The sequence below is a fragment of the Pseudomonadota bacterium genome, assembly GCA_039028155.1.
Lineage (GTDB): Bacteria > Pseudomonadota > Alphaproteobacteria > SP197 > SP197 > JANQGO01.
In genome coordinates this window covers 1-43026 of record JBCCIS010000043.1, presented here as the reverse complement: position 1 = coordinate 43026, position 43026 = coordinate 1, and the positions used below count along the sequence as shown (strand labels likewise).

47 protein-coding genes are annotated in these 43026 nt (G+C 63.9%); 21 read left to right on the top strand and 26 right to left on the bottom strand.

Going from position 1 to position 43026, the window contains the following annotated elements:
- From AAF563_19190 to AAF563_19180, 3 genes are all read right to left on the bottom strand, one after another.
- Positions 1-263 (bottom strand): ABC transporter substrate-binding protein (locus tag AAF563_19190; protein MEM7123411.1); only part of this gene is annotated, 263 nt, incomplete at its 3' end.
- A 9-nt stretch (positions 264-272) separates the two neighbouring features.
- Complete coding sequence (locus AAF563_19185; GenBank protein ID MEM7123410.1) at positions 273-623, bottom strand: ASCH domain-containing protein; 351 nt, start codon at positions 621-623, stop codon at positions 273-275.
- Between the two features lie 27 nt (positions 624-650).
- Entirely contained in the window at positions 651-2894 is a 2244-nt protein-coding gene (locus AAF563_19180) for a N,N-dimethylformamidase beta subunit family domain-containing protein (protein MEM7123409.1), read from the bottom strand.
- A gap of 168 nt (positions 2895-3062) precedes the next feature.
- On the opposite strand from AAF563_19180, the gene AAF563_19175 reads away from it, so the two are divergent.
- A complete protein-coding gene (locus AAF563_19175; protein ID MEM7123408.1) occupies positions 3063-4262 on the top strand; it encodes an MFS transporter in 1200 nt (399 codons plus the stop codon).
- Positions 4263-4267: 5 nt separating this feature from the next.
- Here AAF563_19175 and AAF563_19170 read toward each other — a convergent pair whose 3' ends face one another.
- Complete coding sequence (locus AAF563_19170; protein ID MEM7123407.1) at positions 4268-5050, bottom strand: DUF427 domain-containing protein; 783 nt, start codon at positions 5048-5050, stop codon at positions 4268-4270.
- A gap of 103 nt (positions 5051-5153) precedes the next feature.
- Here AAF563_19170 and AAF563_19165 point away from each other — a divergent pair, with 103 nt between their 5' ends.
- Positions 5154-6095 (top strand): agmatinase, encoded by a 942-nt coding sequence (locus tag AAF563_19165; GenBank protein MEM7123406.1) that lies wholly within the window; start codon positions 5154-5156, stop codon positions 6093-6095.
- A gap of 179 nt (positions 6096-6274) precedes the next feature.
- On the opposite strand, the gene AAF563_19160 is transcribed toward AAF563_19165, so the two are convergent.
- Positions 6275-6901, bottom strand: a complete 627-nt coding sequence (locus AAF563_19160) for a glutathione S-transferase family protein (GenBank protein MEM7123405.1) — start codon at positions 6899-6901, stop codon at positions 6275-6277.
- A gap of 109 nt (positions 6902-7010) precedes the next feature.
- On the opposite strand from AAF563_19160, the gene AAF563_19155 reads away from it, so the two are divergent.
- The gene (locus AAF563_19155) at positions 7011-7331 is read left to right on the top strand and encodes a metalloregulator ArsR/SmtB family transcription factor (protein MEM7123404.1); all 321 of its coding nucleotides are present in this window, start codon (positions 7011-7013) and stop codon (positions 7329-7331) included.
- A gap of 85 nt (positions 7332-7416) precedes the next feature.
- Here AAF563_19155 and AAF563_19150 read toward each other — a convergent pair whose 3' ends face one another.
- Positions 7417-8073, bottom strand: coding sequence for a glutathione S-transferase family protein (locus AAF563_19150; protein ID MEM7123403.1), 657 nt, complete (start codon positions 8071-8073; stop codon positions 7417-7419).
- Entirely contained in the window at positions 8070-9128 is a 1059-nt protein-coding gene (locus AAF563_19145; GenBank protein ID MEM7123402.1) for an aromatic ring-hydroxylating dioxygenase subunit alpha, read from the bottom strand. The genes AAF563_19150 and AAF563_19145 overlap by 4 nt, the downstream gene beginning before the upstream one ends.
- Before the next feature lie 124 nt (positions 9129-9252).
- Between AAF563_19145 and AAF563_19140 the strand changes: the two genes are divergently transcribed.
- Both AAF563_19140 and AAF563_19135 read left to right on the top strand, forming a co-directional pair.
- On the top strand, positions 9253-9873 hold the full coding sequence (locus tag AAF563_19140; protein ID MEM7123401.1) for a TetR family transcriptional regulator C-terminal domain-containing protein: 621 nt from the start codon (positions 9253-9255) through the stop codon (positions 9871-9873).
- Entirely contained in the window at positions 9870-11072 is a 1203-nt protein-coding gene (locus AAF563_19135; protein ID MEM7123400.1) for an aromatic ring-hydroxylating dioxygenase subunit alpha, read from the top strand. The genes AAF563_19140 and AAF563_19135 overlap by 4 nt, the downstream gene beginning before the upstream one ends.
- Positions 11073-11097: 25 nt before the next feature.
- Here the strand turns inward: AAF563_19135 and AAF563_19130 are convergent, their stop codons facing one another.
- Positions 11098-11550, bottom strand: coding sequence for a GNAT family N-acetyltransferase (locus AAF563_19130; protein ID MEM7123399.1), 453 nt, complete (start codon positions 11548-11550; stop codon positions 11098-11100).
- Positions 11551-11763: 213 nt separating this feature from the next.
- Here AAF563_19130 and sbmA point away from each other — a divergent pair, with 213 nt between their 5' ends.
- Positions 11764-13038, top strand: a complete 1275-nt coding sequence (sbmA, locus tag AAF563_19125; GenBank protein ID MEM7123398.1) for a peptide antibiotic transporter SbmA — start codon at positions 11764-11766, stop codon at positions 13036-13038.
- A gap of 35 nt (positions 13039-13073) precedes the next feature.
- Here sbmA and AAF563_19120 read toward each other — a convergent pair whose 3' ends face one another.
- The 4 genes from AAF563_19120 to AAF563_19105 are packed head-to-tail and all read right to left on the bottom strand — an operon-like array spanning position 13074 to position 17599.
- Positions 13074-14423, bottom strand: coding sequence for an APC family permease (locus AAF563_19120; GenBank protein ID MEM7123397.1), 1350 nt, complete (start codon positions 14421-14423; stop codon positions 13074-13076).
- A 1-nt stretch (position 14424) separates the two neighbouring features.
- Positions 14425-15270: a fumarylacetoacetate hydrolase family protein gene (locus AAF563_19115; GenBank protein MEM7123396.1), complete on the bottom strand. Its 846-nt coding sequence runs from the start codon at positions 15268-15270 to the stop codon at positions 14425-14427.
- A gap of 16 nt (positions 15271-15286) precedes the next feature.
- Entirely contained in the window at positions 15287-16048 is a 762-nt protein-coding gene (locus AAF563_19110) for an SDR family oxidoreductase (GenBank protein MEM7123395.1), read from the bottom strand.
- 33 nt (positions 16049-16081) lie between these two features.
- Entirely contained in the window at positions 16082-17599 is a 1518-nt protein-coding gene (locus AAF563_19105) for a leucyl aminopeptidase (protein ID MEM7123394.1), read from the bottom strand.
- A 121-nt stretch (positions 17600-17720) separates the two neighbouring features.
- On the opposite strand from AAF563_19105, the gene AAF563_19100 reads away from it, so the two are divergent.
- Positions 17721-18380, top strand: coding sequence for a phosphoribosylanthranilate isomerase (locus AAF563_19100; GenBank protein ID MEM7123393.1), 660 nt, complete (start codon positions 17721-17723; stop codon positions 18378-18380).
- On the opposite strand, the gene AAF563_19095 is transcribed toward AAF563_19100, so the two are convergent.
- The gene (locus AAF563_19095; GenBank protein MEM7123392.1) at positions 18377-19147 is read right to left on the bottom strand and encodes an SDR family oxidoreductase; all 771 of its coding nucleotides are present in this window, start codon (positions 19145-19147) and stop codon (positions 18377-18379) included. The genes AAF563_19100 and AAF563_19095 overlap by 4 nt on opposite strands.
- 166 nt (positions 19148-19313) lie before the next feature.
- Between AAF563_19095 and AAF563_19090 the strand changes: the two genes are divergently transcribed.
- The 3 genes from AAF563_19090 to AAF563_19080 are packed head-to-tail and all read left to right on the top strand — an operon-like array spanning position 19314 to position 21645.
- On the top strand, positions 19314-20087 hold the full coding sequence (locus AAF563_19090; GenBank protein MEM7123391.1) for a class II aldolase/adducin family protein: 774 nt from the start codon (positions 19314-19316) through the stop codon (positions 20085-20087).
- Positions 20087-20731, top strand: coding sequence for a TetR family transcriptional regulator C-terminal domain-containing protein (locus AAF563_19085; GenBank protein ID MEM7123390.1), 645 nt, complete (start codon positions 20087-20089; stop codon positions 20729-20731). Before AAF563_19090 ends, AAF563_19085 begins: the two co-directional genes overlap by 1 nt.
- A gap of 11 nt (positions 20732-20742) precedes the next feature.
- The gene (locus AAF563_19080; GenBank protein MEM7123389.1) at positions 20743-21645 is read left to right on the top strand and encodes an NAD(P)-dependent oxidoreductase; all 903 of its coding nucleotides are present in this window, start codon (positions 20743-20745) and stop codon (positions 21643-21645) included.
- 9 nt (positions 21646-21654) lie between these two features.
- Here AAF563_19080 and AAF563_19075 read toward each other — a convergent pair whose 3' ends face one another.
- From AAF563_19075 to AAF563_19060, 4 genes are read right to left on the bottom strand one after another with little or no spacing between them, the layout of a single operon-like run.
- A complete protein-coding gene (locus tag AAF563_19075) occupies positions 21655-23739 on the bottom strand; it encodes a hypothetical protein (protein MEM7123388.1) in 2085 nt (694 codons plus the stop codon).
- Positions 23736-26459 (bottom strand): DUF4159 domain-containing protein, encoded by a 2724-nt coding sequence (locus tag AAF563_19070; GenBank protein MEM7123387.1) that lies wholly within the window; start codon positions 26457-26459, stop codon positions 23736-23738. The genes AAF563_19075 and AAF563_19070 overlap by 4 nt, the downstream gene beginning before the upstream one ends.
- Before the next feature lie 8 nt (positions 26460-26467).
- Positions 26468-27352 carry a DUF58 domain-containing protein gene (locus AAF563_19065; protein ID MEM7123386.1) on the bottom strand — a complete coding sequence of 295 codons (885 nt, stop codon included), beginning with the start codon at positions 27350-27352 and terminating at the stop codon, positions 26468-26470.
- A 49-nt stretch (positions 27353-27401) separates the two neighbouring features.
- Positions 27402-28403 carry a MoxR family ATPase gene (locus tag AAF563_19060; GenBank protein ID MEM7123385.1) on the bottom strand — a complete coding sequence of 334 codons (1002 nt, stop codon included), beginning with the start codon at positions 28401-28403 and terminating at the stop codon, positions 27402-27404.
- Between the two features lie 67 nt (positions 28404-28470).
- Between AAF563_19060 and AAF563_19055 the strand changes: the two genes are divergently transcribed.
- The 5 genes from AAF563_19055 to AAF563_19035 are packed head-to-tail and all read left to right on the top strand — an operon-like array spanning position 28471 to position 31625.
- Positions 28471-29037, top strand: coding sequence for a DUF1285 domain-containing protein (locus AAF563_19055; GenBank protein MEM7123384.1), 567 nt, complete (start codon positions 28471-28473; stop codon positions 29035-29037).
- Positions 29027-29614: a CoA pyrophosphatase gene (locus AAF563_19050; protein ID MEM7123383.1), complete on the top strand. Its 588-nt coding sequence runs from the start codon at positions 29027-29029 to the stop codon at positions 29612-29614. Before AAF563_19055 ends, AAF563_19050 begins: the two co-directional genes overlap by 11 nt.
- Positions 29611-29889, top strand: a complete 279-nt coding sequence (locus AAF563_19045; protein MEM7123382.1) for a hypothetical protein — start codon at positions 29611-29613, stop codon at positions 29887-29889. The genes AAF563_19050 and AAF563_19045 overlap by 4 nt, the downstream gene beginning before the upstream one ends.
- Positions 29889-31100 (top strand): CCA tRNA nucleotidyltransferase, encoded by a 1212-nt coding sequence (locus tag AAF563_19040; GenBank protein ID MEM7123381.1) that lies wholly within the window; start codon positions 29889-29891, stop codon positions 31098-31100. The genes AAF563_19045 and AAF563_19040 overlap by 1 nt, the downstream gene beginning before the upstream one ends.
- 60 nt (positions 31101-31160) lie before the next feature.
- Positions 31161-31625 carry a GNAT family N-acetyltransferase gene (locus tag AAF563_19035; GenBank protein MEM7123380.1) on the top strand — a complete coding sequence of 155 codons (465 nt, stop codon included), beginning with the start codon at positions 31161-31163 and terminating at the stop codon, positions 31623-31625.
- Here the strand turns inward: AAF563_19035 and AAF563_19030 are convergent.
- From AAF563_19030 to AAF563_19010, 5 genes are all read right to left on the bottom strand, one after another.
- Complete coding sequence (locus tag AAF563_19030; GenBank protein ID MEM7123379.1) at positions 31622-32044, bottom strand: GFA family protein; 423 nt, start codon at positions 32042-32044, stop codon at positions 31622-31624. The genes AAF563_19035 and AAF563_19030 overlap by 4 nt on opposite strands.
- Positions 32031-32525, bottom strand: coding sequence for a MarR family transcriptional regulator (locus tag AAF563_19025; GenBank protein MEM7123378.1), 495 nt, complete (start codon positions 32523-32525; stop codon positions 32031-32033). The genes AAF563_19030 and AAF563_19025 overlap by 14 nt, the downstream gene beginning before the upstream one ends.
- Positions 32526-32593: 68 nt before the next feature.
- The gene (locus tag AAF563_19020) at positions 32594-33448 is read right to left on the bottom strand and encodes a TIM barrel protein (GenBank protein MEM7123377.1); all 855 of its coding nucleotides are present in this window, start codon (positions 33446-33448) and stop codon (positions 32594-32596) included.
- Positions 33449-33473: 25 nt separating this feature from the next.
- Positions 33474-34337 (bottom strand): oxygen-dependent coproporphyrinogen oxidase, encoded by an 864-nt coding sequence (gene hemF / locus AAF563_19015; GenBank protein ID MEM7123376.1) that lies wholly within the window; start codon positions 34335-34337, stop codon positions 33474-33476.
- On the bottom strand, positions 34334-34816 hold the full coding sequence (locus tag AAF563_19010; GenBank protein ID MEM7123375.1) for a tRNA (cytidine(34)-2'-O)-methyltransferase: 483 nt from the start codon (positions 34814-34816) through the stop codon (positions 34334-34336). The genes hemF and AAF563_19010 overlap by 4 nt, the downstream gene beginning before the upstream one ends.
- Before the next feature lie 166 nt (positions 34817-34982).
- Here AAF563_19010 and petA point away from each other — a divergent pair, with 166 nt between their 5' ends.
- The 6 genes from petA (at position 34983) to AAF563_18980 (ending at position 39901) form a co-directional block, all read left to right on the top strand.
- On the top strand, positions 34983-35507 hold the full coding sequence (gene petA / locus AAF563_19005) for a ubiquinol-cytochrome c reductase iron-sulfur subunit (GenBank protein ID MEM7123374.1): 525 nt from the start codon (positions 34983-34985) through the stop codon (positions 35505-35507).
- Between the two features lie 13 nt (positions 35508-35520).
- Positions 35521-36786, top strand: coding sequence for a cytochrome b N-terminal domain-containing protein (locus tag AAF563_19000; protein MEM7123373.1), 1266 nt, complete (start codon positions 35521-35523; stop codon positions 36784-36786).
- A gap of 11 nt (positions 36787-36797) precedes the next feature.
- The gene (locus AAF563_18995; GenBank protein ID MEM7123372.1) at positions 36798-37553 is read left to right on the top strand and encodes a cytochrome c1; all 756 of its coding nucleotides are present in this window, start codon (positions 36798-36800) and stop codon (positions 37551-37553) included.
- Between the two features lie 84 nt (positions 37554-37637).
- A complete protein-coding gene (locus tag AAF563_18990; GenBank protein MEM7123371.1) occupies positions 37638-38522 on the top strand; it encodes an S-methyl-5'-thioadenosine phosphorylase in 885 nt (294 codons plus the stop codon).
- Between the two features lies 1 nt (position 38523).
- The gene (locus AAF563_18985) at positions 38524-39042 is read left to right on the top strand and encodes an adenine phosphoribosyltransferase (GenBank protein ID MEM7123370.1); all 519 of its coding nucleotides are present in this window, start codon (positions 38524-38526) and stop codon (positions 39040-39042) included.
- Between the two features lie 10 nt (positions 39043-39052).
- Complete coding sequence (locus AAF563_18980) at positions 39053-39901, top strand: VOC family protein (protein ID MEM7123369.1); 849 nt, start codon at positions 39053-39055, stop codon at positions 39899-39901.
- 31 nt (positions 39902-39932) lie between these two features.
- On the opposite strand, the gene ychF is transcribed toward AAF563_18980, so the two are convergent.
- The 4 genes from ychF to prs form a co-directional block, all read right to left on the bottom strand.
- A complete protein-coding gene (gene ychF, locus AAF563_18975; GenBank protein ID MEM7123368.1) occupies positions 39933-41033 on the bottom strand; it encodes a redox-regulated ATPase YchF in 1101 nt (366 codons plus the stop codon).
- Positions 41023-41652: an aminoacyl-tRNA hydrolase gene (gene pth, locus AAF563_18970; GenBank protein ID MEM7123367.1), complete on the bottom strand. Its 630-nt coding sequence runs from the start codon at positions 41650-41652 to the stop codon at positions 41023-41025. The genes ychF and pth overlap by 11 nt, the downstream gene beginning before the upstream one ends.
- Positions 41653-41676: 24 nt before the next feature.
- Positions 41677-42378 (bottom strand): 50S ribosomal protein L25/general stress protein Ctc, encoded by a 702-nt coding sequence (locus AAF563_18965; GenBank protein ID MEM7123366.1) that lies wholly within the window; start codon positions 42376-42378, stop codon positions 41677-41679.
- A gap of 30 nt (positions 42379-42408) precedes the next feature.
- On the bottom strand, positions 42409-43026 hold a 618-nt coding region (gene prs / locus AAF563_18960), incomplete at its 5' end, for a ribose-phosphate diphosphokinase (protein ID MEM7123365.1).

The window sequence follows — 43026 nt, the reverse complement described above, 5'->3', positions numbered from 1 at the left end:
GGCGTTTCCTGCAACATGGCGCCGATGGCGCGCACCGGCTTGCCGTCGGCGCCCTGTTGGACCACGAGATTGTCTTCGCAGCAGCCCGCCGAACACGGGTCGTCGGCAATCAGGTCGAGGACCGTGCGCTCGGGATGGCGTTCCGGGGCGACCAGGTCGACCTCCAGGCCGGCTTCGCCGTAGAGGCCCTGTTCGCGCGCCCAGATCAGACCGGCGAACTGACAGTCCACATGCCAGTCCAGATAGAAACGGAAAGGCGTCATGGACGCCACTCAGCCATCGACTCGGTCGAAGTAGACGCCGAGAAACGCGAAGTCGTCGGACGGCTGGTGAAAGTAGTCCCAGTGATCCGCGCGAAACGCCTCCAGGCTGATCTCGCCTGAGACAGCGGGGTCGCGCCGCCACAACCGTTCAGGAATGGCGTCCCAGCGGACGAGTTCGATGCCGGTCAAGCGCACCCGGCATCGTGTCATGCCGTCGCGGTCGATCACATCATAGGTCGCGCCGACATGAAGCGCGGTATTGTTCGCATCAAGACCTTCGCTCCATGCGACGAACCGCACGGTCGCCGTCTTGCTGCCGTCGATGATCTGGTCGATCAGCGCCAATTGGAACCATTGCATGCGGTGCACGGTGATGGTCCGACTCCCTCAGAATGGTATCTTGTCACAAAAGCGCTTGATCACGTTACGCGTGATGGCCGCTACGTTGTTGTCGAAGTTCTTGCACGGCAAGGCCGAGACCCAGGCGATGGAGCCGGTCGAGAAGATGGCGCCGCCGTTGTCGGTTTCGAAGAACACCATGTCCGCGTGCACCCGGGGCTGCAGCGAGCCATAGATCATCGGGTGCATGTGGCCGAGCTCCTCGTTGACCATCAAGACGGTATCGGAGTGGTCGAAGGAGCTGGCCAGCACCAGGGCGTGCGGCGGCGTGCCGCGCAAGGGGTCGGCACAGTCGAGCTCCCAGCCCGCCGCGCCGTCGCCGAGCAGACCGAAGTCGCCGATCAGTTCGTCCTCGCCCAGGCCGTCGAAGATCCAGGCAGCGCGCGGGTCGTGGCTGCCGGGTTGTCGGCGATAGGGGCTCGACCAGTCGAAGCCTTGGGCGATGAAACCGACACCGACGACTGATTGGGGCGTGCGGCCGCCACGCCACCACAGACCGCCCAGCTCGCCGGTGAAGCTCATGTGGTACTCGCCGGGCTCGGCGATCCAGGAGCGCGAGCCGTCTTCGGCCCGGCGCATCTCCATGACGCCCGGCTTGTCGTTACGGAATGCGACGCGCCAATAGAAACCGTTGCCGCCCATGTACATCAGCCGGCCACCCTGGCGCGTATAGTCCTGAATGCCGTCCAGCATGCGGGTTGAATAATACTCGGGATGGCTCATGGTCATGACACACGGCCATCGGGCGAGCAGGTCCGCGCCTTCGCGGTCGAGATCCTCGTCGCTCACCATGTCATAGGCGATGCCCTCGTGCTCGAGCCAGGCGATCAGATGCATGTCCGCGCTCATCTGCCACAGCGAATTGTGCTGGGGGCTCAGATTGGCGATCGGTCTGAGCCGCGAGCTGTAATGCGGGCCGGTATCGTCGGCGTGCAGGCCGTACATGCTGACACCGAACTCCGGATGTTCCTGCTGATGGAGGTCGTCGGGACCCAGACGTGGCGTTCGGTTGAATTGATAGTCGTACTCCGCCGAGGCAATCTGCTCGTCCAGATTGGCATAGGCCAGATAGCTCGCGGTCGGCACGAGCACACACAGCGACGCCGTCGTTTTGCCCGCCGGCGGGCGCACGACAAACGGCACGAACTCCGGCGCGCTGTCGTCGGCTTCCAGCTTGGCGGCATAAAGGCCGCTCTTGGCGCTTTCCGGGATCGTCACCTCGAAATCCGGCCGCCAACCGCAGTCGTAGATTGCGTCTTCGACGAAGTGCATGGCGCCCCACTGCTCCGGCGCTTTGGTCCAGTTGAACTCGGTGGCGTCCCAGTTGTGGCCACGCACCGCGCGGATCGGCAGGTTGACGGCCTCACCGTCCAGCTTGTTGCCGGAGATATCGACCAGCCTGTCGCTGCCGATCTCCTGGCTGAAATCCCAGGCGAGCACGGCGTCCCTGGCAAGTTTCTTCGGCAGGGCGCCGGTCAGCAGGGCGGCGCTCTCGTCGTCGTCGAGCAGGCGGTTGATCAAGACCGGGCGTTCGATTTTGCCGTTCACGTGGCCGCCGGGAAACCACGTGCCGCTTTCGGTTTGGTTGTTGTAGGCGCCGACCATAAAGGCGGCTTCCCGGTTGTGGATGTTGCCCATCTCGGGCGCCGGGACCGTCGCCTCTGAGCACGCCTGAATGGTGGGCACGGGATTGATCATGCGCTGGACGATCTTAAGCGTCTTGGTTTCGGCGTCGTAACTGCCGGTCAGCAGATACCATTGGCGCGCGATCAGTGGTTCCGGCGCGACGGCGCGGGCTGTGCGATGGTCGTTGCCGTCGCCGACGAAGAAACAGGCGTGCCCGTCGCCATTGGTGAAGAGACCCCAGCCGAACTCATTGCTTTCGGCGAACTTGGAGACGATCGACTTCCACGGCCGTTCCGGCGTCGTCGGCCAGAACAGGCATTGCAGCGAAAAGCTCTCCAGCTTGTCGAACGCCTTGTTATGGCCGACCGCGCCATAGGCGCCGGGCCACGTCGGCTGGTGGCGTGCCGCGTGGCTGCCGTTGGCGGGCACGTCGAGCACGTCGTCGCGATAGCCGGGACCGCCCGGCTGGTCGTCGCCGGAGAGAAGGCGCACGATGCTGGCCGTATAGCTGGATACCCCGTCGTCTGCGCTTGCCATGATGCGGATCGTGTCGCCTGGCGCGACGGAGATCTCGTCGGCATAGGCCGCGAGTTTCTTCTTCAACATGGTTCACCTGCCCCTTGTTGCGACCGTGCGCCGCCCCGAACCGTCTGGGATTCCGGCCAGTCGCTATGGCGACAACCTAGCCGATGCCAGGCACCCATAAGAACCCCTCACGTCTGCCATGAGGAAACCATGGCTTGCCCCAATTTGGGAAATCTCTAAACCAGCACTATGAGTACGGTTACCCTGTCATCAGGCCAGCGCACCCGCGGTATCATCGCCTGTATCGCGGCGACGACCACCGTCACGGTGACGTTGGGCATCAGCTATCCGTTCCTGGCGCTGACTCTGCATCATCAGGGTGTCTCGCCCTTGCTGAACGGGCTGAACGCGTCCGTCCAGATGCTGGCGGTGATGTTCCTGGCACTTCTGGCGCCTCGGCTGATCCGGCGCTTCGGCGTCAAACGCGTTATTGCCGCCGGCATGGTCGGCATGGCCGTGGCGCTTGCCTTGCTGCCGGTTTTCCCGTCGGTCTGGCTGTGGTTTCCGATCCGGTTTCTGCTGGGCCTGTCGGCCGAACTCGCGTTTACCGCCGGTGATGTCTGGATCAACCAGCTTGCCGACGAACGCCGGCGCGGCCGTCTGATCGGTGTCGCCGGCATGTTCCAGCACGGCGGCTTTGGTCTGGGGCCGATGATGCTGACGGTCCTGGACACGCAGACCTGGACGGCGCTCTATATCGGCATCGGGATTGTGTTGGTTGGCTTGGTGCCGCTCGCGGTCGCAGGCGGCGCGCAGGCGGCGCTACAGGGTGATCATCGGGCGCGCATTATCCATTTCTTCACCATCGCGCCGTCGCTGATGATGGCGGGCCTTATGTTCGGCCTGATCGACAGCGCGACCTTGTCGCTTTTGCCGGTCTACGGTGTTGATATGGGCGTCGGCGAAGATACAGCCAAACTGATGCTGACGATCTTTGTCGTGGGCGCGATCATCGCGCAGATACCGGTAGGTTTTCTTGCCGACCGTGTGGAGACACGGCGTCTGATGGCCGCCTGCACGTTCGTGACGCTGCTCACCATCGCGGCGCTGCCGTTTCTGGTGACCGATCCCGTCCTAATCTATCCGACCTTGTTGCTGATGGGGGCAACGCTGGGCAGTTTCTATACCATTGCGCTGACCGCCATGGGGCGACGTTTCCGCAGCGCGCAGTTGGTCGGGGCGACGACCAGTTTCATGTTCTTGTGGGCCATCGGCAGCGTCATCGGACCGAGCATCAGCGGCGGCGCGATGGACGCGCTGGGCCCTGTCGGTATGCCGATCGTCGGGGTTATCTTCTGCGCCATCTTCCTGGGCGTGTTGTTGCGGCGTATCTCCAGCGCGCCGCCGCTTGTGGTCGGCAATGAGTCGGACGCGCGGACGTCGGACTGAACGCCTTACGGTACGTCCTTGCCGTCGACGGTGAGACGGCCGACTTTTTCCGGATAGAAACAGAGATAGCCGGTGATCCGGCCGACTTCGTCGAGTGGATCGGGGTAGTGCCAGACCGCATCGTTGATTACGGTTTGGCCGATCTTGACGTGGTGATAACTGGCCGTGCCCTTGTACGGGCAGCGCGTCTTTGTATCCGACGCGATAAGAAGATCCTGGCGTACGTCTTCCAGTGGCATGTAGTAGCGGACCGGCAGACCGGTCTCGAACAGGAAGCGCGCGCGCGTTGTCTCCGCAATGGTCTCGCCGGCGGCTTCGACGCGAACCGGACGCGAACTCGCGACGATGTCGATCCGCGCCTTCGGATCGCGGGCGTGTACGTGGACCTCGTCGTCTTCTTCGTACCAGTGATCGAGTTGGTCCCAATAGAACGCCAGGTAACCTTTGATGGAGCGGCACTCGTCGAACGGCGTTTCATAGGTCCAGACCGCGTTCTCCGCCACGCGGTCGCCATGCGCCAGGCTGTAATAGGACGCGTCGCCCTTGAATGGGCAGTGGGTCGTGTGGTCGCTGCCGGTCAGCAGCGCCATGTCGGCATCGGCGCGCGGCACGTAATAGACCGGCAGGTGTTCGGTCTCCCGCAAGATGACCGCATCGAGCGTATCGAACACCGTTTGGCCGCCGAACATGGCGCGCAGGCGTTTGGCGCATGGTAGGATTTCGATCTGATAGTTCGGATGCGCCTGGAAGCCGGGCGCCGGATTGGCGATGCGTGACAACTCGGTCATGGCGTCTTCTCCGCTGTTAGAGTCTATATTGGCGCGACCGACACGTTGAAAAAGGGCCAGATGCATGGGTAAGGACCAGGAGGATGATGTTCGCGAATTGTTGATGCCGTCAGGCGAGATCTATCGTCCGCGGTACTCCGGTGTCGCGACCTTCATGCGCCGTCCCTTGCGTGCCGACGGCGACTGGGATGGGGTCGAGATCGGCTTGATCGGCGTCCCGTTCGATGGCGGCGTGACCAATCGTCCCGGCGCGCGCCATGGCCCGCGGGGATTGCGCGAACAGTCGACATTGATGGGCCATACCAACCATCAGACCGGCATTCGGCCCTATCACATCGCCGAATCGGCAGATCTGGGCGACGTTCTGATCGAGGGTGTCTACAGCCTTGAGCGCGCCATGGATGACATCGAGGCGTTCTATAAGAAGGTCCATGCCGCCGGCATTCTGCCGCTGACCGCAGGCGGCGACCATTCGATCACCTTGCCAATCATGAAGGCGATCGCCGCCGATCGGCCCGTCGGTCTGATCCACTTCGACGCCCATTGCGACACAGGGCCGGAACTGTTCGGCCACAAACACCATCATGGCGGACCGTTCAAGGTTGCTGTCGAAGATGGTGTGCTGGATCCCAAACGCACGATCCAAATCGGCATTCGTGGGCCGGCCGAGCCATTGTGGGCGTTCAGCTATGAATCCGGCATGACCGTGATTCATATCGAGGACCTCTACGCTATGGGTATCGATGCCGTGATCGCCAAGGCGCGCGAGGTGGTCGGCGACGGCCCGACCTATATCAGCTTCGATGTCGACGGCCTGGACCCGGTCTATGCGCCGGGCACGGGAACGCCTGAGGTCGGCGGCTTCACCACCTTTGAGGCGCAACAGATGCTGCGCGGCCTGCGCGGTCTCGACATCGTTGGCGGCGATGTGGTCGAGGTTTCGCCGCCGTTTGATCCCTCGGGCCAGACCGCGCTGACCGGCGCCCAGATGATGTGGGAGATCCTCTGCCTGATGGGCGAGAACGTGGCGTCGAAGAAGAGCTAGGAAAACGGCCGCTTCTGCGCGTTAACGTCAACGGCGCGTCTTCACACGAGGATCGTTGCAGCGCTTTGCAGCACAGGGCAACCCGGTTGTCGCAATCGCGGAAAGAGGACTGGAAGAACGCAGACGCAGCCCGAGCTTTTTCGGCCCGCGCCGCGTAAGCGACCCCATATCGTGCTGGCTTATGCGGCCTTGACCATACGTGACGCGAAACTCTCACGCGCCTTCATCGTCCGTGCCCACCGATTGGCGAAACTCAAATTGTCAGGCAACGTTTTTTGCAGGATGTCACAGACGAAGAGTGCGGCCATTCCCGTAATGTCCGCGATCGAGAACGCGTCGCCGGCGACAAAAGGCCTGTCGTCTGACAACTCGCTGTCGAGCCATGCCCAGTTGCTATCGAACAGGCGGCTCTGCGATTCGGCGAAGTTGGCCAGCTGTTCGACCTTGTCGGCGAAGAACGGCAGGGTGTGGCGCCCCACGTTGCCAATCGGTCCAAAGATCTGCTGCTCCATGCGCCGGTTCCACATCTCGATACGCGCTTGGTCAAAGGCGCTTTCGCCCATCAGCGGGGGATTGGGATAAAGCTCTTCCAAGTATCGGCTTATCGCGACGCTCTCTGTCAGGATGTGCCCATCGTCCGTTTCGAGAACCGGGAGCTCTCCGAGAGAATTGATAGCCAGAAAGTCAGCTGTTCGCGTTCCGCCGCCCAGGACATCGATCTTCTCACGATCGACCTCGATACCCTTCTCGGCGAGAAAAACATGAACGCGCAGCGAGTTGGGCGTCATTGCGTCGTAGAGTTTCATGGTGGTTCGTCTCCGGTGAGTAGGTTGATGTTGACAGTGAACTTATCGGTTCACTAACGTGGGAACACGTTAAAGTCAACCAACTAGTTCACTAATGAGTCCACCACCGATGCCCGATCTAAGTCGAACCTTTGCCGCGCTGAGCGACACCACGCGGCGCGCGATCGTTGCTCAGCTCGCCGATGGTGACATGCCCATATCCGATCTGGCGGCACCGTATGCGATGTCGCTGACGGCCGTGTCCAAGCATGTCCGAGTGCTCTCAGATGCCGGTCTTGTCCGTGTCACCAAACGGGGGCGCACCAGGTACTGCAGCCTGATGGCAACACCGATGAAGGATGCCGCCGAATGGTTGGACGGATATCGCGCGTTTTGGGACGGCCAGTTCGACTCGCTGTCTCGCTATCTGGACGACCTGGACAAGAATTAGACTGCGGCCTTTGTGCGCGCAGACCTGTCCGATCGCACACACAAGCAACGACCACGAACAGAATTGGGCACCCGTCGAAGGACTGTTAGTCCAGTTCTTCTTCGGCGATGACCCAGGGTTCCTGGCGCGCAGCCTCGCTCCAGGCCTGCATGGCCGGCAGCGCTACGATCGCATCGACATAGGCAGACGAGACGGGGTCGAGGTCGACACCATAGGTCAACAGTCGGCTGGCGACCGGCGCGTACATGGCGTCGGCGGCCGAGAAGGCGCCGAACAGGAAGTCGCCGCCGCTGCCGTAATCGCCGCGGCATCGGTTCCACCGTTCCTGGATCTGAGCGACATCGTTCAGCGCGCCGGGCGTATGGCCACGGCCGGGCAGGGACTTGCGGATGTTCATCGGCATCGCCGAACGCAGGTCGGCAAAACCCGCATGCATTTCGCAGGCAACGCTGCGCGCGACCGCGCGTGCCTCGAAACCGTCTGGCCAGATAGCGGCCTGGGGATGGCGATCGGTGGCATACTCGATTATCGCCAGGGTCTCCCAGATGGTCAGATCGCCGTCGACCAGGCACGGCACCTTGTGCGACGGTGAGACCTCAGCGATTGCCGCATCCCATTTGTCGTCGAACAACGGAATCAGTTTTTCCTCGAACGGCAGACCGAAATGCTCGAAGACCAGCCACGGCCTGAGCGACCACGACGAATAGTTTTTGTTGCCGATATAGAGGACGGGTGTAGTCATGCGGCCAAACCGAGGCGCGGCGGATCGGCCTCCAGCGCCTCGCGGATGAGAGCCTGGAAGAAGATGGTGCCGGGCTCCTTTTCCGGTGACAGCTTGCCGGACTGGTAGATGCCGGCTTCCAGGTTCTTCTGAACCTTTACGCACACTCCCATGTCTTCGTCCATCACGGCGATGGAATCCTTGATGTAGGACCGGCCATAGTCCTCCTCGCCTGCCGGAAACCAGTACCACGAGCGGATGGTCATGGCACCTGAGCCGTCGGGCTCGACCTGCTCGATGTTGAGGGCGCGGTCGGAGTAGTGCAGCAACAGGCCGGGGTACTTATAGATCCACAGCCCCTTGTTGGCGCGCACGTCCGACGTGCCGCCGTAGTCGACATGGAAACCAACGAAGCCGCCATTCTCGTAGGTCCGGATGTCGGCATCGGAGACCGCCTTATTCAGCGCTCCGTGAACGAAGGGCAGGTGGTAACCTTCACACGAATTGTCGCCATAGGCCTTCCAGTCGCAGGCGCCGGCGATCGTCGTCTCGTCAAGAAAGACAAACGTCTCCGTCGCCGGGTAGTCATCCACCAGGCGATCGACATCGCCCATCCAGGCTGCGAGGTCCGGCGCGGCTTCTTCGAGACAGACAAAGACAAGCCCCCGCCAGGTTTCGACGCGCACGGGAAACAGCCCGAACTTCGATTTGTCGAGGGCGCCTGAATCGGGGAAGCCCGGCGCCGTTCTGAGGCTGCCGTCAAAGCCATACATCCAGCCGTGATACTGGCAGCGCAGGGTTTGGCAGCGACCGCCGGCGTCGGTGAACAGGGGCCCTGCGCGGTGGCGGCAGACATTGTGGAAGGCGCGTAAGCCGCCGACGCGGTCGCGCACGGCGAACACCGGCCAGCCCGCCACATTGGCTGTGAGATAGGCGCCGGCCCGATCGAGCTCGGCCTCGCGCCCAACCAGCCACCAGTTGCGCGCAAAGATCAAGTGGCGCTCACGCTCGTACTGATCGGGATCGTGGTACCACGCGGCGGGCAGCGTGTCGGTCAGGGTTTGCGGCGCGGACATGGCGACTTCCTCACATAAACCTTGTCATAGGCACATCGGTGTTTGACTTCGATAGATTTATTTATAACATGTGACATGTTAAAAAACTGGCTGATGTCATAGCCGATGAAAGGGTCGCTCGTCCATGCCTAAGGTCGTGAACCATGATGCCCGCCGCGAAGAGGTCGCCGAAGCGACATGGCGCGTGATCGCCAAGCACGGCGTTGACGGCGCGACGCTGCGCGAGATCGCGCGTGAGGCCGGTTTTACGACCGGGGTTATTCACCACTATTTCCGCGACCGCGGTGAACTCATGGCATTCGCTTATCAGCTGATCGCCGAGCAGACCGCTGAACGTCTGACGGAGACCCTGGCGGTCTTGCCCGCGGGCATGCCGCGGGTACGCGCGACGATCGAAGCGCTGGCGCCGGGCGAGCTCAAGTCCGGGCGTGTCGCCGCGCTTCTCGGCTTTTGGTCCAGCGCGACCATCGATGATCGCCATCGTGCGCTGAACATGTCGTTCTATGACCGCTATCGCGGCTTGGTCCGCGAGCAGGTCGAGGACGCTATCGCGGTCGGCGATCTGCCACGCCACCTGGACCCCGACGACACCGCCGATCAGCTGGTCGCCCTGGGAGAGGGCATATTCGTGCGGACCGCGCTTGACCCCAAGCGCTTTTCGCCAGAGCGGCGCGCGCAACTGATCAGCAGCACGCTCGCCATGTTTGCCGCCGATACGGCACCGGAAGAGGAGACGACCCCATGACCATCATGAAACAGCTCAATCTCGATGACTTTGTCAGCGCCGAACAGGTCGCGTGCCTGCGCCGTCCGGTCGGCGAGGCCGAGGGCCTGCCGGGCCGAGTCTATGCCGACCCCGACTTCTTCGAGCTGGAGCGCAAGATGATTTTCCCGCGCGGCTGGATGGCGATCGCTTATGAGTCGGACGTTGCCGAGCCGGGCGACGCCCAACCGGTTTCGATTGCCGGTTGGGACTTCATCGTGGCACGCAACCGCCAGGGCGAGGTCAAGGTGTTCCACAATATCTGCCGGCACAGGTCGATGACCGTGCTGACCGAGCCCTGCAAGAAGGCCCAAAGGCTGCAGTGTCCCTGGCACGGCTGGACCTATGACCTCAACGGCCGGCTGATCGCGACGCCGGATATCGGTGGCATCGACGAGACGACCGGCAAGGTCAGCGCCGAGCAGCCGGGCATCGAGAAGGCAACGCTGGGCTTGCGCGAGGTGCGCAGTGAGACCTGGATGCACTTCGTCTTCGTCAACATCGACGGCCAAGCCGAGCCGTTCGAGGACTTCATCCGCCCGGTTCACGAGCGTGTCCCCGACCACGACCTCTCGGTCGTGCAGTTCTCAGGCCTGACGACCGAGGCGCAGTTCGACGGCAACTGGAAGCTCGCCATCGAGACCGGATGCGAGGACTACCACCTGCCTTGGGTTCACCCTCAGATCGGACCCAGGAGCGGCGTCTTCCGTGGCGAGCGGGGCGGCAACACCTATGTCTCGATCGCCAGCCGACGCGAGACAGAAGTGCTGACCGGCGACACTCTGCCGATGTTCCCCCATTACAACGGCAAGAAGGTGGGTGAAGACGGGCTCTCGCGGGAGCTCGTGCTCTTCTTTATCGTGCCCAACGCCATCGTCTCCGTCCTGGACGACCACGTCGTCACCAACATCTATTATCCGATGGCCCATGATCGGACGCCGACGCGCCGCGCCTTTCACTTCATCGGCGAGGCGGCGACGGACGACGAACACCGCGCGACCCGCGAGGCGGTGCGCGACGCCTGGATCAAGGTCGGCGAGCAGGACTTCCCCATGGTGCGCGAGGTCCAGACCAAGCACGCCCAGCGCGACGAGCTCGGCATGGAGACACGGTTCTCGGCCTACTGGGAAAGCGCCGTGCATCATTTCCAGAACCTGGTCGTCGACCGGTTGCAGGCCTGATGTTCTATGGCCTGATCGGCTCAAGCTAGAGATTGAGTTTCATGCCGATGTGACTGGGTTCGAAGCCGAGCCTCTCGTAGAAACGATGGGCGTCGGGCCTGGTCCGGTCGGTTGTTAGCTGAACGAGGCCGCAGCCCGCTTTCTTCGCCTCGTCAATGGCAAATCTGAACATCTGTTCGCCAAGACCGGTGTTGCGGTGGTTTCGGGCGATGCGGACGGCCTCGATCGTTGCCCTCATCATGCCGTGGCGGGCGAGGCCCGGCGTCAATGTCAGCTGAAGGCAGCCCATGACATCGTCGTTGTCGTCGACGGCAACAATGATCCGGTTGCCGGACTGCCGTTCGATGGCGTCGAACGCCTCGACATAGGCGGCAGGCAGAGGATCCTCCAGCCGCTCCCTTGTCGCGCCCAGGACGTCATCGGCCAGCAGGGCCACAATCGCCTGAAGGTCGTCTTTGGTCGCGGTACGTAGTCTCATGGCCGGACCCTCTCTTCGCCCGGTGTCAAACGATGCCGGCAGTGTAGCCCTGATTGGCGGTCATCAACGGGCGAAAAGCCTGCCAAACGATCCCGCGAGCGGGCCAACGCCTTCGTTGCAAGTCGGCCCGGCTTCACCCAGTGTGCGCCATCGACCGTGAGCGTCGGGCGCCGCTCGTGGTGGCCCGGCCGAACCAGCGACGAGGTCCGACCGGTGTTTCATTCGTTCTTTCCCAATCCCCGCATCTTTTTCCCCGCCGCTCTTGTGTGGACCGGGCTGTCGATGGCCATCTGGTTCATCTTCGGCGCCGATCTCGGCGAGTCGCTCAGCCTGGGCGGACTGATTGGCTACGGCTATCCCGAAGCCCCGCCGCCCGAGGCCGACGAGATGGCGATGGATGCCTACGCCAACCAACGCCTGTTCGCCGTCGATGTCTGGCTTTACCAGTACATGATCGTCGCTGGTGCCATCTTCGCCTTTCTGGTTCACCGCTTCTTGCCCCATCGCTGGTTCTGGTGGTCGGTCGTCGTGGCGTCGATCATCATCTTCATTACGTGGTTCCTGGTTCAGCTCGACGTCATGATCAACAACTGGTTTGGCCGTTTCTATGATGCCGTCCAGTTGGCTCTAAGCGAGCCTGGCTCGATCAGTCTGACAGAGTACTACCTGCTGTTGCTGGACTTCCTGGAGATCGCGATGGTCTTTGTCATCGTCGCCTCCATCAATCGGTTCATCGTCAGCCACTTCATCTTCCGCTGGCGTACGGCGATGAACGACTATTACGTCGCCAACTGGCAGAGACTGCGCCATATCGAGGGCGCGTCGCAGCGCGTTCAGGAAGACACCATGCGCTTTGCCGCCATCATGGAGAGCCTAGGTGTCAGTCTGATCGATGCACTAATGACGCTGATCGCTTTCCTGCCGATTCTTTGGGCTCTGTCGGAGCACGTCAAAGAGATACCGATCATCGGCGAAATCCCCCAGGCGCTTGTCGTTATCGCTATCGTGTGGTCTGTGTTCGGCACCGGTCTCGTGGCGCTTGCCGGCATTCGCCTACCGGGCCTGGAGTTCCGCAACCAACGCGTCGAGGCGGCCTATCGCAAAGAGCTTGTCTTCGGCGAAGATGATCCCAGCCGCGCGCAGCCACCGACGTTGGATCAACTGTTCGCCGACGTCCGACGCAACTATTTCCGGCTCTATCTGAACTACCTTTACTTCAACCTGGTACGCATCAGCTACCTGCAGGTCGGCGTACTCGTACCCTATTTTGCGCTTGGGCCGACAATCGTCTCCGCGACGATCACGCTCGGTATCCTGCAGCAGATTGTGCGCGCCTTCGGCCGTGTCGAAAGCTCGTTCCAGTACCTCATCAACTCCTGGACAACGATCGTCGAGATGATGTCGATCTACAAACGCCTCCACGCTTTTGAGGCCACCATGCAAGGCAGACAGTTAGCGGACATCGAACGCGACAACCGGCCTGACTAAGTTGATCGTGGATTAGGTCTGTAGATGGAGCGTCGCTAACCCGCCCCCTCGGCCTCCTCGATGTCGAGGTCGGGGGGTGGCACCTTGTAGCCCTTGGTCAGGTAGGTGAGGTAGCCGATCCCGATGGCGAGCCAGACAACGCCCAGGATCAGTGCGTCCTTGTCCAGGCTCGCCAAAAGGCCGAGGTCGAGAATGGCGCCCAGGCCCGGCACGACGACCCACAGCAACAGGCCGCGCCGTTCGCCGTCATGGCGGTGGCGCAGGTAGTGCGCGATCACCGAGAGATTGACGAAGGTGAAGGCGGTGAAGGCGCCGAAGTTGATAAACGAGGTCGAGGTTGCCTCGTCGAGCGCGATGGCGAGCAGGCCGAACAGGCCGGCCATGACGATATTGAAGACCGGTGTCTTGAAGCGCGCGTTGAGGTAGCCGAAGACGCGGCGCGGCAAGACGCGGTCGCGGCCCATGGCGTAAAGCAGGCGCCCGACGCTCGCCTGGGCCGACAGGCCGGCGGTGAACTGGGTGACGACCATGCCGATCAGGAAGACGGTGACGAAGATGTCGCCGCCGACCTTGCGCGCGATCTCGAACGCCGCGGCGTCCTCGTTCTGGAACTGGGTCGAGGGATGCGCGAGTTCGGTGACATAGGAGGCGCCGATAAAGACGCCGCCGCCAATCAGCGCGATCAGGAAGATCGCGCGCGGCATGGTCTTGCGCGGTTCGATGGTCTCCTCGGCCAGGGTCGAGACGGCATCGAAGCCCAGGAACGAATAGACCGCCAGCGCCGCGCCGGCGAGTGTCGCCGAGAACGGCACGCCCGGCTGGAAGAAGGGGTCGGCCGACAGCAGCGAGCCGCCGTCCGAGACCTCAACAACGTAATGCGCGGCAAGCGCCATGAACGCTGCGACGATCAGAAACTGAGCGACCATCAGGATGAAGTTCACCCTGCTGGCGAAGTGGATGCCGATGATGTTGATCGCGCTCGTCAGGACGACATAGGCGACGACCCAGATCCACGACGGGATGTCGGGCAGCGCCGCGCCCAGATAGGCGGCGCCGATCAGCCAGATCACCATGGGCAGGAAGAAGTAGTCGAGCAGGACCGCCCAGCCGACCAGGAACCCGGCATGGGCGTTGATCGTGCGCCTTGTGTAGCTATAGGCCGACCCCGATACCGGATGGATCGAGGTCATGCGCCCATAGCTGTAGGCGGTCAGCAGAATGGCGGCCAGCGCCACCAGATAAGCCCCCGCCGCCGTGCCTTCGGACTTGTCCGCCAGGACGCCGAAGGTGCCGAAGACGATCATCGGCGCCATATAGGCCAGGCCGAACAGCACGACCGCGCCCAGACCCAGGCTGCGGTCGAGCTTGGGCTGGGCGCTTGTCATGTCAGGCAGGCGCGACGATATCGCTTTCCTGTTCGCCTAGCCCCTCGACCGCCATGCGCACCTTGTCGCCGGCCTTCAGGAACACCCGCGGTTTCTTGCCCTGGCCGACGCCGGCGGGCGTGCCGGTTGCCATGACGTCGCCGGGCTCCAGCGACATGAAGCGGCTGACGAAGCTGATCAGGTGGGCGACCGGGAAGATCATGTTGGCGGTCGTGCCGTCCTGCATCATCTTGCCGCTGACCTCGCACCACAGCCTCAAATTCTGGGGATCGGGCACTTCGTCGGCGGTGACCAGCCAGGGGCCGAGCGGACAGAACGTGTCGCCAGACTTGCCGAGTACCCATTGACCGGAGCCGTAGCCCTGGAACTTGCGCTCGGAGACATCGTGGCAGGTGCAGTAGCCGGCGACATGCTTCAGCGCATCGGCCTCGGCGATGTTCTTGCCGCCGCGCCCGATGACGACGCCCAGCTCGACCTCCCAGTCGCCATGGCGGCTGTCGGGCAACAGCTCGATCGCGTCGTTGGGGCCGCACAGAGTCGTTGTCGGTTTGAAGAAGACGATCGGCTTGTCGGGCGCCGCCATGCCGACCTCCTCAGCGTGGTCGGTGTAGTTGAGGCCGATGCAGATAATCTTATTGATGCCGGCAAGCGGCGGACCCAGGCGCGGCTTGCCGCGCACCTTGGGCAGGCTCGCCGGGTCAATCCGGCTGAGACGCTTCAGCGCCGCCGCCGACAGGACGGACGGATCAATGTCATCGATTTCGTCGGCCAACGAGCGCATCGCGCCTGAATCGTCGACCAAACCCGGCTTTTCCTTGCCCGGCCTGCCGTAGCGCACAAGTTTCATGGATGTAATCCCCCGGTTATGTGGTCAGGCCGCCGTCGACGTTCAGTGTCTGGCCCGTGACGTAGTCGGCGCCGGCCGACAGGAACAGGATGGTGTCGCCATAGTCGTCCGGCGACCCCACACGCTTCAGCGGCACGATGTTTTCGATATCGTCGAACATGTCGGGGAAGCGGCACTCCCAGGGCGAGTCGACCGCGCCCGGCGCGATGGCGTTGACGCGCACGTCTGGCGCCAGCGCGCGCGCCCACTCCTTGGTCAAGTTCACCAGCCCTGCCTTGGTCGCGCAATAGACCGAGCTGGAGCCGCCGCCGCCGTGGGCCGAGATCGACGCCGTGTTGACGATCGCGCCGCCGGACGCCTTCAGGAACGGTGTCGCCGCCTTGGTGCAGCGATAGGGGCCGATCAGATTGACGTTCAAGAGCTTGTCCCAGAACGCTTCATCCTGGGCATCGAAATCGGCGGCCGGGATCGGCAGCGAGGTGCCCGGCGTGCCCGCGTTGTTGATCAAGTAGTCCAGGCCGTTGAGTGCCTCGGCGGCTTCGCGGATCATGCGTGGTGCGTCGTCGGCATTGCCGACATCCCCGGGCGCGGCGACGACGTCATGGCCTTCCGACTTCAGACGTTCGACTTCCTCGGCCAGACGCGGCGAGCTCGGCAGGTCGTTGATGGCGACGCTGGCGCCACAGCGCAAGAACGCCTCGACCGCGCCCAGGCCGATGCCCGACGCACCGCCGGTGACCAGCGCCTTGCGGCCCTGAAGATCATAGCTTGCCCGCATGGTGTTCCCCGATTTGATGTTTGGCGCGGCATCCTAGCTGTCCGGATCGCCGCTGTCCTCGCGGATTCGCGCGAAGGCGTCGAGCAGGCGCACGCCGACGCCGGTGCCGCCCTTGGGGCAGAGCGGCTTGTCGTCATAGGCCATCTCCTTGCCGGCGATGTCCAGATGGGCCCACGGGCGGCCACGCGCGAAACGCTGCAGCAACTGCGCGGCATGGGCCGCGTCCGCGTAGTCGCCGGGCTCGGCGAACTGGCGCAAGTCGGCGATGTCGGAGCCCAGGTTGTCCTCGTACTCCTGATCCAGCGGCATGCGCCACAGCTTCTCACCGCTGGCGGCCGATGCAGCTTCCAAGTCGGCGGCAAGCGCGTCGGCGTTGGTGTACATGCCGCTGTAGACGAGGCCCAGACCGGCCATGATGTCATAGGTCAGCGTCGCCAGATCGATCATGGCGGCCGGCTCGAAACGCTCGACCGCATAGGCCAGCAGGTCGAGCAGAACCAGGCGGCCTTCCGCGTCGGTGTTCAAGACCTCGATGGTCCAGCCGGCTTTCGACGTCAGGACATCACCCGGTCGATAGGCGCGGCTGCCGGCCATGTTCTCGACGAGGCCGACAATCCCGACCGCGTTGACCCCGGCGTTGCGTGCGGCGAGCGCCTGCAGCGCGCCGACGACGGCGCCGCCGCCGGCCATATCGCCTTTCATTTCCTCCATGCCCTTGGCCGGTTTGATCGAGATGCCGCCGCTGTCAAAAGTCAGGCCCTTGCCGATGAAACAGAGTGGCGCGGCATCCGGGTCATCGGCGCCCGACCAGCGCAGGATCAGCAGACGCGGTTCATGACCGCTGCCCTGTGCGACCGCCTGCATGGCGCCCATGCCTTGTTCGCTCAGATAGTCCGGACCGTGCGCTTCGATATCGACGCCGAGATCGGCCAAGGATCCGATCTGCTCGACAAACGACACAGGGAAAAGGTCGTTGGCTGGCTGGTTGACGAGATCGCGGGCGAGTTCGATACCGCCTGCGACGGCGTCTAGGTCTTGCCAGGCCGCCCGCGCCGTTTCGACTTCGTGTGTTGCGACCGTCAACCGGTCGATTCGACAGGGGGCATCGTCATCCCTTGACGTCCGGTAACGATCATAACTGTAGCCGCGCAGGCGCAGGCCCAAAGCGACATGGGCAAGTGCCCTACCGCCGGAGAGCGGCGCGTCCACAGGCGTATCGAGGGCCAGGACAGCAGCCGTTTGACCCGTCGTCGTCAGGTGAGCGGCAAGCGCTCCGCCGATCTCTTCCCAAGCCCGTGCGTCCAGTTTGTCGGGTTCGCCGAGGCCGACAAGGACGACCTGGCGTGCCGCGCCGTCGAACGAGGCCGTGACGTCCAGGGTATCGTCACGCTTGCCGGAGAACCGGCTGGCGTCAACGATCCGGCGAAGCGCGCCGCCGCATGCCGTGTCGTAGGGTTGCGTGACGGCGTCGAAGGCGCCGTCGGAAAAGACGCCAAGAATCAGTGTGCCGTCGCCGGGCGCCACAGCCTGTTCGACAAACGAAGTGTTCATGGAATTCCCTTGCACAAGTCTCGCGCGAGTCTAGTGACGCGCGGCTGTCTGACAACCGCTTGGTGACAGGATTGTCGCGGCGTATGGTCGAGCGCGTCCAAGGGGGCCGAGGGCAGTGCCGATGTTGACCCAGATCTATGAAGTATCCGGACCGGAGGAAGCCCGTCAGCTCGCCGATCTGGGCGTCGACCACATGGGCGTGCTTGTCGGCCCGGGCGCCTTCCCGCGCGAGCGCCCTGGTGCCGAAGCGCGCGCGACGTTTGAGGCTCTGCCGCCGGGCAAAATTTCCATCGCCTTATCGCTCTCAGACAGTCCGGACGAGGTCGCGCGCGTCATCCGTGAGACCACGCCGGATGTTGTTCACATCGGCGCGGCGATTGAGCTGTTCTCGGTCGACCAGACCCGCAGCATCAAATGTCAGTTTCCGGAAACCCAGATCATGCGCGCGATACCGGTGGTCGGTGAGGCCGCCATCGGATGGGCGCGCGACTATGAGGGCATCGCCGACTGGCTGCTGCTGGACAGCCACGCGCCCGGCGACCGCCAGATCGGCGCCCAGGGCATTACTCACGACTGGTCGATAAGCCGACGCATCGTCGAGGCGGTCTCCATGCCGGTCATACTGGCCGGCGGCCTGGGACCGGACAATGTCGCCGAGGCGATCAAGGCGGTCGGCCCGGCCGGCGTCGACTCCAAGACCAAGACCGACAGCACGGACGGCGAAACCAAGGATCTTCAGAAGGTAGCGGCATTTGTCGAGCAGTCGAAAGGCGCCGGCTAGCTCCTCGGGTAAAGCGTCTCCGTGTTGCCGTCGACACCGACGATCTGGCCGGAGATGTGGCGGCCGTAGTCGGAACACAGGAAACAGATGAGGTCGGCGATCTCCTCGGGGTCGACGTAACACTGCATCGACGTGCCGATGGCGTAGAGGCGGCGCACGGTCTCGACGTCCAGCCCGTCGTTCTCGGCATGCGCCTTGATGACGCCCTCCATACGCTCGCCATTGACGTTGCCGGGCACGATGCCGTTGACCCGGATGTTGTCGGGCCCGAGTTCCATGGCGAGTGTCTTGGTCAGACCGGTCACCGCCCATTTTGCCGCCACATAGGGCGCGCGGTTGGGGTAACCCAGGATGCCGGCACCGGACACCAGATTGATGATGACGCCCTGCTGTTGCGTCTTGAAGACGGGCACGGCGTGGCGCGCGCAGTAGAACTGGGAGTCGATGCACACACCCATGACGGCGCGCCACTCGTCGTCAGTCACCGACTCTATCGGTTTGGTCGGTCCGGCGATGCCGGCGTTGTTGATCAGGATGTCGAGGCCGGTTGTATCGACATCGGCGAACAGGGCGGCGACCTCCGAGGACTTCGAGACATCGCAGCGCACCGCCTCGATGCCATCGGGCAGGGACGCCAGAGCAGCCTCGTCGATGTCGCAGGTCAGGACGCGGGCGCCCAAGCGGTGCATGGCAAGCGCCGTCGCCCGACCCATGCCGGCGCCGCCAGCGGTGATGACGGCGCGCTTGCCGGCCAACGAGATGTCCACGGACTGATCCTCCCCATACCAGCTAGAAACCACCAGAAACGGCGTTTTTCGGCCATGCGAGAGCTTACGCGCCAAAAATTGGACGATCATCATTTTTTTGTTGTTCATCATAATTGGCGTCTCTATACCCTGCTTCAGACCACCCATCAGGCCGGAGTGACGCGCCATGGACACCGAAGTATCCGCCGCCGATTTCAAGCATGCCGAGGGAGCCGTTCGCACCAGTGAGGCGGAGGAACAGGTCCGTATCGACCTTGCCGCCATGTTCCGACTGACCGCCATGTTTGGCTGGGACGACGTAATTTGGAACCACATCACCGCGCGGGTGCCCGGTTCCGACCATAACTTTCTGATGCACCGCTTCGGCCTGCTCTACGAAGAGGTCACGGCCAGCAACCTCATCAAGGTCGACGAGCACGGCAACGTGCTGGAAGGTCCGACCGACGTGAACACCGCGGGATTCGTCATCCACAGCGCCATTCATCTGCACCACCCGAACAACAAGTTCGTGTTCCACGCCCATCCGCCCCAGGCGATTGCCGCGACGTCGTTCAAAGACGGCATTCCGTACCTGATTCAGGACTCCTCCATGCTCTACGGCAAGATCGGCTATCACGACTGGGAAGGTCTGTCGGTCGATCTGGACGAACGGTTCCGCATTGCCGAGAACCTTGGCGACAACAAGTGCCTGGTCATGCGCAACCACGGCTTCCTGACCGTGGGCGAGACGGCGGGCGAGGCCTTCATGAACATGTACTACCTGATCCGCATGTGCGACGTCGCTATGAGTGCGCAGGGCGCAGGCTTGCCGCTTGAACCGGCCGATACGTCGCTGTGGGAGCTGTCGGTCGAACAGTACAAGGCGTTTTCGCCGGGCACCTACGAATGGCCCGCGCTACTGCGCCGCTGCGACCGGGCCGATCCGTCCTATCGCAACTGATGACCGCCGACATTGCCATGCCGGTCGCCGCGCCGCGCAACCGCGCGGAGAACCGGGTCTATCGGCGCGAGAGCCTGATCCGCTCGGCTATCGCCACGGTCGGGCGTTACGATCTGACCGGCGCCACGGTCGAACGGATCTGCCATGGTGCGGGGGCGTCGCGCGGCCTCATCGCCCATTACTTCGACAGCAAGGAAGAGCTGCTGTTGGCGGCGGCGGGCGAGACTTTCGACGCCCAGGCCATGGCGGTGAAGAAGGCGATCGCGAACGACCGGTCGCTGCGGCCCGACGACGCGATCAAACGCATGGCACGATCAAGCTTCGAGCCGCCCATCTTCAGCCCCGATGCCATCGCCGCCTGGCAAGCCTTCACCAATGCCAGCCGGTCTCAGCCAGTGTTTCTGGATGTCATCCGCCAGGTCTCCGAGCATCTGCAGGAACTCTACGAACCCGCCTTCGCCGCTGCGGCCACTAAGCGTAATGTCAGTCTGGATGCTGCCCATGCCGCGCTCGGTCTGATCACGGTCGTCGATGGCCTATGGAACAACCTGGCCACCGGGCGCGACGGGCTGGGGCCGAAAGATGCCATCCAAGTCGCCGAACGGTACATCGACGGCTGCCTGCTGGGCACCGGTCGGCCCTGACCGGCGACGTCATGCGGATCGGTTTTATCGGACTGGGTGTGATGGGCGGTGCCATGGCCGCGAACCTCGCGCGTGCCGGCTATGACCTCACAGTCCATGATCTCGACGCTGATAAGTGCCGTCGTCTCGCGGATCTTGGCGCCACTGTCGCGGTATCGGCTGGGGCGGCTGCTGCCGATAGGGATGTCGTCATGACATCCCTGCCGGGTCCGGCGCAGATCCGCGCAGTCGCGTTGGGCGAGGACGGGCTGATCGCCAACATGATGACCGGCACGACCTGGATCGAGCTCAGCACCAACGATCAGACGGTTGGCCGCGAGATCCTGGCCGCGTCGAACGCGCGCGGCGTGGCCTTGCTGGACGCGCCGGTTTCCGGCGGGTCCGAGGGTGCGGCCGACGGCGCGCTCTCGGTCCTGGTCGGCGGTGACGAGCATGTCTTTCGCCGTGTCCTGCCGGTTCTCCAGACGATCGGCACGCGCATCGATCATCTCGGTCCAAACGGTGCCGGCTACGCCGCGAAGATCGCCCAGGTCGTGCTCTGTTACGTGCACTCCCTGGCGCTCGCCGAAGCCATGATGCTGGGGGTCAGGGGCGGGGTCAGGGCCGACAAGATGCTTGAGATCATTCAGAACAGCACGGGCAGCAGCTACGTCGCGGACCGTTACGGACCGTCGATCTTGAACGGCGACTACGATCCCTCGTTCACCCTCATGCTGGCGCACAAAGACTTACGGCTGGCGCGCGAACTCGCCCAGTCGGCCGGTGTCGATTTACCGCTCTGCGGCCTCACTGAGCAGATCTATGCCCAAGCCTGCGAAGCCTTTGGCGGCGCATCCAATCATCTGATGGCGGTGAAGCTGCTGGAAGATGACCATGACACGCCGTTGCGTGGCGGTAGCGTTCACGACAACTAACTTCTCGCTCTAACGGCCTTCCGCGCGCCACGCCATGGCGAGGCCGCCGACTATGAGCAATAGAGCAAGCCAAGCCGGCAGCAGCGGCGTGTTGTCGATGCCGCGGACGATAAACCGGCCATGGTCCAACACGCCGATCCAGCCTTGGCCGCTGCGGTCGCGTTCAGCCGCGACTTGGCGCACGGTCGGCAGGCGTTCGTCGGCTATCCAGGTGATGCCGCCGCCGGTGGCGTCGACAATCGGCTGCAGCATGTCGGTCTTGGCGCGTGGGTCGCGCCATTCGCGCGGGTTGAGTTCGCCGACCGTGACAATGGTCTCCAGCTCTCCGTCGGTGACGCGATAGAGGCCGGCTTCACTGACACGGATCTCCGCGCTCGAACGGCCCGGCGCCTCATTGGTCAAAGTGGCCGTCGTCTCCGTCCCCGAAGGCGCGATCACCGTCACCTCGCCGGCCTCGTCCTCCAGGCTTTGGCGAATGATGGAGAGCCGGTTGCCGATCGCGCTGACGCGAATGGCGTTTTCTTCGAGTTCCGGTTCCTTCATCAGCCAATGCGCCAGGCGACGCAACAACTCCTGCTGCGGCCCGCCGCCCTCATAACCGCGCGCCCATAGCCAGGCGTGGTCGGAGAGCAACTGGGCGACACGGCCCTCGCCGACCCGTTGCAGGATCAACAGCGGTTGGCCCTCATAACCGTCCAGCAGGACCTCGCCGGTCGGTGCGGTGGCGTTGACCTGGCGGAACCAGCGACCCCAGTCCGGCAGCTCGTCCTGGGCGCCCGGCAGATCGGCGGTGACAGGGTGACGTCGGCCGGTGTCGGTCGGCAGGATGTTGAAACCGTATTCGACGACGTCGCCGGTCGGGATCGCCGGCATCAACTCGCCCAGAACGGTCGTGTGCAGGCCGAGCTGGGTGCCGAAGTCGGGGCCGGCGGCGACCAGCATGGCGCCGCCCTCCAGCACGTACTCGGCGATGTTCTCCAGGTACTGCTCGGGGATCACGCCGCGCTTGCGGTAGCGGTCGAAGATGATGAGATCGAAGTCGAGCAGCTTCATCTCGAACAGCTCACGCACCGGGAATGAAATCAGCGACAGTTCGCGGATCGGCGTGCCGTCCTGTTTCTCCGGCGGGCGCAGGATGGTGAAGTGGACGAGTTCGACGGCAGGATCGGCCTTCAACGTGTTCCGCCAGACGCGCTCGCCGGTGTGCACCTCGCCGGAAATCAACAGGACCTTCAGATCCTCGCGCACGCCGTTGACGGCCAGGACGACCCGGTTGTTGATGTCGGTCAGTTCGTTGGGCCGGTCGGCCAGGTCAAGCTCGACCATCGACATACCGGCGCGGTCCAGGGAGAAAAAGATCTCATAGCGCTCGCCGATCGGCACCGTGTGGGTTACCGGTGACACGCCGGGCGCGGTCAACGTCACCTCGGCGGTGCCGGTGGGATCGTTGCTGTCCTCGACGCGGAACGCCAGCTTGGTCGGCTGATCGACGATGCCGTAACGCGGGGCTTCGAGAAGAACCAGCCGGCGGTCGACCTCCTGGCGCTCACCGGTCAGCAGGACGTGGACCGGGGCGTCGACGCCGAACGCCTCAAGCGTCTGCGGCGCGTCGTGGACCTCGCCATCGGTGATCAGGACGGCGCCGGATACCGCTTCGCGCGGCACGTCGGCCAGCGCCTGACGGATCGGCGCGAAGAGCGCGGTGCCCGATGCCGGCAGCCCGTCGTCATCGAGCGCGCTCAAGGCGTCGACTGTCACCACCCGCGTCTCGAGATTGTCGAGCCGTTCGAACCGCTCCAGCATCGCGTCGAGCGCTGTCTGGGTCTGCTCGTCGCGTTCGCCGATCGTCTGGCTCGCGGACTCGTCGACGACAATCAGCGCGATGTCCGGCAGCGCCTCGCGTCGCTCCTCGATCAGCGAGGGGTTCGCCATGGCCAAGGCCAGCGCGGCCAGAACCAGGGTGCGCCACGCCATGCCGGGCGCGCCGCGGACGACGCCATAGACGAGCAACAGAACGACGACCGCCGCAAACGGGATCAGGAGCCATAGGGGCAGCAGCGGCGAAAAGGCGATATCGGTGACGGTCGCGGTCATTGGCCAAGCCGCTCCAGGATCGCTGGCAAATGCACGCTGTCGGCCTTGTAGTTGCCGGTCATCGCGTACATCACGAGGTTCACGCCGAAGCGGAACGACATCTCGCGCTGGCGTTCGCCGCCTGGGACGACGGGAAACAGGGGTTGCATCTGATCGTTCAACGCCCAGGCCGATGCCCAGTCGTTGCTGCCTATGATGATGGCGGAGACGCCGTCGTTGACGCCGCCAGGATGGCGTTCGACCCAGACCGAGCCGTTGGCCCACCTGCCGGGGAAGTCCGCCAGCAGATAGTACGCCTGTGTCAGGACGTGATTGGTCGGCACGCGTATCAGCGCCGGCACGTTGATCCCGGCCAGGAGTTCCTGCAGGCGGGCGGCGTTGGAGCCGGTGCCGGTCACGCCCTGCAGTTCCTCGTCGGCGTCGCGGGTGTCGACAACCAGGATGCCGCCGGTTCTGAGGTAGGCGTCGAGCTTCGCCCGCGCGGCGTCGCTCAACAGCGGCTGCTCGGCGGTGATCGGCCAGTAGACGAGCGGGAAGAAAATCAGCTCGTCCTCTTCCAGATCGACCGCGACGGGCTCGCCCGGTTCGACCGAGGTGCGCGCGCGCAGGATCGAACTCAACCCGGCCAGGCCGGTGTGCGAGACCTGATCGACCTGGTTGTTGCCGGTGACCACGTAACCGAACCGCACGTCGTTAACGCCGGCCGGAATGGCGTCATCGGCCGGCTGCGCGAAGGCCTGATCGGCGGGCAACAGGAAGAGGAAGAGCAACGGCACCGCGGCCAGTCGCATGCCGGTGCCGAAGCCGGGGACCAGCCCGCGCAATGCCAGGCTGGCATAGATCTCCAACAACGCCAGCAGGCCGGCCAAGCCGAACAGCCAGGGCCTCAGATCGACCTCGTCATGGCGCTCGAACCCAGTGACCGTGAAGCCTTCCGGCAGCTCCGATAGCGGCGTCGGCGCATCGAGCGCCGCGCCCAGGTTGAGCGAACGCCTGAGATCCTGGGTGCCGTAAATGCCCGGCGGATGGCTCGGCCCGGCCAGCGTATCGTCGATCTCGTTGGCGGCCACCGCACCCGCCGTCGGCGGTGCGGGACCGAGTACGCCGAAACCGTTGAGGGCGCTGATCACCGGCAGCGGCTCGTCGCCCAGTTCGGCGCCGGTGCCCTGCGACAGATCGACGATGCGCCGCATCATGTCGACGAACAGGATCGAGATCGGCAGGTTGGTCCACTGGGTGTTGGCGGAGGTGTGCACCAGAACGAGCCAGCCGCTACCGCGCCGTTCGGCGGTGACGAGTGGCGTGCCGTCTTCCAGCCTGGCCCATGTCTTGGCGCCCAGGTCGAGGGTCGGCTGTGCCAGAACCTGTAGATCGATCAGCACATCCTGCTGCACGTCCAAACCGGCGAATGGCGAACCGGGATCAAACGGCGCGATCCGTTGGGGCTGGGTCCAGCTCATGGCGCCGCCCATGGCGCGTTCGCCTGTGCGCAATTCCACCGGCACCAAATCGTCATGATCCTGGGCAAACTCCGGCCCGGCAAAGCGGACGAGAATGCCGCCGTCGTCGATCCACGATTCAAGCTGCGCCCGCTCGGCGACTGGGATCTGGCCGAAATTGGCCAGCATCATGACCGCCGGCGGACGGCTCAATAGCGTGGCCACGTTGCCGGTCCTGACTTCGGCGACCGGCGCCAACGCGCGTTCCAGATAGAAGATCGGCGACAACAGCGGCTGATCGCTCTCGATCTCGCCGCCGGCGGCAAGGCCGACCGGCAGGCGTTTCCAGCGTTGGTCGAGCAGGACCACGGCCGCGGCGGTGTTGGCTTCCTCGATCTCCAGCCGCTCGATCCGATTGCGCATCTCCGCCGGTACCTCCAGCGGCGCGTCGGTCACCGTGTCGCCGGCGGCGAACGTCAGTTCCTGGCGCACCACCAGCCTGTCGTCCTCGTCCGTTGCGCTGACCCAGATCGTCTGCTCGAAGGTCGCGTCGGATCGGCGTGCCTCCAGGATCAACTGACCGGCTTCATCATGGGGCGGCATCAGAACCATCGCGCCACCGGGCATGGTGCTTTCGATCACCTGGACATCGCCAAGCTCGGCGAGCCGCGCGACAAAATCCTCCGTGCCGCCGTCGTCGATGCCGTCGGTGATCCAATAGACGCTAGCGATGTCATCGATGCCGTCCAGCGCCGCCGCGGCGCTGGCACGGTCGGTTGGCCAGGGGCGCGGCTCGATCGCGCGCAGAATCTGACGCGCGTCGTCGGGCGCCATCAAACCGCTGTTGTCGATCGGCACACCGTCGTCTTCGGGCGCCGTTCTGAGCAGCATGACGGAACGGCGATCGCGTTCGCTGACGGCGAGAATGTCTTCAATCGTATCGAGCCGGGCAAGCCAATCTCCAGCCGATGCCCAACCATCGTCGATCACGATCAGGACGTTACCGTCGTCGAGCGAACGGTGCGACGGATTCAGCAGCGGGTGCGAGATCGCCAGGATCAGCAGCGTGGCAAGCGCGATCCTGAGCGCGATGAGCCAGGGCGGTGTCGATTCAGCCGCGCGCTTGTCGGTCTCCAGTCCGAACAACAGGCGAATGGCGGGAAAACGGACCAGGCGCGGCGAGGGCGGCACGATCTTGAGCAGCCACCAGAGCAGCGGCACCACGACAAGCGCGACCAGGACCCAGGGGGCGACAAAGGCGAGAGGACCGAGGCTGACCATCTAGACCCTCACACCACCTGGCCGGAGAGATGGACGTAAAGCGGCAGCAGCGCGGACTGCGGCTGGGCATCGGTGTGATGAATGCTGAACGTCCATTGGGCACGGCGCACCATGTCCGACAGGGTCTCCTGATGCGCCTTCAACCGGCTGACATAGTCCTGGCGCAGCGCTTCGGCGCGGCTCGCCAGCATGGTGCCTTCGCGCTCGAAGCCGTCGAACAGGACGCGGCCCGCGTAAGGCAGGCTCTCTTCGGCGGGATCCAGGATCTGCAAGAGGTGGCCGGAAACGCCAAGCCCGGCGAAATGCTTGATCATGGCGTCGAGAGATTCCAGCGGCTCCAGGAAATCCCCGATCAACACGATCTGGGCATGACGCGGCAGGATTTCGTGGCGCGGCAGGCTGGGCGTGTCGTCGTCGGTTTCCTGATGCATCAGGCGCGTCGCGAAACGCGTCAGCGCTGCGCTGCCGGTGCGTGGTCTCTTGTCGACGCCCAGCAGCGCAATGTTCTCGTCGCCGCGCACGAGCAGGACGGCAAGCGCCATGATCAACAAGCGCGCGCGGTCCAACTTGGTCGTTTCGGCGAGCCGGGAGCCATAGGTCATGGACGGCGAGTTGTCGGACCATAGCCAGACACTCTCGGCAGCCTCCCACTCATTCTCGCGCACATAGAGCTGCATCGACTTGGCCGACGCGCGCCAGTCGATCAGGCTGGCTGCCTCGCCGGGCTCGTAGCGCCGGTACTGCCAGAACGCCTCGCCCGGACCGACCCGTCGCCTACCGTGCACGCCTTGCGCCACGATCGCCGCGACACGTTCGGCCTCGACCAAGAGCGGCGGCAGATGACCGACGAGCTGTTCGGCGCGCTGCCGGAAACTGACAGCCGTCTCGGTCATGATCGCCTCGTGGCGCGAAGGAAAGACGCGGTGATCATCGGGCAGGCGATCAGGCGAGCGGCGCCTTCAGCCGTTCAATCACCCGGTCGACCGTCATGCCGTCGGCGCGTGCCGCGAAGGTCAGTGCCATACGATGACGCAGGACTGGCGCGGCCAGTGTCACAACATCGTCGACCGACGGGGCATAGCGACCGTCCAGCAGCGCGCGGGCGCGGGCGGCCAGCATTAAAGCCTGGCTGGCGCGCGGGCCGGGTCCCCAGGAGATCATCTCCGTCGTGTCGCTGCCATCGGGACGGCCCGAGCGCACCAGCGTCAGGATCGCTTCGACGACACTCTCGCCGACCGGAATGCGGCGCACCAGTCGTTGGGCTTCCTTCAACTCGTTGCCGCTCATGACCTCGGCGACCGGCGCTTCGTCGCTGCCGGTGGTCACGACCAGCATCTCGCGCTCGGCATCGCGGCCGGGATAGTCGACATCGATTTCCATCAGGAAACGGTCAAGCTGCGCTTCCGGTAGCGGATAGGTGCCTTCAAGCTCCAACGGGTTCTGGGTTGCCAGCACATGGAAGGGATCGGGCAATTCGTGCCGCGATCCGGCGACCGAGACCGATCCTTCCTGCATGGCTTGCAGAAGCGCGGACTGGGTGCGCGGGCTCGCCCGGTTGATCTCGTCGGCCATCAGAAGCTGGCAGAAGACGGGACCGGGGATGAAGCGGAACGAACGCCGGCCGGTGTCGGCCTCTTCCAGCACTTCGGAGCCCAGAATGTCGGCCGGCATCAGGTCGGGCGTGAACTGGACGCGCTTTTCGTCCAGGCCCATCACCGTGCCGATGGTTTCGACCAGCTTGGTCTTGCCGAGGCCCGGCACGCCGATCAGGAGTGCATGGCCACCCGCCAGAAGTGTGGTCAGAGTCTGTTCGACCACCTCCGACTGACCAAAGATGACATTACCGATCGCGGTGCGCGCTTTGGCCAGTTTTTCGCCGATTCGTTCGATATCGGCGGTCAGGTCCTGGGTGTCTTGCAGGTTGGTTTGTGGAGTTTCAGCCATTGATCCTACGTTTCTGTGTCCCGAACTATATAATTGGCGTCTGCACGACAGGATATCACCCAGACAGATGACGGATACACAACCCCGTGAGGCCGGGTCATCGCGCGAAGCGCTTAACCGCGAGGACGAAGCCCGATTTCGCCAGGTATTCCACGCCGATATCGACATCCGTATCGCGCGCGACGGCACCTGGTACCACGAGGGCTCACCGATCAACCGCAAGCCGCTGGTGAAGCTGTTCGCCGGCATACTCACGCGCGATCCCGACGGCGGGTACTATCTCGTGACTCCGGCGGAAAAGAGGCGGATCACCGTCGATGACGCGCCCTTCGTTGCGGTGCACGTGGCGGCGACAGGCGAAGGCGCGGCGCAGCAGCTGTTGTTCCGAAGCAATGTGGATGATGAAGTGACCGCCGGGCCCGAACATCCGATCCGCGTCGACTTTGACGACGCGACGGGCGAGCCGGCGCCTTACATCGAGATAAGGCCGGGGCTGGAGGCGCTGATCGCGCGTCCCGTTTACTACGAACTGGTGGGCCTTGGTGAGACCGAGCGGCGCGATGGCGCCGACGTATTGGGTGTTTGGAGCGGCGGCGTGTTTTTTGCGTTGGGTACACTCGACGATGACACGTGACGCTGTGATCGGCGCGCTGCGTGCGGCGCCGCAACCCATCCTCGACGTGCCGCCGTCCGACTGGGAGACCGAGCCGGTCAGCAAGAAGGCGGCGGTCCTGGTGCCGCTGGTCGACCGCGACGACGGCATGAGTGTCATCTTCGGTCAGCGCTCCGAGCGGCTGAACAGTCATGCCGGGCAAATTAGTTTCCCCGGCGGACGTATCGAGGACGCCGACGCAGATGAAGCCGCCGCCGCCTTGCGCGAGGCTGAAGAGGAAGTCGCCCTTCATCCCGGTCAGGTCGAGATTATCGCCCGGCTGAATACTCACCGCGCTGGCTCGGGATTTGCGATCGCACCTCTGGTCGGTATCGTGCGGCCGCCGGTCGAGCTCAAGCCGGACGGGGTCGAGTTCATCGACGCCTTCGAGGTGCCGCTCGATTTCCTGACCGACCCGAGGAACCATCGCCGCGAAAGCATGTTCTGGCGCGGCGCCGATCGCTGGTACAGCGTCTTCGAATACGAGGACCGGTACATCTGGGGGGCGACAGCGGCCATCCTTGTCAACCTGATTGGCGTTTTGAAAGGTCATCCATGATCCGCTACCTGCTGCCCATCCTGCTGATTGTCGTTCCGCTGGTGAGCTATGCCGTCTGGTACAAGCTGTCGCGCGAAAACAAGGAGCTGCGCGAAAAGGGCCAGTTGCCGCAATGGCGCGACGCGCCGTGGACCATGATCGTCATCGGAACATTGGCGTCGATGGCGGTCGCGATGGCGCTGTTCGCCATCCTCGACGGCGGCGAACCGACTGGCGTCTATACGCCACCGTCCTATGTCGACGGCGAGATCCAGCCGAGCCAGGTCGGCGAGTAATGGAATCGGTCGGGCGCATCACGTTAGCGCCGGAAATGACGTCATCGGCGGCGAACACGGTGATCGCGGCGCTGACCGCCGGCGGCAGCGAGGTGCGCTTCGTTGGTGGCTGCGTGCGCGACTGCCTGCTTGGCCGGCCGATCAGCGATATGGATATCGCGACGCCCGACCCGCCGGAGACCGTAATGGCGCTGCTTCAGGCCGCCAAGCTGAAGGCGGTGCCGACCGGCCTCAAACACGGCACGGTGACGGCGGTCGCCAAGGGCCAGCCGTTCGAGGTGACGACGCTGCGCGAGGACGTCGAGACCGACGGGCGCCATGCGGAGGTTGCCTTTACCGACGACTGGCTGGCCGATGCGTCGCGACGCGACTTCACCTTCAACGCCATGAGCGCGCGGCCCGACGGCACCTTGTTCGATGCCTTCGGCGGCCGCGAGGATCTCGATGCCGGCCACGTGCGGTTTGTCGGCGAGCCGGCCGAACGGATCGCCGAGGATTACCTGCGGATCCTCCGTTTTTTCCGGTTCCTCGCCCATTTCGGCGAGGCGGCACCGGACCCCGATGCCATGCGCGCCTGCGCGGACGCCCGCGACGAACTGCCGCGCCTGTCGGCCGAGCGGGTCAGGGCGGAACTGCTCAAGCTGCTGGCGGCCGCCAACCCGGTGCCCGCGCTCAGCGCCATGCGCGAGACCGGCGTTCTGGGGGTGGTGCTGCCCGAAGCCGGGGACTTCGGTCGGTTGCTCGCGCTGACGGGGATCGACGATCGCGATCCCGTGCGCCGTTTGGCGTCGTTGATCGAGCGTGACGGAGAAGGCGTCGCCGACCGCTTGCGCATGTCGAACGTGGAGAAGGCGCGGCTTGGCGCGCTGGTGCCGCCGAGCGTGACGCTCGACGCGGCGATGGATGAGAAGGCGCGGCGCCAGGTTCTCTACGATACCGGCGCCGATCTCTATCGCGATCTCGTGCTGCTCGCCTGGGCCGACGACGGTGAGCGCCGCGCTGATGCCTGGCGTGCGATGTTGGAGACGGCCAACCGCTGGGACGATCCCAAGCTGCCGATCCGCGGCCAGGACGTGGTCGAACTTGGCGTGCCCAAGGGCCCGGAAGTCGGCCGCGTGGTCGACACGGTCGAAGACTGGTGGCGTGCGGAAGACTTCCAGCCGGACCGCGACGCCTGTCTCGCGAAAGCCAAGCAGCTGCTGTCATCCTGACTTGATGCCGATAGCCGTCGGATGATAGGGCGGCGTCATCACACCAGGCGGCAGGCAACCATGCAAATCAACGTACGCGAGGACGATCTCAGCGGCGCTGCGATTCGGGAACTGCTGACGACCCATCTTGACCATGCCGCGGCGCAGGCTCCGCCCGAGAGCACGCATGCGCTTGATCTGGACTCGCTGCGCGAGACCGGCGTGACGTTCTGGACCGCGTGGCACGGCGGTGATCTTCTGGGCTGTGGAGCGCTCAAAGAGCTCGACGCGAGCCACGGCGAGATCAAGTCCATGCATACGGCCGAAGCCTTTCGCGGTCGCGGCATCGCCGCGCGCATGGTCGAGCACCTTCTGGGCGTCGCGCGCGAACGCGGCTACCGGCGCCTAAGCCTGGAGACTGGTTCCATGGAGGGCTATCGCGCGGCGCGGGAGCTCTATGCACGCTTTGGCTTCGTCGAGTGTCCGCCCTTTGCCGACTATCGCCCTGATCCAAACAGTGTCTTCATGACGCTTGAGCTCACTTAGGCGCCGCCGAAGTCCGGCTCCCTTTCCCACGCCGGCAGGTTGGGATCGATGCGGTGCCAGGGCTGCGCCGACGACGTCCAGATGTTGCCCTGGGATGTGAACCCGCTGGGGTCGTCCAGTGTACCGATCTTGATCGACCGGAATTGCGGAAACGTGCTGTTGTGGGCGAAGAGATGGGCGCCGCAAGCGGGGCAGAAGTGCCGGGTGACGTCCGCGCCGCTCGCGCCCTTGATGACGAATTGGCGCGTCTCGCCCTTGGTCACGGTCAGGGCCTCGGCCGGGTATGCGGCGCCGACCGCTTCGGCGCCGCCGGCGACATACTGGCAGTCGCGGCAGTAACAGGCGCCGGACATCAACGGTTCGCCTTCGACCTTGTACCTGACGGCGCCACACAGGCAGCCGCCTTCACGCACTGTCATGATCGTCCTCCTGGTTGGTCGTCTTGTTTCTTTCGTTGTGCGAACGAAACGCCTCCGTGACCGCGGCCATGACGGCCCTGGCGGTCTCGATGTCGGCGGCGTCGAGGTCGCGGGCGATGGGCTCCATCACGGCGGCCTCGCGCTGCTTGACGCTTGCGATGGCGGCCGACCCGGTGGGCGTCAGGGCGATTAGCACCGAACGTTTGTGGGCGGCGTTCCGCTGCCTCTCGACCAGCCCCATGGCGAGCAGTTCGTTGACGATACGCTGGATGAACTGGCGCGGCGCGATCAGGTGGCGCGCCAACGCCGGAACCGTCAGGGAACCGTGGTCCAACACCAGCTCCAGGATCGCCCGCTGCGATACGCTGAGGCCCGTCGGCGCGAGCTCGAGGGCCACCGAGGCCTCGAGGGTCTTGTAAAGCGGCCGCACCAGACGGATGAGGTCGTAGAGGGTCTCGCTGGTGGGTGGGACCGATGTCATAGTGACACCTTAGATGCCATATTGACATCTGAGATGTCAAGTAGTGTTGGGTGATCGTTTGCCCTTCGCTAGTCCTGGTTCGCCTTGCCCTCGACCTCCAGGCGCGCCCAGATCTCCTCGACCCAGCCTTTGATAACCAGCGCTTCGGCCCAGCGGTCCGAGAGTTCCCAGCCGTCCTTGTCGGTCATGGCGTAGGGCGGCGGGCCGAGTTCGACCAGGAAGTTCAAGGTGGCGTCGGCCGGCTCGCGGAAGCGCCATTTGCGCATGCCGTCTTCCCACCACTGGCGGAACTTGCCGACCCAGCCTTGCTGCTGCGGGAAGTCGAGCTGCACCTGGACCTGCTCACGGCTGGCAACCCGGCCCTGGAAGGCGACGCTGCGGTCCAAGATCTGCTGGATCCAGTTTTCGTCGCGGGTTGGGATCGGCCAGGTGAACTCGCGCCCGACGACGAAGTGGGAGAGGTCGGCGCAGAGCCGCATCTGGGGCACCGCATCCATCAACTGCAGCGTATAGAGCATGTCGGTCGTGATGCAGTCGCGGTGGGTCTCGATGGTGATCGGCATGCCGGATGCCTCGCCCATCTCCAGCCAGCGTTTGACGATGTCCGCGCCTTCCGCGACGGTCATCGGGTAGAGCTGGCCGATGACATTCAGGTGCCGCGCGCCCAGTTCCAACGCCATGTCGATATCCGACTGAAGTCCCTCAATCGATTTGGGGAAGGCGCAGCAGGTGCAGGCAAGACCCGCCTGGTCGAGCAGCTTTTTGGCCGGGCGCGATATCTCGGGCACGAAGCTGTAGAGATCCATGCCGGCATAACCGGCCTCGGCGATCATCGCGACCTGCTCCTCCAGCGACCACTCCTTACCGTCGGGTCGGCGCCGCTCCATTGCCCAGACCGACTGAAAGACCTCTAGCTTCTGCATGATGATCGCCCCCGTTGTCCTATGTTCAAGGCCAGGTCGCGACCGGCGGCAGCGACATCAGCACCGCTTCGGGGTTGCCCCCGGTCATCAGGCCGAAGCGGGTGCCGCGGTCATAGACCAGGTTGAACTCCGCATAACGCCCGCGATAGGCCAGCTGGTGGTCGCGCTGTTCGTCGGTCCACGGCTGGTCCATGTGCCGGGCGACCAGCTCGGGATAGATCGCGACGAACGTACGGCCGACATCCTGGGTAAAGGCGAAGGCATCGTCGTCGGCGTCGATATAGTCGTAGAAAATGCCGCCGACGCCGCGCGCGGTGTCGCGGTGTTTGATGAAGAAGTAGTCGTCCGCCCATTCCTTGAACTTCTTATGGTCGGCGCAGGCATGGCGGTCGCACGCCGCCTCAAACGCCGCATGGAAGTCGGCGGTGTCCTGGTCATCGGGCAGGGGCGGGTTCAGATCGGCGCCGCCGCCGTACCACGCCTTGGCCGACGTCGCGATATGGCGGGTGTTCATATGAACGGCGGGCACCAGGGGCGATTGCATATGGGCGACCAGCGATATGCCGGCGGCCCAGAACCGTCCGTCGTCGCCGGCGCCTGGGATCTCGCCGCGGAATTTCTCGTCGAACCTGCCCCAGACCTCCGAGACGTTGACGCCGACTTTTTCGAACAACCGGCCCTTCATGACCGCCATGGTGCCGCCACCGCCGCCGGGCCGCTGCCATGACTTGCGTTCAAAGCGGCCGGCCGGCCGGTCCGCGTAGGTGCCGGTCAGGTCGTCTTCCAGGCCTTCGATTGCGGCGCAAATGCGATTGCGCAGGTCTTCGAACCAGGTGACGGCGCGTTGTTTCGTTTCGCTGTCGCCGGGGCCGCGTTCGGACGGGTTCATGGATGTCCCTGGGTTTGTTCGTTGCCAGACATGGCGGGAAAGCCGGTCTGGCGCAAGGCCTCGCCCAGCGCGATCGCGCCGGCGACCGCGACATTGAGCGACCGCGCGCCGTCGGCCATGGGGATCAGGGCGCGAGTATCGGCGGATTCGTGGACGACATCGGGCACGCCGGCCGACTCCCGGCCCAGGAGCAGGGTGTCCTCCGATCGAAAGTCGACGTGCCAGACCGGTTGCGTGGCCTTGGTCGTCAGCAGCACCAGGCGGCCCGGTTGGCGGTCGCGCTGAAATGCCTGCCAGGAAACATGGCGCGTCATATCGAGGCGCTCGCCATAGTCCATGAGGGCGCGGCGAAACCGGGCATCACCAAGCTGAAAACCGGCCGGTTCTATGAGATCGACGGGAACCGCGAAACAGGCCGCCATGCGCAGAAGCGTGCCGGTATTCTGAGGAATATCCGGTTCATAGAGGGCAAGGCGCATAGCGTTGAGAATCCTTGGTTTCCGCCCCTTGCTTATCCGGTTTTGACAGTATAATCATGGCCCGCCTCACGGAAAGGTGTGGAACCGCAGGCGCGGGTGATCGGGTGTCGCTGCCAGGATGGTGGCGCTCGATCATTGGGTTGGATAACTGTGTAGGGGCCACGGCATGGTGGATCAGACAGCAGGCGCGCAAGGGGAGACCCGGCGCGATTTCCTCTATGTGGCGACCGGCGCTGTGGCTGGCGTCGGGGCGCTGGCCGTTCTTTGGCCGCTGGTCGATCAAATGAACCCGGCCGAAGACGTGCTGGCCTTGAGCACCACCGAAGTCGACCTGTCGCAGGTCCCGGTCGGTCAGCAGATCATCGTGAGCTGGCGTAGCAAGCCTGTCTTTATCCGCCATCGCACCGAAGAAGACATCGCCGAAGCCGAGGCGGTTCCACTGGAGGATTTGAAAGACCCCGAGACCGACGGTGACCGCGTGCTTAAACCCGAATGGCTGATCATGGTCGGCATCTGCACCCATCTTGGCTGCATTCCGTTGGCCGATCAGGGCGAGTATGACGGTTGGTTCTGCCCCTGCCACGGTTCGCACTACGATACGTCCGGGCGCATCCGCAAGGGACCCGCGCCGCTGAACCTGACCGTTCCGACCTACGAGTTCCTCGACGACACCACCGTGCGTATCGGTTGAGCGGGGGCGCGAGATGAACGGATTGATGAACATTGCCTTCGTGCGCTGGTTCGACAACCGGCTGCCGATCTTCTCCTACGTCAACGAACACCTGGTCGAGTACCCGGCGCCGCGCAATCTGAACTATGCGTGGAGCTTCGGGTCGCTGGCCGGTATCGCGCTGGTCATTCAGATCATCACCGGCATCGTGCTCGCCATGCACTATGTTCCGCACACGGAACTAGCGTTCGACAGCGTCGAGCGCATCATGCGCGACGTGAACTACGGCTGGCTGATCCGCTACATCCACGCCAACGGCGCATCGCTGTTCTTCGTCGTCGTCTACATCCATATCTTCCGAGGCCTCTACTACGGCTCCTACAAGGCGCCGCGCGAGGTCTTGTGGTGGTTGGGCATCATCATCCTGCTCTTGATGATGGCGACAGCGTTCATGGGTTACGTGCTGCCTTGGGGTCAGATGAGCTTCTGGGGCGCGACCGTGATCACCAACCTGTTCTCGGCCATCCCGATTATCGGTCCCGGCATCGTTGAGTGGCTGTGGGGCGGTTTCGCGGTCGGCAACCCGACGCTGAACCGGTTCTACAGCCTGCACTATCTGCTGCCGTTCGTGATTGTCGGCGTGGTCTTCCTGCATCTGTGGGCGCTGCACCACAAGAAGTCGAACAATCCCTTGGGCATCGACTACAAGGGCCCGCAGGACTTCATACCGTTCCACCCGTACTACACGATCAAGGATGCGGTGGGCCTGGGCGTCTTCCTGATCATTTTCGCGGTGTTCGTCTTTTATGCGCCCAACTACATGGGGCATCCCGATAACTACATCCCGGCCGATCCGCTGGTGACGCCCGCCCACATCGTGCCGGAATGGTACTTCCTGCCGTTCTACGCGATCCTGCGCGCGGTGCCGGACATCTGGTTCATCGATGCCAAGCTCGGCGGTGTCATCGCCATGTTCGCGTCGATCCTGATCCTGCTCTTCATTCCCTGGCTCGACACCTCGCGGGTGCGCTCGTCGACCTTCCGTCCGATCTACAAGTGGTTCTTCCTGCTGCTGTTGATCGACGTCTTGGTCCTGGGCTACGTCGGTTCGCAACCGGCCGAAGGTGGATGGCTGATTATCGGCCGCATCGCGACGACCTATTACTTCCTGCACTTCATCATCGTGATGCCGCTGATCGGTTGGTTCGAGCGACCCAGGCAAATGCCGGACAGTATCGCCACGCCGGTCTTAGGCGGTGGCGCGCCGGTGGCGGCCGCCGCGCCGCGCGACAAGGCTTGAGGGAGGCGACCATGAAGAAGCTATTCGTCACGGCCGCGCTCTCCTTCGCCCTGATCACATCATCGGCTGCCATGGCTGCCGAGGAGGCGGTCTCGCCGCCGGAACAACAGTGGTCGTTCCAGGGCATTTTCGGAACCTTTGACCGAAGCGAGCTGCAGCGCGGCATGCAGGTCTATCTGGAGGTCTGTGCGAGCTGCCATGGGCTGAAGTATGTCCGGTTCCGGAACCTGGAAGCACTCGGTTACAACGAGGACCAGGTCAAGGCGATCGCGTCCGGCTTCGAGGTCGAGGATGGGCCGAATGCCGAAGGTGACATGTTCTTCCGTCCGGCTCTGCCTGCCGATGCGTTCCCGTCGCCGTTCCCCAATGACGAAGCCGCCCGTGCCGCCAATGGCGGTGCGGTACCGCCCGACCTCTCACTGCAGGCCAAGCGCAATCCCTATGGACCGGATTACATTGCCGCGCTACTCAGCGGTTACGAGAGTGATGAGCCGACCGATGGCGGTCTCTACCACAACGAGTACTTTGCCGGTGGGCTGATCGCCATGGCGCCGCCGCTGGGCGACGATTACGTCACCTATACCGACGGCACCGAGGCGACCTTGGAACAGCACTCCCAGGACGTCGCGGCGTTCCTGATGTGGGCGGCGGAACCCAAGCTTGAAGACCGCAAGTCGATGGGGATCAAAGTCCTTCTGTTCCTGCTCATCCTGACCGGCTTGTTCTACGTCTCGAAGCGCAAGATCTGGGCAAAGATCCATCACTGAATTGCCCGCGCGGCCGGTTGATGCAATCGGGTCATGCTCTAGAGTGTGCCGGTCCGAAGAGGGTCGGCAGGCTGCGGGGGCGTGATGGTTGAGACCGTTCTAGGCGTGATCGGCGGCAGCGGTGTCTATGACATCGATGGCCTGGAAGACGCGCGCTGGATCAAGGTGGATACACCGTGGGGCGCGCCTTCCGACGAGTTTCTGCAGGGCACGCTCGGTGATCAAAAGCTCGTCTTTCTGCCACGACATGGTCGCGGTCACCACATCTCGCCAACCGGTCTGAACGCCCGCGCCAACATCGATGCCATGAAGCGATTGGGCGTCACCGATATCGTGTCGGTCGGCGCGGTCGGGTCGCTGCGGGAAGACCTGGCGCCCGGCATGTTCGTGCTGGTCGATCAATACATCGACCGTTCGCACCTGAGGACCAAGAGTTTTTTCGGCGACGGTCTGGTCGCCCATATCTCTCTTGCTCATCCCGCCTGCCCGCGGCTGACCGACGTGATCGAAACAACGCTCCAGAACGAAGACATCGCCTATCACCGCGGCGGCACCTATTTGGTGATGGAGGGGCCGCAATTCTCGACCTATGCCGAAAGCCAGCTTTACCGCAGCTGGGGTTGCGACGTCATCGGCATGACCGCGATGCCCGAGGCGCGCCTCGCCCGTGAGGCCGAAATTTGTTACGTCACCGTCGCCATGGTGACCGACTATGACTGCTGGCATGACGGCCATGACAACGTGACGGTGGATTCGATTTTGAAGGTTCTTCACGCCAACGCCGATAACGCGCGCCAATTGGTGCGGGCGCTTGCGCCGTCGGTCGACCGGCACGGCGAGCTTTGCTATGCCGGCTGCGACCGGGCGCTCGATCACGCCTTGATCACGGCGCCGGAGAAACGCGATCCCGAACTGATTGCTCGCTTGGACGCGGTGGCCGGACGTGTCCTGGGCAACGGAGCTGATTGATATGGACATCAAGTCGTTGGTCCGGAACATCCCGGACTATCCGCAAAAGGGCATCATGTTTCGCGACATCACCACGTTGTTCGGTGATGCCGGCGGTTTCCGCCGGACCGTCGACGAATTGGTGCAGCCCTATGCCGGCCACAAGATTGACGCCGTCGCCGGTATCGAAGCGCGTGGTTTCATCCTGGGCGGCGCCGTCGCGCATCAGTTATCGGTCGGTTTCGTCCCGGTGCGCAAGAAAGGCAAACTGCCCTGGGCGACGATCGGCATGGACTATGACTTGGAGTACGGCTCCGACCGGGTCGAGATCCATGAAGACGCGGTGACAGCCGGCCAACGTATCCTGATGGTTGATGATTTGCTGGCCACAGGCGGCACCATCTCAGCCGGTATCAAGTTGTTCCGCCAAGCCAGCGCGGAGATTGTCGGATGCGCCTTCGTCATCGAGCTGTCGGAGCTGGGCGGCGCCCAGCAGCTTGAGGCTCTAGGCGTACCGTTTCACGCTCTCGTAGAGTACTAGGAGACGCGGCATGGCCGGCGACATCACTGGTATTGATCACACCCTCATAAACGCCGACGATCTGGAGGCCGACCGGGAAACCTACATTCGTCTCGGTTTCAATCCGACGCCGCGCGGGCGCCATCCGCAATGGGGCACGGGCAACTATTGTTTCATGCTGGAGCGCGGCTATCTGGAACTGATCGGCGTCGTCGATCCCGATGAGTTCGCCGCCAACGCATCGCACCGCGGCAATCGCGATCGGGGCACGGGATTATCGGCGATCGCACTCGCAGCCGACGACGGCGCGGCCGCGGCCGCGCGGCTGATTGACGCTGGCATTGCCGCCGACGGGCCCAAGGACCTGTCGCGGTTAATCGAAGAAGCGGGCGAGGTGAGCGAACCGCGCTTCCAGATCGTCCACCTGCCGGACGCGGCAACACCGGGCATTCCCATGTTCCTGTGTCATCACCAGACGCCGGAGTTGGTGCGGCGGGAAGGCTGGACCCATCACCCGAACGGCGCGCAGTGCATCAAGAGCGTCGCGGTTCCTTGCGAAAACACGGCGCCGCTGATCGAAGCCTATTCGACGCTGTTGGGCGAAAACGCCGTCACGGCGACCGATGACATCGTCTCGTTGTGGCTGGGTGATCAGAGCATTCTCTTCGCCTCTCACGATGACCTGGACGAGCTCTACCCCGACCTTTTGCCGGAATCCGATGACATCCCGTGTCCGGCCGTGATCACGCTGGAGGTCGCCGATCTCGACGCGACGACCCAGGTGATGGCGTCGGCCAGTATCCCGCTGCTGCGCGAGCTACGTTCGATCATGGTCGCCGCGGAAGACGCCTGCGGCGTCGCCCTCGTGTTCACGGCCTAGAGCGGATCGCGATCTGCTCCAGATGACACCCTCAGACGTTGAACCGGAAGAGCAGGACGTCGCCGTCGCGCACCAGGTACTCGCGGCCTTCCTGGCGCATCTTGCCGGCCTGTTTGGCGGCCAGTTCGCCGTTCAGCGCGACGTAGTCGTCAAAGGCAATGGTCTCGGCGCAGATGAAGCCGCGCTCGAAGTCGGTGTGGATTTCACCGGCGGCCTCCGGCGCCTTGGCGCCGTCGCGCACGGTCCAGGCACGCGCTTCCTTCGGGCCGGCCGTGAAGAAGGTGATCAGGCCCAAGAGGCGATAGGCCGCGCGGATGACACGGTCCAGTCCGGCTTCCTCTAGACCCATCTCGGCCAGGAACATCGCGCGTTCCTCGGCGTCTTCGATCTCGGCCAGTTCGGCTTCGATCTTGGCCGAGACCACGACACTCTGTGCGCCTTCCCCCGCCGCGCGTTCGGCGACGGCGTGGGTGTGGCGGTTACCGTCGGCGGCGTCGCCCTCGTCGACATTGCAGACATAAAGTAGCGGTTTCGACGTCAGAAGCTGCAGCATGCGAAACCGCTTGGCCTCGTCATCGGCAATCTCGACCGAGCGCGCGGGCTTGCCGTCGCGCAAGGCATCGAGCGTGCGCTCGATGAGCACCAGGTCGAGCTTGGCTTCCTTGTCGCCGGTCTTCGCGCGCTTCTCGGTGCTTTGCTGGCGCTTCTCCAGGCTCTCCAGGTCGGCCAGCATCAATTCGGTCTCGATGGTCTCGATGTCGCGGATGGGGTCGACGGAGCCGTCGACGTGGGCGACTTCGCCTTCCTCAAAACAACGGACCAGGTGCAGGACCGCATCGACCTCGCGGATATTGGCCAGGAACTGGTTGCCCAGGCCTTCGCCCTGACTGGCGCCACGTACCAGGCCGGCGATATCGACGAACTCGATCTGGTTGGCGATCACCTTGGCCGGTTGGGCTATCCCGGCGATGGCTTCGAGACGGCTGTCGGGTACGGCGACGCGGCCGATGTTCGGATCGACGGTGCAGAACGGAAAGTTGCCGGTCTGCGCCGCGCCGGTCGCGGTCAGGGCATTGAAAAGGGTCGACTTACCGACATTGGGCAGACCCACGATGCCGCATCTAATTCCCATTGCTGTCCTCGTTCTTCGGGTCGGCCTTTTGCGCCGGTTTCTTCGGTTTTGGGGGTTGCGACAGGTGGGCGACCTGGGATTGAAACTTCTCGTCCTTGTGCTCCGCCAACAGCGGCGCTGCATCGGATATGGCGTCGAGCAGGCGATCCAGCCAGCCCTTGTCGGACGCGGAGAAACTGCTCAACACATGACCGATCACGCGCTCCTTGCTGCCGGGATGACCGACGCCGATGCGCACGCGCCGGTAATCCGGCCCGATGTGGGCGTGCACACTGCGGATACCGTTATGTCCAGCATGGCCGCCGCCCTGCTTGCAGCGCACCTTGCCCGGCGCCAGGTCGATCTCGTCATAAAGCACGACGACCTGGTCGGGGTCGATCTTGTAGAAACGCACGGCCTCGCCGACGGCGCGCCCGGATTCGTTCATGAATGTGACGGGCTTCAGCAGCAGCGCCTTGTGACCGTCCAGGCGACCTTCGGCGGTATCGGCCTGGAACCGGCGCCGCCAGGGTCCGAAGCCCCAATCCTCGGCGATCCGGTCGGCGGCCATGAAGCCGATATTGTGGCGGTCACGCGCGTGGCCGGGCCCCGGATTGCCGAGGCCTACAAGCAGCAACATGGCTCACCCGGTCTGGTGAAGGGGTCAGGAGTCCTCGGCGTCGCCGCCGGCATCCCCGCTGTCGCCCTCGCCCTCGGCATCGCCTTCGGCTGCACCTTCCTCGCCTTCCGGAATTTCGCCCTCTTCGCCTTCCTCGCCGGCTTCCTCTTCCTCGGTGATCACCGTCGGCGCGGCGATCGTGGCGATGGTGAAGTCGCGGTCGTCGATGGTCGGCACGACGTTGTCAGCCAGCTTGACCATGCTGATGTGGACGCTGTCACCAATGTCCAGGCCGGTCAGGTCGATCTCGAGTGACTCGGGAATGGCGTTGGCCGGACAGTTCACCTCGACCTCGTGGCGCACGACGTTCAGCACGCCGCCGCGAACCAGGCCTGGGCTTTCTTCTTCGTTCAAGAACACCACGGGCAGGTTCACCGTCACCGTGGCATCGGCCTTCACCGCCAGAAAATCGACATGCAGGATGGCGTCCGTCACCGGATGCACCTGCAGCTCGCGGGGCAGGACGTTGATCGTCTTGCCGTCGACTGCCAGTTCGTAAAGTGAGTTGTAGAAACCGGCCTTGCTGACCTCGCGGTTCATCAGGTCGCGGTCGAGCTGGATCATCACGTTGTCCTGCTCGCTGCCGTAGACAACGCCCGGGATCTTGCCGGCGCGGCGTGCGGCGCGCGACGCCCCCTTGCCCGGGGTGGTGCGCAGTTCGGCTTCAAGTGTGGCTTGATCAGCCATGATTAATCTCCTTCACAACCTCGGCCACAGTCAGTCGAAAAGGCTCGACACCGAGCTTTCGTCACTGATGCGGCGAATGGCCTCGGCCATCAGTTTGGCGACGGAGACCACGCGTATCTTCTCGGCGACCCGGACCGCCTCGGTCGGCTGGATCGAATCGGTGATGGTCAGGCTGTCCAGCACCGAGGCCTCGATCCGGCCGACGGCACCGCCTGACAGCACACCGTGAACGATGTGGGCGCTGACACTCGTCGCGCCCGAATCCTTCAGGGCCTGGGCGGCGTTACACAAGGTGCCGCCGGAATCGACGATATCGTCGACCAAAATACAGCGCCGACCCTCGACATCGCCAATAATGTGCATGACTTCCGAGACGCCGGCGCGTTCGCGGCGCTTATCGACGATTGCCAAGCCGCCGTCAAGCCGCTTGGCGATCTCGCGTGCCCGGAAAACGCCGCCCACATCCGGCGACACGATCATCAGATCGCCGCCGTTGAAGTTCTCCATGATGTCCTTTTCGAAATCCGGCGCGGCGTAGAGATTATCCAGCGGAATGTCGAAAAAACCCTGAATCTGGCCGGCGTGCAGGTCCATGGTCAGGACCCGGTTGGCGCCCGACATGGTGATCAGATTGGCCACCAATTTGGC

Bases quoted from the DNA above. Each gene is read 5' to 3' on its own strand.
- AAF563_19185 (MEM7123410.1), bottom strand. From the start codon at position 623: ATGCAATGGTTCCAATTGGCGCTGATCGACCAGATCATCGACGGCAGC.
- AAF563_19180 (MEM7123409.1), bottom strand. From the start codon at position 2,894: ATGTTGAAGAAGAAACTCGCGGCCTATGCCGACGAGATCTCCGTCGCG.
- AAF563_19175 (MEM7123408.1), top strand. From the start codon at position 3,063: ATGAGTACGGTTACCCTGTCATCAGGCCAGCGCACCCGCGGTATCATC.
- AAF563_19170 (MEM7123407.1), bottom strand. From the start codon at position 5,050: ATGACCGAGTTGTCACGCATCGCCAATCCGGCGCCCGGCTTCCAGGCG.
- AAF563_19165 (MEM7123406.1), top strand. From the start codon at position 5,154: ATGCCGTCAGGCGAGATCTATCGTCCGCGGTACTCCGGTGTCGCGACC.
- AAF563_19160 (MEM7123405.1), bottom strand. From the start codon at position 6,901: ATGAAACTCTACGACGCAATGACGCCCAACTCGCTGCGCGTTCATGTT.
- AAF563_19155 (MEM7123404.1), top strand. From the start codon at position 7,011: ATGCCCGATCTAAGTCGAACCTTTGCCGCGCTGAGCGACACCACGCGG.
- AAF563_19150 (MEM7123403.1), bottom strand. From the start codon at position 8,073: ATGACTACACCCGTCCTCTATATCGGCAACAAAAACTATTCGTCGTGG.
- AAF563_19145 (MEM7123402.1), bottom strand. From the start codon at position 9,128: ATGTCCGCGCCGCAAACCCTGACCGACACGCTGCCCGCCGCGTGGTAC.
- AAF563_19140 (MEM7123401.1), top strand. From the start codon at position 9,253: ATGCCTAAGGTCGTGAACCATGATGCCCGCCGCGAAGAGGTCGCCGAA.
- AAF563_19135 (MEM7123400.1), top strand. From the start codon at position 9,870: ATGACCATCATGAAACAGCTCAATCTCGATGACTTTGTCAGCGCCGAA.
- AAF563_19130 (MEM7123399.1), bottom strand. From the start codon at position 11,550: ATGAGACTACGTACCGCGACCAAAGACGACCTTCAGGCGATTGTGGCC.
- AAF563_19120 (MEM7123397.1), bottom strand. From the start codon at position 14,423: ATGACAAGCGCCCAGCCCAAGCTCGACCGCAGCCTGGGTCTGGGCGCG.
- AAF563_19115 (MEM7123396.1), bottom strand. From the start codon at position 15,270: ATGAAACTTGTGCGCTACGGCAGGCCGGGCAAGGAAAAGCCGGGTTTG.
- AAF563_19110 (MEM7123395.1), bottom strand. From the start codon at position 16,048: ATGCGGGCAAGCTATGATCTTCAGGGCCGCAAGGCGCTGGTCACCGGC.
- AAF563_19105 (MEM7123394.1), bottom strand. From the start codon at position 17,599: ATGAACACTTCGTTTGTCGAACAGGCTGTGGCGCCCGGCGACGGCACA.
- AAF563_19100 (MEM7123393.1), top strand. From the start codon at position 17,721: ATGTTGACCCAGATCTATGAAGTATCCGGACCGGAGGAAGCCCGTCAG.
- AAF563_19090 (MEM7123391.1), top strand. From the start codon at position 19,314: ATGGACACCGAAGTATCCGCCGCCGATTTCAAGCATGCCGAGGGAGCC.
- AAF563_19085 (MEM7123390.1), top strand. From the start codon at position 20,087: ATGACCGCCGACATTGCCATGCCGGTCGCCGCGCCGCGCAACCGCGCG.
- AAF563_19080 (MEM7123389.1), top strand. From the start codon at position 20,743: ATGCGGATCGGTTTTATCGGACTGGGTGTGATGGGCGGTGCCATGGCC.
- AAF563_19075 (MEM7123388.1), bottom strand. From the start codon at position 23,739: ATGACCGCGACCGTCACCGATATCGCCTTTTCGCCGCTGCTGCCCCTA.
- AAF563_19070 (MEM7123387.1), bottom strand. From the start codon at position 26,459: ATGGTCAGCCTCGGTCCTCTCGCCTTTGTCGCCCCCTGGGTCCTGGTC.
- AAF563_19065 (MEM7123386.1), bottom strand. From the start codon at position 27,352: ATGACCGAGACGGCTGTCAGTTTCCGGCAGCGCGCCGAACAGCTCGTC.
- AAF563_19060 (MEM7123385.1), bottom strand. From the start codon at position 28,403: ATGGCTGAAACTCCACAAACCAACCTGCAAGACACCCAGGACCTGACC.
- AAF563_19055 (MEM7123384.1), top strand. From the start codon at position 28,471: ATGACGGATACACAACCCCGTGAGGCCGGGTCATCGCGCGAAGCGCTT.
- AAF563_19050 (MEM7123383.1), top strand. From the start codon at position 29,027: ATGACACGTGACGCTGTGATCGGCGCGCTGCGTGCGGCGCCGCAACCC.
- AAF563_19045 (MEM7123382.1), top strand. From the start codon at position 29,611: ATGATCCGCTACCTGCTGCCCATCCTGCTGATTGTCGTTCCGCTGGTG.
- AAF563_19040 (MEM7123381.1), top strand. From the start codon at position 29,889: ATGGAATCGGTCGGGCGCATCACGTTAGCGCCGGAAATGACGTCATCG.
- AAF563_19035 (MEM7123380.1), top strand. From the start codon at position 31,161: ATGCAAATCAACGTACGCGAGGACGATCTCAGCGGCGCTGCGATTCGG.
- AAF563_19030 (MEM7123379.1), bottom strand. From the start codon at position 32,044: ATGACAGTGCGTGAAGGCGGCTGCCTGTGTGGCGCCGTCAGGTACAAG.
- AAF563_19025 (MEM7123378.1), bottom strand. From the start codon at position 32,525: ATGACATCGGTCCCACCCACCAGCGAGACCCTCTACGACCTCATCCGT.
- AAF563_19020 (MEM7123377.1), bottom strand. From the start codon at position 33,448: ATGCAGAAGCTAGAGGTCTTTCAGTCGGTCTGGGCAATGGAGCGGCGC.
- hemF (MEM7123376.1), bottom strand. From the start codon at position 34,337: ATGAACCCGTCCGAACGCGGCCCCGGCGACAGCGAAACGAAACAACGC.
- AAF563_19010 (MEM7123375.1), bottom strand. From the start codon at position 34,816: ATGCGCCTTGCCCTCTATGAACCGGATATTCCTCAGAATACCGGCACG.
- petA (MEM7123374.1), top strand. From the start codon at position 34,983: ATGGTGGATCAGACAGCAGGCGCGCAAGGGGAGACCCGGCGCGATTTC.
- AAF563_19000 (MEM7123373.1), top strand. From the start codon at position 35,521: ATGAACGGATTGATGAACATTGCCTTCGTGCGCTGGTTCGACAACCGG.
- AAF563_18995 (MEM7123372.1), top strand. From the start codon at position 36,798: ATGAAGAAGCTATTCGTCACGGCCGCGCTCTCCTTCGCCCTGATCACA.
- AAF563_18990 (MEM7123371.1), top strand. From the start codon at position 37,638: ATGGTTGAGACCGTTCTAGGCGTGATCGGCGGCAGCGGTGTCTATGAC.
- AAF563_18985 (MEM7123370.1), top strand. From the start codon at position 38,524: ATGGACATCAAGTCGTTGGTCCGGAACATCCCGGACTATCCGCAAAAG.
- AAF563_18980 (MEM7123369.1), top strand. From the start codon at position 39,053: ATGGCCGGCGACATCACTGGTATTGATCACACCCTCATAAACGCCGAC.
- ychF (MEM7123368.1), bottom strand. From the start codon at position 41,033: ATGGGAATTAGATGCGGCATCGTGGGTCTGCCCAATGTCGGTAAGTCG.
- pth (MEM7123367.1), bottom strand. From the start codon at position 41,652: ATGTTGCTGCTTGTAGGCCTCGGCAATCCGGGGCCCGGCCACGCGCGT.
- AAF563_18965 (MEM7123366.1), bottom strand. From the start codon at position 42,378: ATGGCTGATCAAGCCACACTTGAAGCCGAACTGCGCACCACCCCGGGC.